30 protein-coding genes and 1 other RNA gene are annotated in these 42,439 nt (G+C 70.4%); 14 read left to right on the top strand and 17 right to left on the bottom strand.

The features are described from left to right. From ACTH43_RS13015 to ACTH43_RS13000, 4 genes are all read left to right on the top strand, one after another. Positions 1 to 467, top strand: a 467-nt coding sequence (locus ACTH43_RS13015) for a potassium channel family protein (protein ID WP_441445326.1), incomplete at its 5' end; no start/stop codon positions are given. 250 nt (positions 468 to 717) lie between these two features. Then, positions 718 to 2,481, top strand: coding sequence for an ABC transporter ATP-binding protein (locus tag ACTH43_RS13010; RefSeq protein ID WP_441445325.1), 1,764 nt, complete (start codon positions 718 to 720; stop codon positions 2,479 to 2,481). Further along, positions 2,478 to 4,601, top strand: coding sequence for an ABC transporter ATP-binding protein (locus ACTH43_RS13005; protein WP_441445324.1), 2,124 nt, complete (start codon positions 2,478 to 2,480; stop codon positions 4,599 to 4,601). The genes ACTH43_RS13010 and ACTH43_RS13005 overlap by 4 nt, the downstream gene beginning before the upstream one ends. 190 nt (positions 4,602 to 4,791) lie before the next feature. Next, entirely contained in the window at positions 4,792 to 5,955 is a 1,164-nt protein-coding gene (locus ACTH43_RS13000) for an FAD-dependent oxidoreductase (protein WP_441445323.1), read from the top strand. 47 nt (positions 5,956 to 6,002) lie between these two features. On the opposite strand, the gene ACTH43_RS12995 is transcribed toward ACTH43_RS13000, so the two are convergent. The 4 genes from ACTH43_RS12995 to ACTH43_RS12980 form a co-directional block, all read right to left on the bottom strand. Beyond that, on the bottom strand, positions 6,003 to 7,379 hold the full coding sequence (locus ACTH43_RS12995) for an NAD-dependent succinate-semialdehyde dehydrogenase (protein WP_441445322.1): 1,377 nt from the start codon (positions 7,377 to 7,379) through the stop codon (positions 6,003 to 6,005). A 115-nt stretch (positions 7,380 to 7,494) separates the two neighbouring features. After that, positions 7,495 to 8,391, bottom strand: coding sequence for an RNA polymerase sigma factor SigJ (sigJ, locus tag ACTH43_RS12990; protein WP_441445321.1), 897 nt, complete (start codon positions 8,389 to 8,391; stop codon positions 7,495 to 7,497). Between the two features lie 34 nt (positions 8,392 to 8,425). Continuing rightward, on the bottom strand, positions 8,426 to 9,013 hold the full coding sequence (locus tag ACTH43_RS12985) for a carboxymuconolactone decarboxylase family protein (RefSeq protein ID WP_441445320.1): 588 nt from the start codon (positions 9,011 to 9,013) through the stop codon (positions 8,426 to 8,428). 461 nt (positions 9,014 to 9,474) lie between these two features. Then, complete coding sequence (locus ACTH43_RS12980) at positions 9,475 to 9,885, bottom strand: DUF779 domain-containing protein (protein ID WP_441445327.1); 411 nt, start codon at positions 9,883 to 9,885, stop codon at positions 9,475 to 9,477. Between the two features lie 209 nt (positions 9,886 to 10,094). Between ACTH43_RS12980 and ACTH43_RS12975 the strand changes: the two genes are divergently transcribed. Continuing rightward, positions 10,095 to 11,099: an aldo/keto reductase family protein gene (locus ACTH43_RS12975; protein ID WP_441445319.1), complete on the top strand. Its 1,005-nt coding sequence runs from the start codon at positions 10,095 to 10,097 to the stop codon at positions 11,097 to 11,099. Between the two features lie 95 nt (positions 11,100 to 11,194). Here ACTH43_RS12975 and ACTH43_RS12970 read toward each other — a convergent pair whose 3' ends face one another. Continuing rightward, entirely contained in the window at positions 11,195 to 12,766 is a 1,572-nt protein-coding gene (locus ACTH43_RS12970) for an alanine/glycine:cation symporter family protein (RefSeq protein WP_441445318.1), read from the bottom strand. Between the two features lie 302 nt (positions 12,767 to 13,068). Here ACTH43_RS12970 and ffs point away from each other — a divergent pair. Both ffs and ACTH43_RS12960 read left to right on the top strand, forming a co-directional pair. Further along, an RNA gene (gene ffs, locus ACTH43_RS12965) (signal recognition particle sRNA small type) lies at positions 13,069 to 13,165 on the top strand. 252 nt (positions 13,166 to 13,417) lie between these two features. Next, positions 13,418 to 14,812 (top strand): TIGR01777 family oxidoreductase, encoded by a 1,395-nt coding sequence (locus tag ACTH43_RS12960; RefSeq protein WP_441445317.1) that lies wholly within the window; start codon positions 13,418 to 13,420, stop codon positions 14,810 to 14,812. A gap of 35 nt (positions 14,813 to 14,847) precedes the next feature. Here the strand turns inward: ACTH43_RS12960 and ACTH43_RS12955 are convergent, their stop codons facing one another. The 3 genes from ACTH43_RS12955 to ACTH43_RS12945 all read right to left on the bottom strand — a co-directional run bounded on the left by ACTH43_RS12955 (position 14,848) and on the right by ACTH43_RS12945 (position 18,518). Further along, entirely contained in the window at positions 14,848 to 16,170 is a 1,323-nt protein-coding gene (locus ACTH43_RS12955; RefSeq protein WP_441445316.1) for an MFS transporter, read from the bottom strand. Positions 16,171 to 16,497: 327 nt separating this feature from the next. Beyond that, positions 16,498 to 17,988, bottom strand: a complete 1,491-nt coding sequence (locus ACTH43_RS12950; protein WP_441445315.1) for a dicarboxylate/amino acid:cation symporter — start codon at positions 17,986 to 17,988, stop codon at positions 16,498 to 16,500. Between the two features lie 113 nt (positions 17,989 to 18,101). Next, positions 18,102 to 18,518, bottom strand: a complete 417-nt coding sequence (locus tag ACTH43_RS12945; RefSeq protein ID WP_441445314.1) for a VOC family protein — start codon at positions 18,516 to 18,518, stop codon at positions 18,102 to 18,104. 150 nt (positions 18,519 to 18,668) lie between these two features. Between ACTH43_RS12945 and ACTH43_RS12940 the strand changes: the two genes are divergently transcribed. Together ACTH43_RS12940 and ACTH43_RS12935 are read left to right on the top strand one after the other, a co-directional pair. Next, the gene (locus tag ACTH43_RS12940) at positions 18,669 to 20,018 is read left to right on the top strand and encodes a hypothetical protein (RefSeq protein ID WP_441445313.1); all 1,350 of its coding nucleotides are present in this window, start codon (positions 18,669 to 18,671) and stop codon (positions 20,016 to 20,018) included. A gap of 186 nt (positions 20,019 to 20,204) precedes the next feature. Then, entirely contained in the window at positions 20,205 to 23,597 is a 3,393-nt protein-coding gene (locus ACTH43_RS12935) for a DNA polymerase III subunit gamma and tau (protein ID WP_441445312.1), read from the top strand. 55 nt (positions 23,598 to 23,652) lie between these two features. On the opposite strand, the gene ACTH43_RS12930 is transcribed toward ACTH43_RS12935, so the two are convergent. Next, a complete protein-coding gene (locus ACTH43_RS12930; RefSeq protein WP_441445311.1) occupies positions 23,653 to 24,183 on the bottom strand; it encodes a transcriptional regulator in 531 nt (176 codons plus the stop codon). A gap of 202 nt (positions 24,184 to 24,385) precedes the next feature. On the opposite strand from ACTH43_RS12930, the gene recR reads away from it, so the two are divergent. Beyond that, the gene (recR, locus tag ACTH43_RS12925; RefSeq protein WP_441445310.1) at positions 24,386 to 24,979 is read left to right on the top strand and encodes a recombination mediator RecR; all 594 of its coding nucleotides are present in this window, start codon (positions 24,386 to 24,388) and stop codon (positions 24,977 to 24,979) included. 18 nt (positions 24,980 to 24,997) lie between these two features. Beyond that, positions 24,998 to 26,713, top strand: coding sequence for a hypothetical protein (locus ACTH43_RS12920; RefSeq protein WP_441445309.1), 1,716 nt, complete (start codon positions 24,998 to 25,000; stop codon positions 26,711 to 26,713). 93 nt (positions 26,714 to 26,806) lie between these two features. Here ACTH43_RS12920 and ACTH43_RS12915 read toward each other — a convergent pair whose 3' ends face one another. From ACTH43_RS12915 to ACTH43_RS12895, 5 genes are all read right to left on the bottom strand, one after another. After that, positions 26,807 to 28,039: an ABC transporter permease gene (locus ACTH43_RS12915; protein ID WP_441445308.1), complete on the bottom strand. Its 1,233-nt coding sequence runs from the start codon at positions 28,037 to 28,039 to the stop codon at positions 26,807 to 26,809. After that, the gene (locus tag ACTH43_RS12910; protein WP_441445307.1) at positions 28,039 to 29,316 is read right to left on the bottom strand and encodes an ABC transporter ATP-binding protein; all 1,278 of its coding nucleotides are present in this window, start codon (positions 29,314 to 29,316) and stop codon (positions 28,039 to 28,041) included. The genes ACTH43_RS12915 and ACTH43_RS12910 overlap by 1 nt, the downstream gene beginning before the upstream one ends. Positions 29,317 to 29,531: 215 nt before the next feature. Next, positions 29,532 to 30,902: an extracellular solute-binding protein gene (locus tag ACTH43_RS12905; protein ID WP_441445306.1), complete on the bottom strand. Its 1,371-nt coding sequence runs from the start codon at positions 30,900 to 30,902 to the stop codon at positions 29,532 to 29,534. A 97-nt stretch (positions 30,903 to 30,999) separates the two neighbouring features. After that, positions 31,000 to 31,926, bottom strand: a complete 927-nt coding sequence (locus tag ACTH43_RS12900) for a carbohydrate ABC transporter permease (RefSeq protein ID WP_441445305.1) — start codon at positions 31,924 to 31,926, stop codon at positions 31,000 to 31,002. A 15-nt stretch (positions 31,927 to 31,941) separates the two neighbouring features. After that, complete coding sequence (locus tag ACTH43_RS12895) at positions 31,942 to 32,805, bottom strand: carbohydrate ABC transporter permease (protein WP_441445304.1); 864 nt, start codon at positions 32,803 to 32,805, stop codon at positions 31,942 to 31,944. A gap of 228 nt (positions 32,806 to 33,033) precedes the next feature. Between ACTH43_RS12895 and ACTH43_RS12890 the strand changes: the two genes are divergently transcribed. Next, complete coding sequence (locus ACTH43_RS12890) at positions 33,034 to 35,379, top strand: NAD(+) synthase (RefSeq protein WP_441445303.1); 2,346 nt, start codon at positions 33,034 to 33,036, stop codon at positions 35,377 to 35,379. Between the two features lie 285 nt (positions 35,380 to 35,664). Here ACTH43_RS12890 and ACTH43_RS12885 read toward each other — a convergent pair whose 3' ends face one another. The 3 genes from ACTH43_RS12885 to ACTH43_RS12875 are packed head-to-tail and all read right to left on the bottom strand — an operon-like array spanning position 35,665 to position 38,917. After that, on the bottom strand, positions 35,665 to 36,558 hold the full coding sequence (locus tag ACTH43_RS12885; RefSeq protein ID WP_441445302.1) for a carbohydrate ABC transporter permease: 894 nt from the start codon (positions 36,556 to 36,558) through the stop codon (positions 35,665 to 35,667). Positions 36,559 to 36,607: 49 nt separating this feature from the next. Then, positions 36,608 to 37,588: a carbohydrate ABC transporter permease gene (locus ACTH43_RS12880; RefSeq protein WP_441445301.1), complete on the bottom strand. Its 981-nt coding sequence runs from the start codon at positions 37,586 to 37,588 to the stop codon at positions 36,608 to 36,610. A 3-nt stretch (positions 37,589 to 37,591) separates the two neighbouring features. After that, positions 37,592 to 38,917, bottom strand: coding sequence for an ABC transporter substrate-binding protein (locus tag ACTH43_RS12875; RefSeq protein WP_441445300.1), 1,326 nt, complete (start codon positions 38,915 to 38,917; stop codon positions 37,592 to 37,594). A gap of 409 nt (positions 38,918 to 39,326) precedes the next feature. Between ACTH43_RS12875 and ACTH43_RS12870 the strand changes: the two genes are divergently transcribed. Together ACTH43_RS12870 and ACTH43_RS12865 are read left to right on the top strand one after the other, a co-directional pair. Continuing rightward, positions 39,327 to 40,373: a sugar-binding transcriptional regulator gene (locus ACTH43_RS12870; protein ID WP_345075479.1), complete on the top strand. Its 1,047-nt coding sequence runs from the start codon at positions 39,327 to 39,329 to the stop codon at positions 40,371 to 40,373. Positions 40,374 to 40,628: 255 nt separating this feature from the next. After that, positions 40,629 to 42,284, top strand: a complete 1,656-nt coding sequence (locus tag ACTH43_RS12865; RefSeq protein ID WP_441445299.1) for a mannitol dehydrogenase family protein — start codon at positions 40,629 to 40,631, stop codon at positions 42,282 to 42,284. Positions 42,285 to 42,439 lie beyond the last annotated feature (155 nt).

Raw genomic sequence — 42,439 nt, 5'->3', positions numbered from 1 at the left:
CCGTTCTACGTCAACGACGCGACGCTCCCCATCACCACGAACCGGGAAGAGCCAGCATCCTCGTCACCTCGCTGCTGCTGCGCTTCAGCATCCGCAAGATCTGGGCGAAGGCCGTGAGCGATCCGCACGGTCTGATCCTCGAGCAGCTCGGCATCTCGCACGTGATCTATCCGGAGAAGGACATGGGCCGCAGAGTCGCCCATATCGTGTTGGGCACGATGCAGGACTTCATCGAGATCGACACCGACTTCGCGATGGTCAAGACCGCGCTGAGCCCCGAGCTCGCCGGGACCCGGCTCGGCGACAGCGGCATCCGCCGCCGCTACGGGGTCACCGTCACCTCGGTGAAGCCCGTCGGTGCCGCCTGGCAGCCCGCCACCCAGGACACCGTCCTGCAGGAGGGGGACACCATCGTGGTCACCGGCCCCACGAAGCAGGCGGAGAAGTTCAGCCGGGCGATGTCCTGACATCTCCCGCGGGAGTGCACCCGGGCCCGAGACTCGAGCCCCTGCCCGGGCGCTCGGGATCTCCGACCAAAAGAGGATGCGCGGGCGCTGCCGCGCAGGCGAGGATGGATCGGAGGCGAGACCGTCACCGGGTCCGGCACCGAGGTGCGAGGACAGGATCTGTCCTCTCGCCGTCCTATTCTTCGTTCGAGACCCCGGCCGCTCACCCCGTCGGCCGGGCCGTTCCACCCTGCTCCGGGAGACCAACCCCATGCTCTGGACCCTGATCCGGCGCCACCTCCGGCCCTACCTGCCGCATGTGGCCGCCGTCGCCGTCCTCCAGCTCGCGACCGTGCTCGCGACCCTCTACCTGCCCAGCCTCAACGCCGACATCATCGACAACGGCGTCGCCACGGGAGACACCGACTACATCTGGCGCGTCGGCGGTGTGATGCTGATCGTCGCGATGGTGCAGGTGATCACCGCGATCGCCTCGGTGTGGTTCGGGGCGCGGGTCTCGATGGGCATGGGCCGGGACATCCGCCGCTCCGTCTACACGCGCGTGGACCGCTTCTCCACCGAGGAGATGGGCCGCTACGGCGCCCCTACCCTGATCACCCGTGCCACCAATGACGTCCAGCAGGTGCAGATGCTGGTGCTGATGACCCTGAACTTCATGGTCATGGTGCCGATCATGTCCATCGGCGGGATCATCATGGCGATCCAGGAGGATCCGGGGCTGTCCTGGCTGGTGTGGGTGTCCGTGCCGGTGCTGATGGTGATCGTGGGCTTCCTGGTCAAGGAGCTGATGCCGCTGTTCCAGCGGATGCAGGACAACATCGACTCGATCAACTCCGTGATGCGTGAGCAGATCATGGGCATCCGCGTGGTGCGGGCCTTCGTGCGCGAGCGGCACGAGACCGCCCGCTTCGAGAGCGCGAACGCCACCCTCACCGACACCTCGGTGCGGATCGGCCGGCTGTTCGTGATCATGGGCCCGGCCATCACCGTCGTGCTCCACCTCGCGACCGCCGCCGTGCTCTGGTTCGGCGGCCACCGCGTGGATGCGGGGCTGGTCGAGGTGGGCGCGCTGACCGCCTTCATGCAGTACCTGCTGCAGATCCTGATGGCCGTCATGATGGGCACCTTCATGTTCATGATGTTCCCGCGCGCGATCATCAGCGGCAGGCGCATCGGGGAGGTCCTCGAGACCACCCCCACCCTCGCCGAGCCCGCCCAGCCCGTCGCCCTCCAGGTGACCGGCGGCGGCGCGACCGTGGAGTTCCGCGACGTCACCTTCGCCTACCCCGGCGCCGAATCGCCGGTGCTCGACGGTGTCTCCTTCACCGCCGAGGCCGGGAAGACCACCGCCATCATCGGCTCCACGGGCTCGGGCAAGACCACCCTGGTCAGCCTCATCCCGCGCCTGCACGACGCGACCAGCGGCCAGGTGCTGCTGGACGGCGTCCCCGTCACCGACCTGGCCCGCGCCACGATCTCGCGCGCGGTGGGCCTCGTGCCCCAGAAGCCCTATCTGTTCTCCGGCACCATCGCCCACAACCTCCGCTTCGGGGATCCGACGGCCGACGACGACCAGCTGTGGCGCGCGCTCGACGTCGCCCAGGGCACCGAGTTCGTCACGGACCGCAGCACCGGCGAGGGCCAGAGCGCGGCGACCGGCCTCGAGTCGACCGTCTCCCAGGGCGGCACCAACGTCTCCGGCGGCCAGCGCCAGCGCCTGTGCATCGCCCGCACCCTGGTCGCCGCTCCCCGGGTGTACGTCTTCGACGACTCCTTCTCGGCGCTCGACGTCACCACCGACGCGAAGGTCCGCGAGGGCCTCGCGAAGAACACTCAGGGCGCGACCACCCTCATCGTCGCCCAGCGCATCTCCACCATCACCTCCGCGGATCAGATCCTGGTGCTCGAGGAGGGCAGAGTGGTGGGCCGCGGCACCCATGAGGAGCTGCTGGTCAGCTCGCAGACCTACCGGGAGATCGTCGATTCCCAGATCACCGCGGAGGCGACGGCATGAGCGAGAAGAAGAACTCCACGAAGAAGCAGGACGGCAGCACCGCCGAGCTCACCGAATCCGAGATCCTCGAGATGCAGGACTCGATGAGCAGCGAATGGGGCGAGTCCGCACCCCGCAAGGCCAAGGCCTTCTGGCCCTCCGCGCTGCGACTGGCGGGGACCTTCGCCGATCACAAGCTGGGCCTCACGGTGGTGCTCGCCTTCGGTATCATCTCGACTGTGCTCACGGTCTGGGCACCCACCATCCTCGGCGACGCGATGGACGTCATCTTCGACGGCTTCCTCACCGGGGAGGGCGTCGCCTTCGACGCCCTCGGCCGCCTGCTGCTGATAGTGCTGGGCATGTACCTGGTCGCCGCACTGTTCGACTGGCTGCAGGGCCGGCTGCTGAACGACGTGGTCATGAAGATCGTCTACGTGCTGCGCGAGAAGATCGAGGCGAAGGTCAACCGCCTGCCGCTGTCCTACTTCGACACGCGCCAGCGCGGCGACCTGCTCTCCCGCACCACCAACGACGTCGACAACGTCCAGACCGCCCTCCAGCAGGCCTTCGCGTCTCTGGTCTATGCGGTGCTGACCATTGTGGGCATCACGATCATGATGTTCTGGCTGTCCTGGCAGCTGGCGCTGATCGCCCTGGTCGCCCTGCCGATCTCCGCCGTGGTCATCGGCCTCATCGGCGCGAAGTCCCAGAAGCTGTTCACGGCGCAGTGGCGCAACACCGGGCGCCTGAACGGGCACGTCGAGGAGTCCTTCACCGGCCACGACCTGGTGACCGTCTTCGACCGCCAGGACTCGATGCGCGAGCAGTTCGACGAGCGCAACGAGGAGCTGTGGGAAGCCTCATTCAAGGCCCAGTTCTACTCTGGCATGATCATGCCGATCATGCAGTGGGTGACCTACCTCGGCTACGTCGGCATCGCCGTGGTGGGCGGTCTGCGGATCGCCGCCGGGCAGATGTCGCTCGGCCAGGTCACCGCCTTCATCCAGTACTCCCGCGAGTTCAACGCACCGCTGGGCGAGGTGGCGGGGATGGCGAACATGCTGATCTCCGGCGTCGCCTCCGCGGAGCGGATCTTCGAGCTGCTGGACGCCGAGGAGCAGGAGGCCGACGGGGAGATCACCGAGCCGTCCGGAACGGACGCCGGAGCGATCGGCGCCGACAGTGCGACCGCAGCCGACAGTGCGGCCGGAGCTGGTGGGGCGGTCGCACCGCGCCGCCGGATCGAGCGCGCCGAGCTCACCGGTCCCACCCGTGGCCGCATCGAGTTCGATCACGTCGCCTTCTCCTACACCCCGGAGAAGCCGCTGATCACCGACCTGTCGTTGGTCGCGGAACCCGGACAGACGATCGCGATCGTCGGCCCCACGGGTGCCGGGAAGACCACCCTGGTGAACCTCATCATGCGGTTCTACGAGATCGACGCCGGGCAGATCCGCCTGGACGGCGTGGACATCCGGGCTCTGGACCGCGGCGCCGTGCGCTCGCGCGTGGGCATGGTGCTGCAGGACGCGGTGCTGTTCGGCGGCACCATCCGTGAGAACATCCGCTACGGTCGCCTCGAGGCGAGCGACGAGGAGGTGGCCGCCGCCGCGACCGCGACCTTCGTGGACCGCTTCGTGCACACCCTCCCCGACGGCTACGACACCCTCATCGAGGACGAGGGCGCGAACGTCTCCGCCGGTGAGCGGCAGCTGATCACCATCGCCCGCGCCTTCCTCGCCGACCCTGCACTGCTGATCCTCGACGAGGCCACCTCCTCCGTGGACACCCGCACCGAGGTGCTGGTGCAGGAGGCGATGGCGGCGCTGCGCAGCGACCGCACCAGCTTCGTGATCGCCCACCGCCTCTCCACCATCCGTGACGCGGACGTGATCCTGGTGATGGAGCACGGCGACATCGTCGAGCAGGGCTCCCACGACGTGCTGCTCGAGGCCGAGGGCGCCTATCACCGGCTCTACTGGTCGCAGTTCGCGGCGGGAACGGACCCTGATGCGGACGACGCGGTGGTCGTGGGATCCATGACCGTCACCGGTGCGATCCCCGAGGTCGCCGCGACGCGGGATGGTGCGGGGGCGGCACCTGCTGAGACCGGGGAGCTCCCGGCGGCCGGAGCCTAGCTCGGCGCCGCCCCAGCGCCACCCGGTGCCGGCCCGGTGACGGTCAGATTTTGTGACCGTGAGGACCGATGGTGACATGCGCATGAGTCGTCACCGGCGCAATAGTCTCGGTCTGGCAGGGCTGGCTGGGCTGGGCTGGCTGGGCAGGGCTGGGGTGGGCGGGTGCTGGCCCAGCGGGTAGCGTCGGGCCATGGACGTCACGATCATCGGGGGCGGCATCGCCGGCCTCGCCCTCGCCCACGAACTCGCCCCCGACCACGATGTCACCGTGCTGGAATCTTCCCCGGGCCCGCGCGGCGGCGGTTACATGATCGACTTCTTCGGCCCCGGCTTCTACGCCGCAGAGCGGATGGGCATCATCGAGGAGCTGCGCTCCCGCGGCCATGTGTTCGAGGGCGTGCGCTACGGGACGCCAGACGGGGTGGACTCCGGACACATCGACGTCGGCCCCCTGGTCGAGGCGGCGGGTGGCCGGTACTTCTCGATCCTGCGCCCCGAGGTGGAGCTGGGGCTGCTCGCAGTGCTGCCGTCGTCGGTGGATCTGCGCTACTCCGCGCAGGTGGTGGCGGTGCGCAATGCTGGACTCGATGGCGCGGCCCGGGCCCGCAGAGCCGTGGTCGAGCTCGCCGACGGCACCATCCTGGACTCCGATCTCGTGGTGGCCTGCGACGGGGTGCGCTCGCCGGTGCGGGAGCAGGTCTCGCCCGGGCACGGAGCGATCGTGCCGATGGGCTACCGGGTGGCGAGCTACCTCTATGAGGATCCGGAACTCGCGGCCGAGCTGGGGGCGCGGATGCTGATGACGGACACGGTCCGCCGCGTGGGCTGGGCGTATGCGGCCGACGACACCCGCGTCGGCGTCATGCTCGCCGAGCGCGTCGACGGTGCGGGCACGAAGCGGCCCACGCCGGACCGGGACCGCCTGCAGCGAGACTTCACGGGGCTGCACCCGCAGGTGGACAGGGCGCTCGCCCATGCCCCGGAGAGCTTCTACGACGACCTCGTCGCCCAGGCGATCGCGCCCCGCTGGAGTCGCGGCCGGATCGCGCTGGCCGGAGACGCCGCCCACGCCCCCTCGCTGCTCGCCGGGCAGGGCACCTCGGTCGCCATCGCCGGGGCGGAGGCGCTGGCCAGGAGCCTGCGGGCGACAGGCCCCCACGTCGAGGCGGGACTCGCCGAGTACGAGCGGCGGTGGCGGCCGACGGCGGAGAAGGTGCAGCGTTCGGGTCGACGCAGCGCCTCGTTCTTCACCCCGTCCAGCCCGGCGCAGCTGCGCCTGCAGCAGATCGGCCGTCGTGCGATCGGCCTGCCGGGCGTGAACCGCCTGGTGACGCGCAGCTTCATCGCCGCCTGAGGCCGGGCGGGTCGGCTCTCCCGGCTGCAGGCGACGACGGCCGGAGATCAGGCGGCCGAGGTGCGCCGCAGCCGGACGTTGACGAACTCTCCCATGCCCCACCGGCCGAGCTCACGGCCGAAGCCGGAGCGCTTCACGCCGCCGAAGGGCAGGCCGGGCAAGGTGGTCCCGTGCTCGTTGATGTACGCCATCCCGACGTCGAGGCGATCGGCGACTGCCTGGGCGCGCTCGAGATCGGTGCCCCAGACGGAACCGCTCAGACCGAAGTCGACGTCGTTGGCCAGCGTCACGGCCTCGTCCTCCGAGTCGACACCGTAAATCACAGCCACAGGGCCGAAGATCTCCTCGGCATAGGCGTCCATGTCCTCGGTGACCCCGGTGAGCACGGCGGGCTGCATGAAGGCCCCGTCGCGATCGAGCGCCTGCCCGCCGGTATGGAGCGTCGCGCCCTGCCGGACGGCGCGTCGAACCTGGTCGACGACGCCGTCGCGCGCACCGACCGAGGAGAGCGGGCCGACGTCGACGTCCTCGTCCAACGGATCGCCGAGGGTCGCGGACTCGAAGCTCTCGACGATGGTCGCGACGAACGCCTCGAGACGAGCCGTGGGCACGATGATGCGCTTCGGGGAGTTGCAGGCCTGGCCCGCATTCGACAGCCGGGCGGTGGCGACGGTCCGGGCGACCTGCTCGAGGTCGCCATCGTCGAGCACGATCAGCGGATCGGAGCCGCCGAGCTCCAGCACCGACTTCTTCAGGTGCTTGGCGGCGGTCTCCGCGACCGCCGCACCCGCCTTCTCGCTGCCGGTGAGGGACACCCCGCGCACCCGCGGGTCGGCGATCATGTCGGCGATCTGGTCGTGGGAGGCGAAGACGTTGGCATAGGCATCCTGCGGGACCCCGGCCTCATGGAGGATCTGCGCCATGATCTCCGAGGAGCCGGCGCAGATCTCCGCGTGCTTCAGGATGATCGTATTGCCCACCATCAGGTTCGGGGCGACGAAGCGCGCCACCTGGTAGTAGGGGTAGTTCCAGGGCATCACTCCGACGAGAGGACCGATCGGCTCGGTCTGCACCAGCGATTCCTGCGCGCCCTGCGGATCCAGCTGCTCGGGCTGCAGCAGCTCGGGGCCATGGGTGGCGTACCAGCGATAGATCGAGCCGGCCAGCTCGGCCTCGCCGATGGCCTGCTGCAGAGGCTTGCCCATCTCGACGGCGATCAGCTCTCCCAGCTCCCGGGAGCGGTCGTCGTAGGCATCGGCGACCCGCTCCAGGATCGAGGCGCGCTCCTGCGCGGCAGTGGCGCGCCACTCTGTGTAGGCGGTGTGGGAGCGCGAGAGCACGCGCTCGACCTCGGCGCTGTCCAGGGTGGTGAATTCCTTGTCGGTCCGTCCCGTGGTCGGGTTGGTCGTCGTGTATTCAGCCATCCCTCCACCCTCGACCCCATGTCCGGATCTGTAAAGAATGGGCCGTCCGACCGGTCCGCCGGAGCGCGGCGGGCAGCGTCGCCCACTGCTCTCCGGACGTGACCCGGCCGGTGGCTCACACCCGGATCGCGCCGAGCTTCTGCGGATTGCGGAGCATGTCGATCCGGGTCACCACGGCGTCGGCGCCTTCACCGTCGGCCTCGATCCAGACCGCGCAGTCGATCCGCGGCCCCTCGTGCCCGATCAGCGCCGGCCGACCGTTGAGCTCCGCCATCCGCCAGGACAGCTGCATGACCTCGGGCTTCGCCATGATCCCCGCGATGAAGGCGAGCACGTTCGAGGTGCCATGTATCGGGCGCCGCGCGGCTCGCCTCACGCCGCCGCCGTCGGTGGTCAGCACCACCTCGGGGGAGAGCATCGCGACCATCTCCGTCAGCGCCACCGTTCCCTGCGCGGCGTCGAGGAAGGCGGCGGTGAGCGCGCGGTGGGCGCTCTCGTCCACCGGATGGCGCGGCGCCCGTGCGCGCACGTGGGCTCGCGCGCGGCTGACCAGCTGCCGCACCGAGGCCTCGGAGCGCTCGAGAGTCTCCGCCACCTCGGGATAGGGCAGCGCGAACACCTCGCGCAGCACGAACGCCGCCCGCTCGAGCGGGGACAGGGACTCGAGCACCACCAGCAGCGCGAGCGAGACCTCGTCGGCGATCTCCGCGGCGCGGCCCGGTTCCGCGGAGGCGTCGGTCGAGACCGGCTCGGGCAGCCAGGGGCCGATGTACTCCTCGCGTCGCCGGTCTCGCGAGCGCACGATGTTCAGCGCCGTCCGGGTCACCACCCGCAAAAGGTAGGAGCGCGGCTCGCGCACGATCGTGAGATCCACGTCCTGCCAGCGCAGCCAGGCTTCCTGGACCGCGTCCTCACTGTCGGCCACCGTGCCGAGCACCCGGTAGGCGGCGCCGAGCAGGGCGCGGCGATGCACCTCGAAGGTCTCGTGATGCGCGGTCGATGCGGTGTTCATGGCGCGCCCTTCGCTGCGGTTCGCGGAGCCGCGCTCAGCGTACGTCGCAGTTGTCCTTGAAGCCCTGACTGGTCAGCCCCAGCCCGGCGTTGGTGCGCGAGCGGTAGTTCTCGAGCGAGACCAGCGCGGCGAGCTCGACCACCTGCGCGTCGTCGAGATCCTCCCGCAGGCGGGGCACCATCTCGTCGGTCACGGCCGACGGCGTCTGCGTCGCCGCGACCGCATACTCCAGCACCGCCCGTTCGAGCGGTGAGTAGACGCTGCTCGTGCGCCAGGATCCGATCGCCTGCAGCTTCGCCGGGTCCACGCCGCGGCGGTGGTTCTCCCAGTAGCCGAAGTCGATGCACCAGGAGCAGCCGATCTCGCGCGCCACCACCATCACCGCGAGCGCGTTCAAAGTAGGAGAGAGCCGCTTCCAGCGGGAGGCGCTCGCCTCGAGCACGAGCGAGGCGGTGAGCACGCCGCCGTGGTGGAGCGCGGCCCGCACCGGATCCAGCGCCTTCCCGTACGGCCGGCGCGTCGCCCAGAGCACGAGGCGCGCGAAGCCCCCGTCGTGCTCGAGCGGGATCCGGGCGGCGGGACGCGCCGGCGGAGCGGTGTGCAGAGGAGTGATTGCGGACATGTCGGTGCCTTCCCTCAGGGGCCCGGGAGGGGCCCGTCGGAAGGGAGACACCGGCCGCGCCGGATCTGTGACATCTGCTTGCTGCTCAGGCTTCGGGGAGGTCCCAGTGGAAGCTCTCGAGGGTGATGGCGGCAGGGTCCGGGCCCCGCGCTGGCGGCTGATGCAGCAGGAGCAGGTCGATCGGGGTGCGGACATCGCCGGCACCCGCCGGTCAGAACGGCGTCGTGGGCGGCGCGTCGGGCGGAGGATCCACCGGCGGTGGCTGCTCGGGCTGCGTCGGCGGCTCCGGGGCGGGCTCGGGGCTCGGCTCGGGCGGCCGGCCAGGGATAGGCATCGGCGGACCGGTGGGCGGTGAACCCGGCGGCTGCGTCGGCGGCTCCGTGGGAGGAGCCGTGGGCGGATACCCGGGCGGAGTCAGCGGCGGCTCGCTCGGCGGCGGCAGGGTTCCCCCGGCGGTGTGGTCATCCGGCGGTGTCATCTGCTTCTCCTCGCTGTGCGAGCATCCTGGACCTGGTCAGGAACCGCTTCCCGTCGGGCGTCTCGAGGCTGAACCCGCCGCCGCGCCCATCCACGAGGTCGATCGTGAGGTGGGTGTGGCGCCAGTAGGCGAACTGCTCGCGGCTCATCCAGAAGTCCAGCGGGCTGGTGGTGCCGTCCGGCAGCGGCACCTCGACGTGCCCCATCTTCACGTCGGCGTCCCCGGTGAGGAAGTCGCCTTCGGGGAAGCACATGGGCGAGGACCCGTCGCAGCAGCCGCCGGACTGGTGGAACATCAGCGGCCCGTTGCGGTCGATCAGGCGCTGGATCTGCGCGACCGCCGCGCCCGTGAACGCGACGCGGGAGAAGTACTCGTCCTCGACCGTCGGCGCCATCTCGAGGACGTCGTCCGAGGCGGACGGCTCGGGCAGCGTCGGCGCGGGCGGCTGGCCCGCCTGCGGGCCGGGCGGTGCCGCGGTGCGGGTGAACTGCGGGGGAGCGGAGGCGGAGAGGTCGGTCATGGCGAGTCCTTCGCTCGAGGGGCCGATGGGAATGTGTCGTGGCTCACCACGATAGACCTCCTCTGCGGCCATAGGGTTTCCGCATGGAACATCGTCACCTCGGCCGCTCCGGCCTCAAGATCAGCGAGATCATCTACGGGAACTGGCTCACCCATGCCTCCCAGGTGGAGGATGACCGTGCCCGCGCCTGCGTGCGCGCCGCGCTCGATGCCGGCATCAGCACCTTCGACACCGCGGACACCTACGCGAACACCGCCGCGGAGGTGGTCCTCGGCGAGGCGCTGAAGGCTGAGCGGCGCGAGTCGCTCGAGATCTTCACCAAGGTGTACTTCCCCACCGGCCCCAAGGGGCACAACGACACCGGTCTGTCCCGCAAGCACATCCGCGAGTCGATCGACGCCTCGCTGCGCCGACTGCAGACCGACTATGTCGACCTCTACCAGGCGCACCGCTATGACGTCGCCACCCCGCTCGAGGAGACGATGCAGGCTTTCGCGGACGTCGTCCACTCCGGCAAGGCGCTGTACATCGGAGTCTCCGAGTGGAACGCGGATCAGCTCCGCGCCGGCCACCAGCTGGCCCGCGAGCTCGGCATCCAGCTGGTCTCCAACCAGCCCCAGTACTCGATGCTGTGGCGCGTGATCGAGGAGCGCGTGGTGCCCACCTCGCGTGAGCTCGGCATCTCCCAGATCGTCTGGTCGCCGGTCGCCCAGGGCATCCTCACCGGCAAGTACAGGCCCGGCACCCCGGCGCCCGAGGGGTCGCGCGCCCGCGACGAGAAGGGCGGCGCGGACATGATCAAGCGCTTCCTGAACGACGAGGTGCTCACCGCGGTGCAGGGCCTGCTCCCGATCGCGGAGGAGCTCAGCCTCACCCCGGCGCAGCTCGCCGTGGCCTGGGTGCTCAGCAACGACAACGTGGCCGGCGCGATCATCGGCGCCTCCCGCCCCGAACAGATCACCGAGAACGTCAAGGCTGCGGGGATCACGCTCGATGCCGACGTCAGGGCCCGCATCGACGAGGTGCTCGGAGAGATCCCCGAGACCGATGCGGCGCTGACCCAGGCGCCCGGGGCGCGGCTGAGCTGAGCTGTCGGCCGGAACGAAGGTGCAATGACCGAAGGGCCGGTCCGTCGCGATGACGGTCCGGCCCTTCGGCTTTCACTGCGGTGCGTGTCGAGGGATCAGCTCTTGGTGTCGATCCCCAGCTGCGCGGGCGGCAGCTCCTCGCCGGTCTTGCCCTGGAGGGAGTGGCCGTCGGCCCGCATCTCCCAGAACGTGGCGCCCTGGATGCCGAGCTTGCGCGGATCGAACTGCGGGTCCAGACCTGCCTTCTTCTGCTCGCGGTAGTCCTTGAGCGCCTTCAGAGCGGGGCCCTGGATGACCAGGATGCCGATGATGTTCAGCCAGGCCATCGAGCCCACGCCGATGTCGCCCATGCCCCAGGCCGCGCCGGCGGTGTTCACCGCGCCGTAGGCCACGGAGACGAGCACCAGAGCCTGCAGCAGGCGAAGCATCCCGCGGGCGAGCACGCGGTTCTTCATCTTGCGCGTGAGGTAGTTGAGGTTCACCTCGGCCATGTAGTAGTAGGCCACGATCGTGGTGAACACGAAGAACCCCAGCGCGACGGCGATGAACGACGGTCCGAAGCCCGGGAAGACCGAGTCGAGGCCGGTCTGGACGAAGTTCGGCCCCGGCTCGACATCCACGGGCATCTCCCCGGCGCCGCTGCCGATCACGGGAGAGGTGCCGTCGGCCCACTCCTCATTCGAGAACGTGTTGAACATTCCGGTCGAGATGATGATGAAGGCGGTCGCAGAGCACACGAACAGGGTGTCGATATAGACCGAGAACGACTGGGCGAAGCCCTGCTTGGCGGGGTGGGAGACCTCGGCGGCGGCAGCGGCGTGCGGGCCGGTGCCCTGGCCGGCCTCGTTGGAGTAGATGCCGCGCTGGACGCCCCACTTGATGGCGAGGCCGACGATCGCGCCGAAGATCGGCTGGACACCGAATGCGCTGGAGAAGATCAGCCCGAAGACGCGGGGGATCTCGGTGAAGTTCAAGAACAGCACCACGAGCGCGATGATGATGTAGAGGATCGCCATGGCCGGCACCACGAACGCCGCGAAGTGGGCGATGCGCTTGACGCCGCCGATGACGATGAAGCCCAGGCCGATCACCAGGCCGATGGCGGTCACCCAGGTGGGGATGCCCCAGGCACTGTTGATCGCGGAAGCCATGCCGTTGGCCTGCACGCCCGGCAGGAAGAAGCTCATCGCGAGGATGGTGACGATCGAGAACAGGATCCCGTAGAACAGCGACAGGCCCGGGGCCTTGTGCTTGTAGGCCTTCTCGAAGTAATACGCCGGACCGCCGCGGTACTCGCCGGTGTCGCGGTCCTTCTCCTTGTAGATCTGGCCGAGGGTGCATTCGATGAACGAGGTGGCGGCGCCGAGGAAGGCGGAGGCCCACATCCAGAACACGGCGCCGGGGCCGCCGAAGGCGATGGCGGTGGCGACGCCACCGATGTTGCCCATGCCGACGCGGCCGGCGAGCGACATCATCAGCGACTGGAAGGACGAGGTGCCGTCCGGGGAGGTCTCGCCCTTCTTCAGCTGGGCGAGCATGTCGGGGATGTTCCGCACCTGGAGGAGGCCGGTGCGGATGGTGAAGTAGAGGCCGGCGAGAAGACAGAGCCCGATCAGGGGGATGGACCAGATCAGGTTGTTCGCGCCGTTGATCATTTCGGCGATCATGAGGGCTCCTGGGAATAGGGGAAGCGACGGCACCCTTGGCGTCGCGTGCAGGGGTGACTGCAGTCACCTCTTAGTGCTGGATGGAACATACCGGACACTCAGGGCTCTGAGGGGTCTTTCAGCCTCCCGTAGCCGGGTCGTTATGCAACTCGTATTCCGGGTGCTTGTATTCGTCCAGGTGGAGCTGCCGTGCGGCGCCGAGGGGAGTCGGTGGGGGGCATCCCGCCGCCCCTTCCGGCGTGTCGTGACCGGAGTCGCTCAGCAGGGGCTCGAAATCGGGGCTGGAGAGCCGTTACACTTATTGCGACCCCTCGTGCGGTGTCATCTTGCTGAACTCCCCCAGGGCTTGACGGCAGCAAGGGCAGGTGAGCTCTGGCAGGTGCACGAGGGGTCCTTCTCTGCCCGGAGGCGGTGCCGTCCTCGGCCCCCGGTCCCCTGCGGGAGATCGCCCCACCACGGGGCCCGGACCCGGGGGTCGCCTGGCTGCTGGACCTCACCCCCTGGACGCTGTGGCTCACGGTGGCCAGGATGGTGCTGCGCATCGGAGGCGTGTTCGCGCCGCGAGCGGCCGATGCGAGCCCGCGGCCCCTTCCCTCGCAGTCCCGCGATGCGTACCGTGAGGGGACCCGTTCGTCGAGGTCAGGAAACGCTATGAGGGTCGAGACCGTCCACCGGGTTGCGCACCCGCCGTCCGAGGTTCTCGCCTGGCATGACCGCCCCGGCGCCCTGGTGCGGCTCACCCCGCCCGGGCTCGCCTCGGCCGATGCGCCGGACGCCGGAGGGGTGCAGGTCGGCCGGCTCGTCGGGGTGCGTCTCGGCCCGTCGGCGCTGCCCACCGCACTGCGCCCGCATTGGATCCTGCGCCATCTCGAGCATGACCCGCAGGGCCGTTTCGTGGACCAGCAGGTCCGCGGGCCCTGGCGCACCTGGCGTCACGAGCACCGCACCGAGGCCGACGCCGGCACCGCCGACGCTGCCGACGGCAGCGCCACCGCGCTCCACGACAGCATCGAGCTCGAGCTCCCGCGCAGGCTCGAGCGTCTGACCCCGCTCGCCGAGTCGCAGATCCGCCGCCTGCTCGCCTTCCGTGCCCGCCAGCTGCACGACGACCTCGACTTCCACGCCCGTTTCGTCGACACCCCGCGCCGCACCATCGCGATCACCGGCTCCTCGGGCCTGATCGGCACCCAGCTCGCCGCGCTGCTCGAGACCGGCGGGCACACGGTGCATCGGATGGTGCGTGAGAACCAGGTGGGCCCGGGGGAGATCTCCTGGGACCCGAGAGCGGGGCAGCTGGACCCGGCCGACCTCGAGGGCATCGACGTGGTCATCAACCTCGCCGGCCGCTCGATTGCGACCCGCTGGACCCCGACGGCCCGCCGCGAGATCCGCGGCTCACGCGTGAACGGCACAGCGCTGATCTCTCGCACCCTCGCCGGGATGCGGGAGGGGCCGGCCGCGCTCGTCCAGGCCTCCGCCATCGGGATCTACGGTCCGCGACGCCCGGGCGAGCTGCTCACCGAGGCGGATCCGGGCGGCGAGGGCTTCCTCGCCGATCTGGTGCGGGACTGGGAGGGCTCGACCCGCGCCGCCGCAGACGCCGGGGTGCGGGTCGCCCACGTGCGCACCGGGATGGCGCTGACCGACGGTGGCGGCCCGCTGCTGCCCCAGCTGCCGCTGTTCCTGGCCGGGGTGGGCGGCAGGCTCACCGCCGGGGACGCGATGACCTCGTGGATCTCGCTGGATGACATCGTGCGCAGCTTCGCCCACGCCGCGCTCAGCGCCGAGCTGCACGGGCCGGTCAACGGCGTCGGGCCGCAGCCGGTGAGCGCCCGTGACTTCGCCCGCACCCTCGGGATGGTGCTGCACCGGCCCGCATTGCTGCCGGTGCCGCCGCTCGGACCACGCCTGGTGCTGGGCGGGGCGGCCGCGGACGAGCTGATCCGCACCGATCAGAACGTCTCCGACGCGCGGCTGCGGGGGAGCGGCTTCGAGCCCGCGCACCGCACCCTCGAGGAGGCGCTGCGCCACGTGCTGCGACGGTGAGGGCGGGGCCGGCGGAGGCGACCGACGAGGTGCGCTCAGAGGTGCTCGGTGGGGAGCTCCGTGAGCGCGCGGGCCTCCTCGCGGAGCTCATCGTCGCTCAGCTCATGCGCCGGCGGGTGCACGACCTCCGCGGCGCGGCAGGCCAGCGCGTTGACCACGGCGGCGAGCACCACCAGGGCGGCCGCGCCGACGGGCAGCCACATCGCGACCTGGGAGCCGGCATCCTCCGCGACCGCGCCGGTCAGGGCGGAGGCGGCGGACTGGCCGACGATCGTGGCCGAGCCGAGCATGGTCATCACGGTCGCGGAGCGGCCCTGCGGGCTGCGCTCGGCGGCGAGGCTGTAGAGCGTCACGATCGTCGGCCCGATGCCGATCCCGGCGATCGCCATCGCCCAGATGAGGCCGGTCAGGCCGCCCGCGAGACCGAAGCCGATCATCGAGGCGAGCATCAGCGCGGAGAAGCTGAGCCACCGCGCAGAGAGGCGGAACCGCTCGGGGAAGCGCGCCACGGACAGCGCCAGGATCGTCGAGCCGACGCCCATCACGCCGTAGACCAGCCCGGCCGAATCGCCGTTCCCGGTATCGGCGAGGAAGGCGGTGAGCGAGGTGAGCACCGTGCCGAAGAACAGGCCCACGCCGAGCGCGCCGGCGACGACCACCAGCACGCGGAGCGTGCGCAGCTCCCTGGCGGGGGCCTGGGCAACGGGCTCCTCGGCGGTCGGTGCGGCGACCTTGGCCGTGGGATGCAGCGCGAAGGCGGTGACGAACAGGAGCGTGAGCACCGCGGCCCCGATCATCGGGGCGGCGGGGCTCAGGGTGGTCGCGAGCAGGCCCACCACCACCGGCCCGAACACGAAGGCCGTCTCGTCGGCGGCGGATTCGTAGCCCATGGTGGCGTTCAGGCTGTGGGCCCGCCGGCCGCTCGGGAGGCGGGTGAGGATCAGGTGCACCAGGCGGCTGCGGGAGAACGGGCCGATCTGCGGGGAGGAGGCGCCGATGATGAAGCCGACCGCGAGCACCGCGATGTCGGGCAGCGAGCTGAAGGCCACGGCGGCGATCGCCAGCAGCGCGAGCGAGTTCACGATCCCGGAGAGCAGGATGACCGGGCGCTGCCCGATCCGGTCCGCCGCCGCGCCGAGCAGGGGGCCGACGAGGGCCGAGCCCAGTCCCACCACGGCCGAGTTCACGCCGCCGAGCCAGATCGACTCACGCGCGGAGACGACGAGGGTCAGGGTGCCCACGACCATCATCGCGAAGGGGAAGCGGGCCACGAACGCGATCGGGAAGTAGGCGGTGCCGGCGACGCGGCGAAGGGTGGTGGGCGCCTGCGGCGCGGGGGAGGTCTGCTGAGTGGTCATCACTGCTCCGGACGGGGGTGCCGCCTTGGACGATCCACACCGTGGACCCGAGGTAGATGCACTGCTGAGGCCCGGGGGATCGGGCCGATCTGACGGCCCCACTCTAGAGTCCGGCGGCGTGAGCGGCCAGGGCGGGCGGGCCGGTGGTGCGCGGATTCACCCCGGCCCGTCGGCCGAGCCGGAGAGCGGGGCGCGCACTCTGATGCGAGCGGGGTCCTTGCTCTGACGCGAGCGGGGCAGGCACGGGGAACGGCATTGCCGAGTCCTCATGTCTGCCCCGCTCGCGTGCTGCTGCCGGCTGGTGCCGGTGGCTCGCCTGCTTCGGTGTCAGGCGGTGGCGGACTGCTTCTCGCGGTCGCCCCCGGAGCCCTCGCCGGTGGTCGCCTGAGAGGTGGCCGCTTCGGAATCGGCCGGGCCGTCCGCGGCGATCGCAGCCGTCTCCTCGGCCTGGATGACCTGGAAGGAGGTGCGACGGGTGGCGTCGTACGTCGGCTGATCGAGGATCTTCTCGCGCTTCGCGACGATCACGGCCACCAGCGACTGGCCGGTGACGTTCAGGGCGGTGCGGCCCATGTCCAGGATCGGGTCGATCGCGAGCAGCAGGCCCACGCCCTCGAGCGGCAGGCCCAGGGTGGACAGCGTGAGGGTGAGCATCACGGTCGCGCCGGTCATGCCGGCGGTCGCGGCGGAGCCGAGCACCGAGACCAGCACGATCAGCAGGTAGTCGGTGATGCCCAGCGGCACCCCGTAGAAGTTCGCGACGAAGATCGCGGCCAGCGAGGGGTAGATCGCGGCGCAGCCGTCCATCTTGGTGGTCGCGCCCAGCGGGATCGCGAAGCTCGCGTAGTGACGGGGCACGCCCATCCGCTCGGTGACCGTCTGGGTCATCGGCATGGTGCCCAGCGAGCTGCGGGAGACGAAGCCCAGCGAGGTCGCGGGCCACACGCCGCGGAAGAAGGAGCCGATGGAGAGGCCGTTGAGCTTCAGCAGCACCGGGTAGACGACCAGCAGCACGATGAGCATGCCCACGTAGACGTCGACGGTGAACACGCCGAGCTGGCCGATGGCCTCCCAGCCGTACGAGGCGACGGCATTGCCGAGCAGACCTACGGTGCCGATCGGTGCCAGGCGGATGACCCACCACAGCAGCTTCTGCACGATCTCGAGGGCGGAGCCGGTGACCTTGAGGAACGGCTCGGCCTTCTCGCCCACCTTCAGCACCGCGATGCCCACGGCGATGGAGATGACGAGGATCTGGAGGGCGTTGAAGCTCAGGGAGACGGCGCCGTCCTCGCCGGCCTTCCCGGCGATGCCGAGGAAGTTGGCGGGCACCAGGCCGGTCAGGAAGTCCATCCAGCCGCCCTGGGTGGAGGAGGCGGCTTCGGCGGAACGATCCACGCCGGAGTTCGCGCCGGGGGAGGTGATGGCGCCCAGCGTGATGCCGACCCCGACCGAGATGAGCGCGGTGACTGCGAACCACAGCAGGGTCTTCCAGGCCAGGCGCGCAGCGTTGGTGACATTGCGGAGGTTGGCGATCGAGGTGACGATCGCGAGGAAGATCAGCGGCGGGACCAGTGCCTTCAGCAGCGTCACGAAGATGGTGCCGATGGTGTTCAGTGCGGTGGTCAGCCAGTTCGCGCCGTCACCGCCGTCCTCGCCGGCGCCGGCGACGGGGCCGATCTGGGCAGCGACCAGCCCGAGGACGATGCCGAGGACCAGTCCGATCAGGACCTGCCAGCCGAAGGGGATGCCGAGGACTGCGCGCAGCGGATTGCGCTGGCGCGTCGTAGCCGTGGGGGAGGGTGTCGAGGTGCTCACGACAGCTGACGCTACGCCGACCTGGTCGCACTTTCAATGAAATTGCTATGCGGTCACATTAGTGACCCTTGGGGGTGCGGGGGTGGCTCATCGTGGGGCTTGGGGATGGTTGGTCAGTCGGCCGACGGGCTCGCTGTGGCAGCGGCACGCTCGGCGGGGGACTTCAGCACGCAGAACTGATTGCCCTCCGGATCAGCCATGGTCAGCCAGCCCGTGCCCGGCCCGTACTGCCCGCGGTGGTCGGCGACGAGGGTGGCGCCCTGCTCCTCGAGCCAGCGGATCTCCTGCTCCTGCGTGCGCTCGCGCGGACGCACGTCGAAGTGGATGCGCTTGGCCGGCAGCTCGGCATCGGGCACTTCGAGGAACAGGAGGGTGTGGCCGGTGTCCGGGTCGAAGATCGCGCACTCCTCATGTCCGGGAAGGTTCGGATCCTCCGGGTCCGTCCCGTAGTCGAGGATCCTGCGCCACCACTCGCTGAGGGCGTAGGCGTCGTGGCAGTCGATGCTGGTGTGGGAGACGAAGACGCTCATGCCCCCAGTCTTCGCGCTGCGGGCGGCACAGGCAACAGTGGCGGCGCGCCGATCCGCCGATCCGAGTCCGTCGATCGGTGGATACTCGGCTGCCGATTCCCCTCCGAGCGGCGGATGCGAGAGCGGTGCACGGCAGTGCATCGTAGGGGCATGCCTGAGAAGCACCTAGATCGCCACCGCGCCGCGTCGTCGACGACGGATCCGGCGGCGACGGGCGATGTCTCCACGGAAGGACCGGTGCCGGCCTTCGGGGAGAAGGCACCGAACCGCTTCGCCGCAGACGTCGAGTACAGCGGCACCACGGGCAGTCACGACTACCTGGTCCGAGTCCGCCACCGGCTCCTGGACACCACGTTCACCGTGGTCATCGACGGTATCGAGCACGATCCGAAGGCCGAGGTCAAGGCGAGGCCGCCGGAGGAGAGCGCTGAGGAGGACTCCGGAGCGGCGCGGGATGCGAGTGAGGGCACGGTTGCCGACGGGGACGACGGCCCGGCGCCCGAGGGGAGCGATGCCCCGGAGACGGACGAGAGCGAAGCCCCGGTAGCCCATGGGGGCGAGAACTCCGCCGCCGACGAGGACTCTCCCCTCGAGCTCGACGAGAGCGCCGACGCCGAGCCCTGGGCCGATGATGACCTCCGCTTCACCCTCAAGGACGGCTTCGCGACGCTGCTCTGCACGGTGCGCCGCCCTATGGACAGCGGCGGATATGCGAACTCCGAGGAGATCACCATCCGCACTGTCGGCCTGGGCGGCGCCGGCGAGGTCGAGATCCGTCGCGGCGTCAAGCGCATCGTGCTGGTTCCGGCGGACGGATCTCCGTCGGCTGCCCGGGAGGAGAAGCGCACCGCCCATCCCACCCGGTACGCGCTGGTTGCCGCGATCACGAAGTCAGCGCGCTACCTGCTGCCGCTGCTGGGCTTCGGTGCACTGTTCAGCGGCGTGCTCGACCCGTTGCTGGAATGGATCGAGGCGCGGGTGCGACCGGCGTTCGAGGCCATCGCACGGATGACCGAACCGGTGCGGGAATGGATTGCGCAGCTGCTGCGCCCGGTCCAAGAGTTCCTCGAGGCGGTGTTCTCCCCGATCAGGGAGTTCTTCGCCATGCTGCTGCGACCGGTGCGTGACCTGCTGGCCTGGCTGCTGGGGCTGCTGCCGGACATCGGCCTGCCCTTCGACATCCCCGACTGGCTGCCGGAAGTGCTGGTGCCGGTGATCGTGGTGGTGGGCGTCTTCTCGGCGACCCGCAAGGGACTGCACAGCCGTGGGGAGAAGCTGGCCGCGGCGAAGGCGGCGAAGGCGGCGAAGGCGGCGGGTGGCGAGGAGATTGAGCATCCTGGTCAGAGCGGCCGGGCCGAGGATGAGACGGACCCGTCGGACCCGTCTGCTGGACCTGCTCGTTCCGCGCCGTCTCCGACCGCGGACGACGACTCGCGGGCTGGGGCCGCGGCCGATGTGCGCGCGCCGGAGGACGAGGTGCAAGCGGGATCGCTCAGGTGAGGTTGTCGTCGAGGAGCTTGTAGGCCCTGCCTCGCGCGTTACGCGGTGTGACCTGGTTGAAAGCCCATGCGGCGGGGCTGCCGACGGTCTCCAGCGGGGAATCGCGCCGTCCGGTGACCGTTCCTCCACAGATCCTGCCCGTCCTCAGCGGTGAGGAAGGTGGGCACCCTCGACTAGCCTGTCGGAGTGGCCATAGCTCTGTATCGACGTTACCGCCCGGAGTCCTTCGCCGAGGTGATCGGCCAGGACCACGTCACCACGCCCCTGCGGCGTGCGCTGCGTGCCGGGAGGATCGGTCATGCCTACCTGTTCTCGGGCCCGCGCGGCTGTGGCAAGACCACTTCCGCGCGCATCCTCGCGCGCTGCCTGAACTGCGCTGAGGGGCCGACGGACGTCCCCTGCGGTCAGTGCGACTCCTGCCGAGACCTCGCCACCGGCGGCGCCGGCAGCCTCGACGTGGTGGAGATCGACGCCGCCAGCCACGGCGGTGTCGATGATGCTCGTGAACTGCGCGAACGCGCCTCTTTCGCGCCCGTGCGAGACCGCTACAAGGTGTTCATCATCGACGAGGCCCACATGGTCACCTCGGCCGGGTTCAACGCGCTGCTGAAGTTGGTCGAGGAGCCGCCGGACCATGTGAAGTTCGTCTTCGCGACCACCGAGCCGGACAAGGTCATCGGGACCATCCGCTCACGCACCCACCACTACCCCTTCCGGCTGATCCCGCCGCAGGTGCTGGGCCCCTACCTCGAAGAGGTCTGCGCCGCCGAGTCCGTGCAGGTGGGTGAAGGCGTGATGCCGCTGGTGGTGCGCGCCGGCGGCGGTTCCGCCCGTGACTCGATGTCGGTGCTGGACCAGCTGATGGCCGGGGCGGGCGAGGGCGGGCTCGACGTCGCCACTGCGATTGCACTGCTGGGCTTCACCGACACCGCGCTGCTGGACACGGCGGTCACCGCAATCGCCCAGCGGGACGCCGCCGCGCTGTACGGGGCGGTCGAGCATGTGCTCGCCACCGGCCACGAGCCGCGGCGCTTCGTCGAGGATCTGCTGGAGCGGATGCGCGATCTGATCGTGCTGGCAGCCGTGCCGGACAAGGGCGCCGATCTGCTGCCGCAGGTCCCGGCCGGTGACCTCGAGCAGATGCGCGGCCAGGCCACCATGTTCTCCCCGGCCGATCTGTCGCTGTGCGGGGACCTGGTCCACGAGACGCTCTCGACGATGAGCGGTGCGACCTCCCCGCGGCTCCACCTCGAGCTGCTCGCGGCCCGTCTGGTGCTGCGCAACGAGCGGGCCGCGCTCGCCGCCGGTGACGGTCCTGCCCAGGTCGGGGCAGCCGCACCGTCGGGAGCTGGGGCCCCGGTGGCCGGTCCGGCCCAGGGCGCGCCCGGAGCGCCCGGCGCTTCCGGTGCGCGTGACGAGGCGCGACGCATCGCGCAGCAGAAGGTCGAGGCGGCGCGTCAGGCCCGCACGGGCCGCGCCCCGGTGCCCACGGAGCCGCGTGAGCAGCCCGCCCCGCAGCACGCGCAGGCCCCGGTCGCCTCCGCTCCGGCCGCCGCCCCGGCCGCCCCCGCGAGCACAGAGCAGCAGAGCGCCCACGTCCCAGCTCCCGCAGCGCAGGCACCCAGCACCTGGGCACCCGCGGCAGCGGCGCAGAATCAGCCGTCGGCCCAGCAGCCCCGTCCTGAGCAGGAGCCGCCCTTTACGCAGCAGCCGTCAGTGCCGCAGCAGTCCTCGGGGGCCCAGCAGGCAACGCCGGCGCAGGATCCGAGCGGCCCGTCGTCGGCGCCCATGGAGCAGACGGCGCCGCAGGCGTCACCGGCCGCTGCAGCACCTGACGGTCTCGATGCGGAGCATGTGCGCGGGCATTGGTCCGCGATCTTGGACGAGCTCCAGCAGATCCGGCGGCCGAGCTGGGCGCTGGTGTCCCAGAACGGGCACGTCAACGGGGCCCACGGCAGCACCCTGGTGATCGGCTTCCGCACCGAGGGGCTGGTCCATGCATTCCACCGAGGTACCGCCGGCGAGAATCTGGCTGACGCAGTGCGTCGCATCCTGCACACCGATGTCTCCGTTGAGGCAGTAGTCGGGGAGGATCCCGGCCCCGGCGGCGGTGGCAGCGGGACGAGCGGTCCGGGTGGACCGAGTGGATCGAACAGTCCCGGCGCACGTGGCGGCGAGGGCCCGAGCGGACCCGGTGCCCGCGGAGACGGTGGCCCGAGCGGCCCCGGAGATGCTGGCGGGCCCGGAGGGTCGAGGCGACCGCAGGCGGCACGCCCAGAGCCGGACGCGAACCGGCCCCATCCGGCTCCATGGGGAGACGCGGCGGCTTCCCTGCCGCCGCGCGACACCGCAGCGAGCACCGCCTCGAGCACCGCAACGAGCGCCGCCGCGAGCTCTGCCCAGCAGGCCCCTCGCGAGGAGCCACCCGTCTCCCTGGGCCAGCGCGCGTCCGAACGGGCCATGGCGGCCGCAGCTCGTGCATCCCAGTCCGGCCGGGGCGGCTCCGGCTCCGAGCGTGTCGAGGATTTCGCCCCTGAGCCCGACGACCCCTACCCGCCGGACCCTCACGACGAGTATCCGCCGGACGATCACGGTGCGAGGAATGAACTCCCCTCGCAGCAGGCTCCCGAGCAGCGCCCGGGCAGCGGCACTGGGCAAGAGCGCACCGGACGCTGGTCCGATGCACTGCATCAGGCAGAAGCGGACCGTGGGACGGCAGTCGGCGCCGCCCCCGCTGGCCCGGCGTCTGCCAGCACCGCGCCTGCCAGCACCGCGCCTGCCAGCACCGCCCTGAGCGGCGAGATCCCCGTGGTGGACGACGAAGGCCGGGACTCCGTCTCGCCGGAACAGCCCCGCACCTACGGCCAGAATGCGCTGAAGCGAGCGATCGCCGAAGGCCGCGTCGTCCACTCCCGACCGGCGCAGACCACTGCTGCCTTGACGCCCGCCGGTTCCGTGCCAGAGGGCCCCGCCCCCTCCGGGGTCGTGGCCGCCGATGCCGGCGGTGTCGCCGAGGAGCCGGGTGCCCCCGCTCTGCAGGCTGTGCCAGCGATGGGACAGAGCTCGGCCGCGAGTGCCGCCTCCGCGAACATCCCCCCGCACACGGATGCCGCATCGAGCTCCGCAGACGCGCAGGCAAGCACCGCCACTGCCCGTGCTGCGGCCTCCTGGGGCACCGCAGTGTCGACCACCGGCGCCGGCACCGGCGCTGGCACCGCGGCGACCAGCACGTCGGGGCCGGGCCCGGCCGGGCCCACTGCATCGGCGATAGCCCCGTCGGCCCCGCCGGTCTCCGCGCCGTCGACCGCGGCACCCCTGCAGCCCGTGCCCGCCCGCAGCGGCGCCGCGATGGTTCGTGAAGCCGCGCAGGCAGCGCAGGCGTCCCGCCCGGCGGGGCAGCGCTTCCGGGGGGCTCGAGGGGCCCAGCCCGATGAGGCCATGGCGGATGTCGACCCCACTGGCGGCGCGACCCGTGAAGACGCAGACGCCACCGGCGCCAACCGCAACGGCCGCGAGGTCATCGAGAAGCTGCTCGGCGGCAAGGTCCTCGAGGTCATCGACGAGAACCGTCCCCGCTAGAGCCCGTCGACCCCACCAGCGGGAACAGCGGGGCGAGGCTCAGAGGTTGCGCGGCTCAGACGTCGCGCGGCTCGAGCAGGCTGAACAGGTCGGTGCGCAGGCGAGCCGGATTCATCCCCTGGGAGGGCGGCGTCACGTAGAACTCCCAGAAGGGGTAGATCATCTGCTCCTCGGACTCGCCGATGTGCTCCGTGAACTCTCCCCACTTCTCGGCCAGCCCGGCGTAACCGCCGAAATGGGAGACCCAGCCCACGCGGCCCGCCGGCAGCACCGAACCGGTCACCTCATAGCCGCTGGGCAGGGACAGCGCCTCGGTGAGGGGCGCGTCGATCGGGAAACCGACCTCGAGATCACTGGTCGCGACCGGGGCGCGATGGTGCAGGGCGAAGGCGGGGCCGATCGGGTGCAGCCCCGCGGCCTCCAGCACCTCGATCAGATGCGAGAAGGTGCCGTCCATCAGGGTGGGCATCTCGTACATCGGGAAGTCCCGCTTCGACACCACGGCGGTGGGGATCTCCGGGGCCTGCGCCACCTGGCATTCGGAGGCAGGCTCCGCGGAGTCGTAGGGGTACGGCATCGAGGACATCGATCCTGGTCCTGTTCAGAGTCGACAAAGGGCCGTGCAAGCACGCGACGACCCGGTGATGACCGTACCGCCCCAGCGTGGGTGTCGCCACTCCGGGTGATCGGCGGCCCATGACCGCCCTCCGGGCAGGTGCGACACCCGTGGTGGCAGGTGGGTCACCCTGTGGAGCCGCACGTCGGCCCCGGGAACTACAGTTGGGCACGTGTACGAAGGCATTGTTCAGGACCTCATCGACGAGCTCGGCAGGCTGCCGGGCATCGGCCCCAAGTCGGCACAGCGGATCGCATTCCATCTGCTGGACGCCGACGATGCTGCTGTGCGCCGACTCGCGGAGGTGCTGATCAAGGTCAAGGACACCGTGCGCTTCTGCGAGGTGTGCGGCAACGTCTCCGCCGAGGACGAGTGCCGCATCTGCTCGGACCCTCGCCGCAGCGAGGAGATCATCTGCGTGGTCGAGGAGTCCAAGGACATCATCGCGATCGAGAAGATCCGCGAGTTCAAGGGCCGCTACCACGTGCTCGGCGGCGCGATCGATCCGATCGGAGGCGTGGGTCCGAACGACCTGCGGATCACCCAGCTGATGAGCCGGCTCGGTTCGGGGGAGACCAAGGAGGTCATCCTCGCGCTGGACCCGAACATCGAGGGCGAGGCCACCTCCGCCTACCTCTCCCGCCTGCTGAGCCCCCTCGACCTCACGGTCACCCGCCTCGCCTCCGGACTGCCCGTGGGCGGCGACCTCGACTACGCCGACGAGATGACGCTGGGTCGCGCCTTCCTGGGCCGCCGCGCCGTCTGAGGCCTCCCAGGAGACCCCATGACCTCGCCCTACACCCGCTCGCTGCCGCCGCTGAAGGACCTGCCGGCGCCCCGACGGCTGCCGGACGAGGCCACCCACCTCACCCCGCCCGGCGAGATCATCGCCGAGTCGAAGGGCGCGATCCGGACGCGCCTGCTGCGGATCTTCTGGGCCCCCGCCCTGGTGATCCTGGGCCTGTGGTACCTGCTGCTGGTGCTGTACGTCCTCGGCGCCTCGCCGACGTTCTGGTTCCTCTCGCTGCTGTCCGCACTCGCGGAACCTGCCTTCCTCCGGGCGACACTGATCGATCTGGGGTTCACCAGCACCGGGCTGGGCTCCGCCTTCCTGCTGGTCCCCGCAGCGGCGACGCTGCTCAGCCTGGCCCTGGTGCCCCTGGCCCCCAGCGTGATCGCCGGCCTCCAGCCGCGCCGCTTCCTCAGCGAACGGCAGTTCCAGCGCGCCGTCGCCACGCGGGTCACGACGGTGCTGATGCTCCCGCCGCTGCTGGTGGTGATCGCCCTGCCGGTCGCCGTGCTGCTGGGCGTGCCGCAGCCGTGGACCGGCCTCGGCGCGGGCCCGCTGTCCTCCCTCTGCCTGGCGATCCTCACGCTGCAGCTCGCCTGGGTGCTGGTGCGCCGCACCGTCACCGCGCCGAAGCTGCTGGGCGTCACCGATGCTGAGGCGCTGCGGACCACGGCCCGTATCGGCCGGGATCCGCAGGAGCGGCGCGAGGCCGCCAAGCAGGTCCTGGTCCAGGATCGCCGGCACCTGCCGCCGAGCCCCGGGAGCGAAGCAGCCAGCGCCGCCTTCACCCCTCGTGGCGCAGTGATCACGCTGGCGCTGCTGTCCTGGGCCAGCCTGACCTGGGTGATCCCGGCCGCCGCCGGGCTCGGCTGGGTGATCTTCGGGATCACGGACATGGTCACCGTGATCGTCGGCTTCACCACGATGGATCTCGTCGACGCCGGTTCCTCGCTTCCCATCGTGCAGCTGCTGCTCGCCCTGCCGGTGGCGGCCGTGATGCTGCTCGGGCTCGCACTCGCCCCCGGGACCGCCATGATGCTGTCCCCGGGACAGCGCGACCAGGTCACCGATCAGCGCACCTACGAGGACTGGAGCCACCGCGCCCGGGTGAACCCGTGGGAAGCACGAGTGGTGGGCCTGACCGGCTGGATCACCGCCGGCTGGGGCCTGCTGGGCGCGACCATGTTCGCCGTGCTCCTGCAGGTGGTGCAGGTCGCGACCGCACTGAGCTGGGTGTGGATCGTGGCCGGAGCGCTGGTGCTGGTGCCCCTGCTCGGGCTCGCCGCCGCCTCGGCGATGCGCCGCGGGCTGAGGGACCTGCTCTATGGACCGGCCGGGGACTATGTGCGCCGGGAGAGCCCGTACGCCCTGGTCGCCCCGGATATCGGCACCCGCGCGGATCGTGCCAAGGATCCTGCGGTGCGGGCCGCGCTGCGCAAGCGGCTCCAGGCCGCCGGTGGTGACCACACGCTGGAGATCTTCGACCTGGACGCCGCCGGGGAGCGGCTCTGGGTCGATGACTCCGAGCCCGGCGCGAAGGACACCGCAGTGCGTGCGGCGGACCTCTCCCGTGGGACCCTCCCGGACTTCGGTGGCGAAGGCTCAGCCTTCACCGGCGGTGGCCAGGCCAACGGCGGCCGGGCCAGCGGTGACTACACCCCGCCGGGTCACGGCATCCCCGACTCCGTCACGGGGCTGCGGGAGCTGTAGAGCGACAGGTCCGGAGCCAGGGCCGGGCTAGAGTTCCGCGCTGGAGTTCGGGGCGGGTCTTTGCCGGTGCTGCGGGCCGACGGAGAGCCGGCCTCAGGCGATCCGTGTCCCGCTGCCCAGATGCCGGATCGGCACCGCGAGCCTCCAGGTCGCTACTGCGAGTGAGACACCTCCCGCGAGCATCCACAGCGTCAGGCCCATCGGCCAGATCGGCCGGTTCGGCATGGCGGCGAGGTCCTCGGGATAGCCCTCTTCCCCTGGCTCGCAGTAGTTGTTGTGGGAAGGATGGGTGATCGTGGCGGCGACGCGCATCCCGCTCTTGATCAGCCGCAGAACATCCGTGTTCTCCTCCCCGTCCCTCCAGTAGTCCGTCGGCAGCGGGGGCGCCGCTTCGGCTAGCAGCACCACCGGGTTCCCCCACAGCATCGGCATCGTCAGATCCACGCGCGGGACATCGCTGGTGCCCTGCTCCGCCACGCAGCGCCCCATACGCGCGCCGTCGGCGTGATCGTAGGTGGAGTAGTACTCGGTGACCTCGCGCTCCTGCTGCAGGAAGATCGCCGAGGAACCCCAGGCGATCGGCAGCACCACGGACACACCGAACACGATCACGTAGGCCAGCACCACCGAGCCCAGCTGCCGGTTCGTCACCGCGGACAGTCCCAGCCCCACGGCGGTCACGCACAGCGTCAGCAGCGCGATGACCAGCACGATCCGCAGGAAGTAGAACACCCCGATCCCGCCCAGCACCGCGATCGGCACCAGCGAGGGCAGGGCGAGCACCAGGAACGCAAGGCCCGTGAGGAAGCCGGCCAGCAGCTTGCCCAGCACGATCTCCAAGGGACTGAGCAGGCTCGCCTGGAGCGTGGCGAGGGTCCCGGCGGTGCGGTCACCGTTGATCGATCCGGCGGAGAGCGCCGGCACCACCAGCAGCATCGCGAACAGCACCAGGATGACCTGCAGGCTGAAGATCACCGCAGCGACCGGCTCGAGGGAATCCCACTGCGCGGTGTAGAGCGTGGGAGCGAGCCCCAGCCCGCCGATGCCCAGCAGCACCACGGTCCACACCGCGAGCGCGACATACCAGCGCCCCGAACGGATCCGTTGCCGCAGCTCGAGCGAGGTGACCAGCCACAGCCCTCGCGGGCGCAGCGAGAGGATGCCGTTGAGGGGACGGCGGGGACCAGTCGGTGCCGGACCGCCGGATGAAGCCCCGCCGGAGGGTGGACCTCCGGATGCCGGACTGCCGGAGCCTGGACCGCTGGAGCCCGGGCCGCCGGACGCTGCGGGCATGGGCGCTTCGGGCACAGAGGTGGACGCGCTCATCACAGGGCTCCTTCACGGTGGGCGGCATCGGAGGCGAGGTAGGCGGCCTCGAGTCGACCGGTCGCGGGACCGAATGCGATGACCTGGGCCTTCGCGGCGGTGAGGTCGGCGAGCAGGCGGGCGGCGGTGGCCTCGTCGGGCAGCTGCACGATCACCTCTGCATGACCGCTGGTGGTGCGATCGGGGCCGAGCACCCCGCGGTGGCGCACCCCGAGCCGTCCCAATGCCGAGGCCAGGGCCTGCAGATCCAACGAGCTGATCCTCCAGGGGCGCGGCCGAGCCGCCAGATCGCGCACGCTCGAGGCGTCCACCACCCGGCCGGAGTCCATGAACACCACATGATCAGCCATCTCCTCGAGCTCAGTGAGGATGTGGCTGGAGACCAGCACGGTGGTCCCCGCAGACGCCAGCGAGCGGACCACCCGCAGCAGGCGTCGGCGCGACGCCGGGTCGAGCCCGGAGGCGGGCTCGTCGAGGATCAGCACCGAGGGGCCATGGATGAGCGCACGGGCCAGACCCAGGCGCTGCTTCTGCCCACGGGAGAGCACGTGCGCGGGCTGTTGGGCGAGAGAGGCGAGATCCAGCAGCTGCAGCAGCTCATCGACCCGCTGCCGCAGCTCGGGCCCGGGCAGGAAGTAGGCACGGCCCATCACCTCGAGCACCTCCGCCACCCGCAGCGAGTCCCACGCCCCGAACTGGTCCGGCATCCATCCCACGCTCGCCCGCACCGCCGGGGAATCGGCCGACGGGTCGACGCCGTCGATCAGCACCCGGCCGGAGTGCGGGGCCAGCAGCGAGGCGAGCATCAGCATCAGCGTCGACTTGCCGCAGCCATTGGGGCCCACCAGCGCGGTCACCGCGCCGCGCGGCGCGGTGAAGCTCAGATCATGCACCGCCTGCACGCTGCCGAAAGCACGGCTCACATGTTCGGCGACGATCCCGGGGGTTGCGCCGGCGGCGAGGTCGGTGCGGTGCGCGGGCGCCGGGGCCAGCGCGCCGTAGCTCGTGGCGCGTCCGGGATACGACTGCAGGCCGGGCGCTGCCGCGCCGTTCTGCGTGGGACTCTCGTGCGTGGGACTCTCGTGCGTCGGACCGCTGCGCACCGGGGCGCTCTGCGCGGGCCCGCTGAGGGGCGGTTCGTTCTGCGCGGGACTGCTGTGGGCAGGGCCGTCGGACTGGATCGGCCAGTGGTCGTAGGCGCCGGACGTGTGCGGCGGCGCCTGTTCCCCCTGCGATCCCCGGCCCGTGCCCCCGGCCGCGGGTGTGCTGTGCGTCATGTGCACAGACTGGCATGCCGGAACCCGTCGCGGGCAGGACTTCGCGGGCACATTACGGGGACGAATCGTGGGGGAGTGGTGGAGGATGCCCAGGGACTGAGCAACGAGAACGGGCGCTGGAGAGCAGGCTGCGGAGATACTTCCGCAGGGTGCGCTCCAGCGCCCGTCGTCCTCCGATGCTCAGCAGGTCAGGTGATCCCGCTGAGCCAGCGGGCTCACTCCGCCATGGCGGCGTTGCCCTCCTCCTGTGCCTGCGGGATGCCCTCCTCGGCGGTGAGGCGGCCGATGAAGACCTCCTGGAAGACCGGGATCGCGGCGGTGAGGCCAGCATTCGCGCGGGCGCCGGTGTCGGCCTCAGCGGCGTTCTTCGCGGCGTCCACGAAGATGCTGACGTCCACGCCCTTCTCCTCCCAGAACGCGATGAAGGCGTCCTGCGCGTCGACATGGCCGGGGAAGGAGACGCCCTTCTCGGCGAGCGGCAGCTGGCCGTTCTTGCTGCCCAGCCAGGTCAGCAGCTCGGTGATGCCGGTCTGCTGCTCCTCGTCGGCCTTCGCGTTGCCCACCGCGACCACACCGTGCACCAGGGACTTCGCGCCCGCGGGGCCGGCCACCGGCGCGGCGAGCGCCCACTCGAAGGAGTCGGCCACGCCATCGGAGATCGCCAGCAGGTTGTAGGGGCCGGACTGGAACAGGCCGAGCTTGCCCTGGGTGAACAGGTCGCGGGTGAAGTCACCGTTCTCGTTGGTGTCTGCGGCGCTGGGGGCCACGTTCTCCACGTTGATGAGGTCGGCCATGTACTGGAACGCCTCGATGCCCTCGGGAGAGGCGAAGGTGTACTGGTCGTCCTTCTGCCACTCGGCGCCGTTCGAGGCGAGCATCGGGCCGATGATCGCCTGGCGGTCCGCCTGCGAGTTGAAGCCGAACTGCTCACGGGAATCGGCGTCGAAGCCGTCCTCGCCCGGGTGCTTGCCGGCACCGTCCAGGGTCAGCGCCTTTCCGGCATCGCGCAGCGAGTCGGTCTCCGCGGCGGGGTCGAAGGCGAGGGCCGACGGGTCCACGCCCGCCTCCTCGACCAGGGCCTTGTTGTAGAACAGGGCGATCGAGTCCCAGATCTGCGGCACGCCCCACAACCCGCCGTCGCGGGTGTAGAGGTCCACCACGGACTGCTCCCACTGGGCCGCGCCGTCGGGGATCACCTCGTTGATGTCCAGCAGTGCCTCGGAGTCCTTGAACTGGATGTAGTTCGCGGAGTTCATCCAGTACACATCCGCCGCGTCACCGCTGGCCACATCCAGCGGCAGGCGGGTCCAGTAGTCGGCCCACGGCACCACGTCGATCTTCACGTTCCAGCCGCTCTCGGCGGTGAACGCGGTGAAGGACTCCTCGTACGCGGCCACGGCATTCTCATCCCACAGCCGGAAGGTCAGCGTGCCCTTGTCCCCGCCGGTGCTGCCACCCGCGTCGCTGGCGCCGCTGCCCGGGGTGCCGCCCGAGCCGCCGTCATCGCTGGACGGGGAGCACGCCGCCGCGGTGGTGAGCAGGCCGGCGGCGGCGAAGGAGGAGAGGAGAGTACGACAGTTCAACATGTGATTCCTTCCGAGAACACTAGTGCTCCTATCATCAACCATTCGTGCTGGTGATGGGGTGATGTATGTCTTCGGGTGACGCCGATGCGTGTCCGCGTCAGCGCAGCGTCGCCTCGCCCACCGAGCGGGTGATCTGCTTCTGGAAGACCACCATCAGGATCACCAACGGCAGCATCGCCAGCGTCGTACCCGCCATGACCAGGGTCCAGTTGTTGTTGTACTGCGATTGCAGCGCGGAGGTCGCCACCGTGATCACCCGCCACTCGGGGCCAGAGGTGATCACCATCGGCCACATGAAGTTGTTCCAGTGGGTCACCACCGTGATCAGCACCAGGGTCACGATGATCGGCCGGTTCAGCGGCACCACCAGATGCCACAGCAGGCGCAGGGTGCCCGCGCCGTCGATCCGCATCGCATCCATCAGCTCGCTGGGCACACCGCGGAAGTTCTCCCGCAGCAGGAAGATCGCGTAGGGGGAGCCGAGCACGAAGGGGAGGATCAGGGCCCAGAAGGTGTTGCGCAGCCCCACCTCGCTCATCATCAGGTACAGCGGCACCACCACGACCACCTGCGGCACCATCAGCGTCGCGATGTACACCCAGAACAGCAGGTCACGGCCGGGGAAGCGGAGCTGAGCGAAGGCATAGGCGGCGAGCACCGAGAACACCATCTGGCCCACCAGGATCACGGCGACCATCTGCACCGTGACCACGACCGGGGTGACGAAGCCGTCTGGTGAGGTGAACAGGCCGATGAAGTTCTCCAGCACGGGGGGCACGGGGATCGACAGCGGTCCCTGCTGGGCGAACTGCCGGGTGGAGGTGAATGCGGTGAGCACGGAGAAAAGGAACGGTCCCAGGGTCAGCACGGCGGCGACGGCGAGCACCAGGTAGGTGATGCCGTGGCCGAACAGGCGCCGTGCGAGCAGCGTGCCGGTGAGGCGGCGTCGGCTCGTCGGGCGCGCGGGGGTGGCCTCGGGAGCATCGGTGTTGGCGTGCGGTGTGGCGGTGCGCGGTGTGGTCATCTCGTCGGTGTCCTCTCAGCTCATGTCGTAGGTGATGCGGCGGGAGAACCAGCGCTGCTGGGCCACCGTGATCACCACCAGGAGGAGGAACAGGATCACCGCGACCGCGCTCGCGCGGCCCAGGCGGCTGGAGACGAAGGCTTCCTGGTAGATCAGGGAGGCGATCACCTCGGTGCGGTGCTGGGGGCCGCCGCCGGTGAGGGCGAAGACCATGTCGAACACCTGGAAGCTCGCCACCACCTGGGTGACGGCGAGGAAGAACGTGGTGGGGCGCAGCAGCGGGACCGTCATGAACCACAGCTGCTGGGCCGGTCCGGCGCCGTCGATGCGGGCGGACTCGTAGATCGAGCCGGGGATGCGGGTGAGCCCGGCCTGGAAGAACAGCGAGATGTAGCCGACGTTCTGCCAGATCGCGACGAAGGCGACCGCGGGCAGGGCGAGCGACGGATCGGTCAGCCATTCGATACGCACGCCCAGGATCTGGTTGAGCGCACCGACCGACGGCTGGAAGATCCACTTCCAGACCACGCCGAGCGCGAGCGGCGCACACACCCAGGGGATCACCACGATCACCCGCACGATCGCCGAGCCCGGCAGGGCGCGCACCAGCTGCGTGGCGAGGATCAGACCCAGCGCGAGCGAGACCGGCACCGAGATCAGCGTGAAGATGCCGGTGACCAGCAGGGAGTTGGTCAAGGCGCCGTCCGAGAGCAGCGCCTGGTAGTTCTCTATCCCGATGAAGCGGCGAGTGCCCAGCAGGTCCCAGCGGAACAGGGAGACGACGAAGGCGATCAGCACCGGCAGGATCAGGAAGGCCGCCACCCCGATCAGGCTGGGGGCGATCAGCAGCCAGCCCAGCAAGGGCCTGCGCGAGTTCATGCGGCCCCTCTCGTGCGCGGTGTCGTGCTCGGTCTCATCGGATCAACGTATAGCAGGTCAGCGTTGCACCCGTGCGTCGTGCCCAGCGATGGTCGGGGCCGGCCGACGGGGCCAGCCGACGGGGCGAGCCGAAGGGGCTGGCCGACGGGGCCACAGGGCCGCAGGGCGCAGCCGACCGAACGGACGCAGAGCGGCGCGGTGCCGCTGTGCTCCATTACGCTCGGCACCATGAGCTCAGCGTCGCAGCCAACAGCCCCGCAGCCCTCCGGTCAGCACCGGACGCAGCCGCCGGGCCAGAACGAACCGCCGAGCCCCGCACCGGCGCATCATCATGACGTCCCGGCCTCCGCCCCGGTGCCGGGCGGGCATGTGCCGGCCGCGCCCGACCGGGACCACCAGCTGGAGCGCGCGCTGCCCACCGTCACCCATGACGACCCGTCGGACCCTCACGCCTCGATCTACGACCGCGGCTTCCTGCGCGCCGCCGCCGTCACCGTCCCGGTCGCGCTCGCCGACCCCGCCACCAACGCCGAGCGCCACCTCGAGGTGCTGCGCGACCTCGACCGGCAGCAGGTGGGGCTCGCGGTGTTCCCCGAGCTGTCCCTGACCGGGTACTCGCTGGACGACCTGGTGCTGCAGGAGCCGCTGCTGGACGCCGCCGAGCAGGCGATCCTCGCCGTGGTCGAGGCCAGCCGTGAGCTGATGCCGCTCATCGTGCTCGGCGCCCCGCTGCGGGTCCCCGCCCGCAACCGCGTGGTGAACGCCGCGATCACCATCCATCGCGGGGAGATCGTGGGCATCCACGCCAAGCAGCACCTGCCCACCTACCGCGAGTTCTACGAGCGGCGCTGGTACGCCTCGGGGGACGACGTCTGCTGGGAGAATGTGCGCATCGGCCGGACGGAGCATCAGCTCACCCCGCACCAGCTGATCGAGGTGCCCGACGTGCCGGGCCTGAGCCTGTTCGTGGAGATCTGCGAGGACATGTGGGTGCCGATCCCGCCGTCGGCCGAGGCCGCGCTCGCCGGCGCCACCGTGATCGCGAACCTGTCCGGCTCGCCGATCACCATCGGCCGGGCCGACGAGCGCAAGCTGATGGCCCGCTCCGCGTCCGCCCGCTCCCAGGCCGCGTACATCTACGCCGCTGCCGGGGAGGGGGAGTCCACCACCGACCTCGCCTGGGATGGACAGACCTTCATCTACGAATGCGGTGACCTGCTGGGCGAGACCGAGCGCTTCCCGCAGGGCCCCCGCGCCACCATCGCGGACATCGATCTCTCCCGGGTCGTGGCCGAGCGGCGCCGCATGAACACCTTCGACGACAATCGGCGCATCCACGCCGAACGCCTGAAGGAGTACGCCGGCAGCCGCGCACGGCTCCTGTTCGGAGTGGAAGCGGCCGACGAGATCTCCTTCGACGCCTGGGACCCTGACGGGGACTCCCAGCCCGTCGGCCGCCCCGCGACCGGGCCGCTGCGCCGCAAGCTGGACCGCTTCCCCTTCGTGCCCGACGACCCGGCCCGCCTGGCCCAGGACTGCTATGAGGCGTTCTCGATCCAGGTCGCGGGTCTGGTGCGTCGGCTGAGCGCGATCGGCGGGGACAAGCCCGGCGGCACGAAGCCGGTGCTCGGCGTCTCAGGCGGTCTGGACTCCACGCATGCGCTGCTGGTGTGCGCACGAGCCATGGACCTGCTGGGTCGCGACCGCTCCGAGATCCTCACCTACACGATGCCCGGATTCGCGACCACCGAGCACACCCGCTCCAACGCCGAGCTGCTCTCGCGCGCGGTCGGTGCGAGCTTCGAGACCATCGACATCCGTCCCTCCGCCACCCAGATGCTGAAGGACATGGGCCATCCCTACGGCAGCGGCGAGGAGGTCTACGACGTGACCTTCGAGAACGTCCAGGCCGGGATGCGCACCGACTACCTGTTCCGCCTGGCGAACCACCACGGCGGGATCGTGGTGGGCACCGGGGACCTCTCCGAGCTCGCGCTCGGCTGGTGCACGTACGGCGTGGGCGACCACATGTCCCACTACGGCGTGAACGCCGGCGTGCCCAAGACCCTGATCCAGCACCTGATCCGCTGGGTGGTCGCCGAGGAGATCTTCGGCGACGACGCCTCGGAGGTGCTGCAGGCGGTGCTGGACACCGAGATCAGTCCCGAGCTGATCCCGGCGCGTGAGGGCGAGAAGGCGCAGTCCACCGAGAGCTCGATCGGTCCCTACGCGCTGCACGACTTCTTCCTCTATCACCTGCTGCGTCGCGGCTACGGTCCGGCGAAGACCGCCTACCTCGCCCATCAGGCCTGGGGTGACGTCGACGCCGGAGAGTGGCCCGCCGGCTACTCCGACGCCGACAAGCGCCCCTATTCCCGCGAGGAGATCAAGCACTGGCTGACGGTGTTCGTCCGCCGCTTCTTCGCCAATCAGTTCAAGCGCTCCGCCCTGCCCAACGCCCCGAAGGTGCTGGCCGGCGGCTCGCTCTCCCCGCGCGGTGACTGGCGGATGCCGGCCGACGCGACGGCGAAGGCCTGGATGGCCGAGATCGAGCGCGACGTGCCGGGGGAGTAGACCTCGGCGGCGCCCAGCTCAGCGAGCGGGATCGCCTCCCGCGCCCTTCCGCCGCCCCGCGCCTCGCCCCGCGGCTCCGCGGTTCCTTCGCCCAGCCGCCCCGCGCCCCGCCCCGCCGCCGCGCGGTTCCTTCGCCCAGCCAGCGGGGCAAAGTGGGCGAATAGATGCGGCCATTCCCCCTACTTTGCCCCGCTGGCGCCTACTTTGCCCCTCTGGCGCGTGGCGGGTGCCTGACACAGGACCGATGCCCCCTGATGTGGCCCGCCCCGCCGAGCGCGCCCCGGCCTACTTCACCGCACCCATCGACAGGCCGCGCACCAGCTGCTTCTGCGCGATCCAGCCGGCCAGCACCACCGGCAGGGAGGCCAGCACCGAGGCGGCGGAGAGCCGCGCCAGGAACTGCCCTTCCGAGGTCATGGTCGACATCAGGAAGATCGGCACTGTCGCGGCATCCGCAGCGGTGAGGTTCAGGGCGAAGAAGAACTCGTTCCACGCGAAGATCACGCAGATCAGCGCGGTCGCTGCGACGCCCGGGGCGACCATCGGCAGCAGCACCGTGCGCATGGTGCGCAGCAGTGAGGCCCCGTCGATCGACGCCGCCTCGAGCACCTCACCGGGCACCTCGAGGAAGAACGAGCGCATCATCCACACCGCGATCGGCAGGTTCATCGCCGTGTAGAGGACGATCAGGGTGAGGATGTTGTCGAGCATCCGGATCTGTCCGGCGATCACGTAGATCGGCATGATCACCGCGACCACCGGCAGCATCTTGGTGGAGATGAAGAAGAACAGGAAGTCCTGAGTCCGCTTCACCGGTCGGATGCTCACCGCATAGGCGGCGGGCACCGCGAGGATCAGCACCAGCACGGTCGAGCAGACCGTCGCGGTCACCGAGTTCAGCAGGTACGAACCAGCCCCGGGAGTGCTGATGATCGAGGCGTACTGGTCCAACGTCGGCGTGAAGAAGAAGGTGGGCGGATTCGAGGCCGCCTGGCTCTCCTGCTTGAAGCTGGTGAGCACCATCCACGCCACCGGAGCGAAGAAGATCAGCCCGGCGGCCCAGGCGAGCACGGACAGCAGATGCCCGCTGACCTGGCCCTTGGGCCTGCGGGGGCGGATGGTGGTGGCGGTCGGGCGTGAGAGACGCGGGGCGTCGGCGTGGGCGGTCGCTGTGCTCATGACTCCCTCTCCTTCCGTTCGTTCCTCACGGTTCGGCGACGGAGGGTGCTCATGACTGCTCCTTGGAGTTGATGCTCGTGAAGATCAGGCGCAGCGCGAAGGTGGCGATCACGATCGTGGCGATCACGGTGACCACGCCCATCGCAGCGGACTGCCCGATGTCGAAGCCGAGGAACGCGCGCTGGTAGATGTAGAACGGCAGGTTGGCACTGGCGGTGCCGGGCCCGCCCGCCGTCATCAGATAGATCTGGTCGAAGGTGTTGACGACATAGATCGCGCCCAGCAGCACCGACAGTTCGAGGTAGAACCGCAGGTGGGGAAGGGTGATGTGTATGAAGGTCTGCCAGGCGCTGGCGCCATCCATCGAGGCGGCCTCGAGGACGTCACCGGTCTGAGACTGCAGGCCCGCCAGGAGCAGCAGCATCATGAACGGTGTCCACTGCCACACCAGCGCGATGATGATCGAGACCATCGGGAACTGGCTGGTCCAGTCCACCGGGGAGATCCCTACGGTCCCGATCAGCCAGTTGACCAGGCCGTACGTCGGATCGAACATCGAGATCGACCAGAGCATCGCGCCGGCCACCGGCATGATGAGGAAGGGCGTGATCAGCAGGGTGCGGATGAAGCCGCGGCCGAAGAACTTCCGGTCCAGCAGCAGCGCGAGCCCCAGCCCCAGCAGCAGCGAGACGACCACGCAGCCCAGCGTGAACAGGATGGAGTTCAGCGCCGCGGTGCGGAAGGTGGAGTCGACGAAGATGTCGAGGTAGTTGCGCAGCCCCACGAACTTCTCGCCCTCGGGGCGCAGCAGGTTGCGGGAGCGCAGGGAGTACCAGATCGTCAGCAGGAACGGGATCTGGGTGCAGACGACCACGAACAGGAACGCGGGCATCAGCGGCAGTCGGCGCCGCCAGGCCTCGGCTTTGGAGTAGTCGCCGCCCTGGGCGGGGCGGGCGCGGGGTCCGTCGGTCGACGGGGTGCGCGGCGCGTCGGGCCCGCGGCCGACGGGAGCATCGGTGGTGGTCGACATGGCTCAGCCTTCCCATCCGTAGGTGCGGGCGACCGATTCGGCGAAGCCCTGGGACTGCTTCAGCGCCTCGTCGACGCTCTTCTGGCCCGCGATCGCGGCGGAGAACTGCTGGCCGACGCGGGTGCCGAGGTCCTGGAACTCGGGGATGCCCACGAACTGCAGGCCCGGGTAGGGGACCTCCTCGGTCATGGACTGCTCCTGGGTGGCGGCCGCCATCGAGTTCAGGGTGGGCTCGGCGTAGGTCTTCGAGAGCTCCGCGTACTCGGGGATCTCATAGGTGGACAGCCGGGAGCCGGGCGGCAGCGCCTCCCAGCCGATCTCCTCGCCCACCAGCTGGAAGTAGTCGGGATGGGTCATCCAGGCGATGAACTCCCAGGCCGCATCCTTCTTCTCGCTGGTCTCCGGGATGGCCAGCGCCCAGGAGTACAGCCAGCTGGTGGAGTCGGTGAGCTCGGTGGGTCCCAGGGCGTAGCCGGTCTTGCCGACGACGGTCGAGGACCGAGGGTCCTCGATGCCGGAGACCATCGAGGTGGCGTCGAACCACATGGCGGCGTTGCCCTGGCTGACCAGGTTCAGGCAGTCGCCGAACCCGGAGGTCGCGGCACCGGGCTGGCCGAAGGTGCGCACCGTGTCGACGTAGGTGCTCACCGCCTCGCGCACTTCGGCGGACTCGAGGGCGGGGGCCCAGTCCATGTCGAACCAGCGGCCGCCGAAGGTGTTGATGACGGTGTTCATCGGGGCGAGGTTCTCGCCCCAGCCGGCCAACCCGCGCAGCGCGAGGCCCGTCATGCCGGCGTCGGGGTCGTGGAGGACCTCGGCGAACTCCTGCAGCTCGTCCCAGCTGGGACGCTCGGGCATCTCGAGCCCTGCCGCGTCGAAGAGGTCCTGGCGGTACACGAGGAACGCGCTCTCGCCATAGAAGGGCACCGAGTGCATGGCGCCGTCCACGGTCAGGGCGTCCTTGATCGTGGGGATGAAGTCCTCGGGCTGGTAGCCGTCGGTCTTCGCGATATAGGGCTCGAGGTCGGTGAGCCAGCCGTTGGCGGCCCACAGCGGAGTCACATAGTTGGAGATCATCACGACGTCGAACTCGCCGCCGCCGGAGGCGACCGACGCGGTGATCTTCGCGCGCGCCTCGTTCTCCGGCAGGGACACGAAGCGCACGTCGATGTCGGGGTGCTGCTCGGTGAAGCGGTCGATGAGGCTGATCGCGTCCTGCATCTGCGGATTCGAGACGATCGCGACGACGAGCGATTCCTTGCCGCCGGAGCCTGCGCCGCAGGCGGCGAGGCCTGCCGCACCGAGCCCGGCGAGGCCTGCTCCGAGCACGCTGCGACGGTTGGGCTGGAGCGTGCGGAAGGGCTGCGGTGCGCTGGAAGTCTGCGGCGAGCGGGGACGCTGGCGGGTGCGGGGATCCCGCGGAGGTGGCGGCGATCCTGGAGGAAGGCTCAGCCCCGAGCGGGGGTGAGGGGAGGGGGAGAGGGGTCCCATGACTGGTCTCCTGTGAGCGGTTCGGGCCGGGGGTCGGCGGTGTCCGACATGGTCGACCGACAGCGATGTCGGTCTCGCGCTGGGTGACGCGCTGAGAGCGTCGCGCAGAGAGCACACGACAGCTCTGCCGCGACCCTCACTTGATAGTTGTAGACGCTCAACTGAGAGTGAGCGTAGTCATATACTCTCAACTGAGCAAGGGGCGGGCACAGATGTTCGTCGCGCGATGAGTGCGGAAGGAGTCGCCATGGGGTCCAGGGAGCCCTCCGGAACGGATGCTGGAGCGGGGGTTGCGGGTGGTGACGCTGCGGGCAGACGCCATCCATCCGACGGCGGCGCAGCCCGCGGTCGTGCGGCCGACGGCAGTGCGGTCGACGACCGCTCCCTCAAGGTCGCGCTGGCGACCGAGCACTATCTTGACGGCGTCTCCAAGGTGGAGCTCGCCCGCCGCCACGACCTCTCCCGATTCCAGGTCGCGCGCCTGCTCGACGAGGCCCGCGCGGAGGGCATCGTGCGCATTGAGGTCGTCGATCCGGTGGCCGCCGGGCGCGATCACGCCCCGCTCGCCGCGCAGCTCGGCATCTCCTCGGTCACCGTCGCCTCCGCTCGCCCGGGGGAGTCGATGCGCGCCGCGATCGCACGACAGGTCGCCGGCCTGCTGCCGCTGCACCTGCAGGAGGGCGGTCGCCTCGGCGTCGCCTGGTCCCGCACCCTGCTCCACCTCCCCGATTCCCTCGGGGTGCTGCCCCTGGCGGACATCGTCCAGCTGGTCGGGCCGCTCAGCGCCCCCGGCTACTCCACCGCACAGTCCTCCGCGCTGGTCCACTCCCTCGGCCGGCACACCGGCGGGCAGGTCTGGGCGCTGCCCACCCCGTTGATCGTCGACTCCCCGCAGGTCGCAGCCTCGCTGCGGTCGATGGAGGAGGTCCGTTCGGCCCTCGATGCGGCCGACGCGCTCGACGTCGCGATGGTGTCGATCGGGGCCTGGTCCGCCGGAGCCTCGACCCTGTGGGCACGGCTGCGGCCCGACGAGCAGCAGCGCGCACAGGACGCCGGGGTGGTCGCCGAGATCTGCGGAATCCTGCTGAACGGCAGCGGCGCGGTCTGGCACTCCACCATGGAGGATCGGGTGATCGGGGTCCGCGCCGACCAGCTGCGCCGGGCTCGCGTGATCGCGGCCGCACCGGCGGTCGGGCGACCCGAAGCCGTGATCGCCGCCGCACGCTCCGGGTTGGTCGACGACATCGTGCTCGCCCCGGAGCTCGCCGACCAGGTCGCCGCACTGCTCGACTGAGGGTGCGGGGTCGGGCATGGGTGTGGCTGCGGCTGCGGCCGCGACTGTGACGGCGGGTGCGGGTGCGGGTGCGGGTGCGGGCGCGGGTGCGGGTATGGACGCGGGTGGCGAGCGCGGGACCGGGGTCGCGACTGTGTGGCGAGAACCTGCCCCGGGACGGCGCACTCCCGGATCAGGTGAGCGATAGGTCTGCTCATTTGACGCCGGGGTGTGTATCGTCGGACTCCCACCGCACTCGCCGACGAAGGATGAGCCATGACCGCGCTGAACGCCTCCACCCTGTCCGAGATCGGCACTCGCGGCGAGGTCGCGGTGCCGAGCTATGCCCCTGACGAGCGACGCATCGGCATCGTCCACTTCGGCGTCGGCGGCTTCCATCGCGCGCACCAGGCCATGTACCTGGACCGGCTGATGAACGCCGGCCGGGACCGCGACTGGGCGCTCTGCGGCGTGGGCCTGCTGCCGGGCGACGCCCGGATGCGCGATGCGCTCACCGCCCAGGACGGGCTGTACACGCTGGTCACCAAGGCGCCCGACGGAGCCCGCGACCCTCGCATCGTCGGCTCCATCGCGAAGTACCTCTTCGCGCCCGACGATCCCGAGGCCGTGCTCGCCCAGATGACCGACCCGGCGGTGCGGATCGTCTCGCTGACCGTCACCGAGGGCGGCTACAACTACAACCCCTCCACCGGTCAGTTCCAGTACGAGACCGAGGCCGTCGCCGCGGACCTCTCCACCGGTTTCGCCGCCGTGGGCGCCGCCGCGGCGGGCCCGGACGGTGCGAACGGTCCGGACGGTGCGGACGTTGTGAACGGTCCGGACGGTGCGGACGTTGTGAACGGTGCGGACGGTGCGGATGGTGCCGGGGCGGATCCCGCGCACCCCGCCGGGCACCCTCGCACCATGTTCGGCTTCGTCGTCGAAGCGCTGCGCCGCCGCCGCGAGGCCGGCACCGCACCGTTCACCGTCATGTCCTGCGACAACGTGCGCGGCAACGGTGACCTCGCCAAGCGCATGATCCTCGCCTACGCACGCAGGCGCGACGAGAACGGCCTGCACGGCGACGCCCCGATCGCCGACTGGCTCGAGTCCGAGGTCGCCTTCCCCAACTGCATGGTCGACCGCATCACCCCGGTCACCGCGCCCGAGGACATCGAGATGATCGCCAGCGACTACGGCATCGAGGACGCCTGGCCCGTGGTCAGCGAGGACTTCGTGCAGTGGGTGCTCGAGGATCACTTCCCCGCCGGCCGCCCCGCCTACGAGGAGGTCGGCGTGCAGATGGTCGAGGACGTCGAACCGTACGAGCTGATGAAGCTGCGCCTGCTGAACTGCTCCCACCAGGCCATCGCCTACTTCGGCCTGCTGCTCGGGCAGACCTACGCCGACGAAGCCGCCGTCGACGAACACCTCGCGCCCTTCACCCGCACTCTCTACATGGATCACGAGGGCACGCCCGCCGTTCCCGAGGTGCCCGGCATCGACCTGGACGCCTACAAGGACGAGCTGATGGCCCGCTTCGCGAACCGCGAGGTCAAGGACACCCTGGCCCGCCTGGCCGCCGAGTCCTCCGACCGCATCCCCACCTGGCTGGTCCCCGTGATCCGGGAGAACCTCGAGGCTGGCCGGGACGTCACCGCCTCCGCCGCGATCGTCGCCTCCTGGGCGCGTTACGCCGAGGGCATGGGGGAGAACGGTGAGGAGTGGCCGGTGGTGGACCGCCTCCACGACCGCCTGATGGCTGCCGCAGCCCGGCACGATGAGGACCCGCTCGCCTTCCTCCGCGACGAGGAGCTGTTCGGCGACCTCGTCCAGCAGCAGGCATTCACGACGCCCTACCTCCACGCCCTCGAGACCCTCCACACCACCGGCGCCCGCGCCCTCCTTGCGGAGCTCGTCACCAGGACCTGAGGCACCCCCTCCCGTGCACCTTTCCCGCCGCGTGAGCGGGGGAAAGTTGGGGGGGATCGAACCAAATTAACCCCCCATTTGCCCCCGCCCGTGGGCGGTGCCCCCGGGGGGGGGGATGCGCGCCGCTGGCGGGGCGGCGCGCGGGGGGGGCGGGG

It is taken from the genome of Brachybacterium sp., assembly GCF_052095815.1.
GTDB lineage: Bacteria > Actinomycetota > Actinomycetes > Actinomycetales > Dermabacteraceae > Brachybacterium.
Note: the sequence above shows the minus strand (reverse complement) of the source record. Positions and strands in the feature narration are given on the sequence as shown.

What these genes read in the sequence shown, in the direction of transcription:
- ACTH43_RS12910 (WP_441445307.1), bottom strand. Translation starts at nt 29,316, where the DNA reads ATGACGCACAGCACACCCGCGGCCGGGGGCACGGGCCGGGGATCGCAG.
- ACTH43_RS12865 (WP_441445299.1), top strand. Translation starts at nt 40,629, where the DNA reads ATGACCGCGCTGAACGCCTCCACCCTGTCCGAGATCGGCACTCGCGGC.
- ACTH43_RS12905 (WP_441445306.1), bottom strand. Translation starts at nt 30,902, where the DNA reads ATGTTGAACTGTCGTACTCTCCTCTCCTCCTTCGCCGCCGCCGGCCTG.
- ACTH43_RS12995 (WP_441445322.1), bottom strand. Translation starts at nt 7,379, where the DNA reads ATGGCTGAATACACGACGACCAACCCGACCACGGGACGGACCGACAAG.
- ACTH43_RS12940 (WP_441445313.1), top strand. Translation starts at nt 18,669, where the DNA reads ATGCCTGAGAAGCACCTAGATCGCCACCGCGCCGCGTCGTCGACGACG.
- ACTH43_RS12980 (WP_441445327.1), bottom strand. Translation starts at nt 9,885, where the DNA reads ATGGCGCCGACGGTCGAGGACGAGTACTTCTCCCGCGTCGCGTTCACG.
- ACTH43_RS12970 (WP_441445318.1), bottom strand. Translation starts at nt 12,766, where the DNA reads ATGATCGCCGAAATGATCAACGGCGCGAACAACCTGATCTGGTCCATC.
- ACTH43_RS12930 (WP_441445311.1), bottom strand. Translation starts at nt 24,183, where the DNA reads ATGTCCTCGATGCCGTACCCCTACGACTCCGCGGAGCCTGCCTCCGAA.
- ACTH43_RS12885 (WP_441445302.1), bottom strand. Translation starts at nt 36,558, where the DNA reads ATGAGCACAGCGACCGCCCACGCCGACGCCCCGCGTCTCTCACGCCCG.
- ACTH43_RS12880 (WP_441445301.1), bottom strand. Translation starts at nt 37,588, where the DNA reads ATGTCGACCACCACCGATGCTCCCGTCGGCCGCGGGCCCGACGCGCCG.
- ACTH43_RS12890 (WP_441445303.1), top strand. Translation starts at nt 33,034, where the DNA reads ATGAGCTCAGCGTCGCAGCCAACAGCCCCGCAGCCCTCCGGTCAGCAC.
- ACTH43_RS12870 (WP_345075479.1), top strand. Translation starts at nt 39,327, where the DNA reads ATGGGGTCCAGGGAGCCCTCCGGAACGGATGCTGGAGCGGGGGTTGCG.
- ACTH43_RS12920 (WP_441445309.1), top strand. Translation starts at nt 24,998, where the DNA reads ATGACCTCGCCCTACACCCGCTCGCTGCCGCCGCTGAAGGACCTGCCG.
- ACTH43_RS13000 (WP_441445323.1), top strand. Translation starts at nt 4,792, where the DNA reads ATGGACGTCACGATCATCGGGGGCGGCATCGCCGGCCTCGCCCTCGCC.
- ACTH43_RS12915 (WP_441445308.1), bottom strand. Translation starts at nt 28,039, where the DNA reads ATGAGCGCGTCCACCTCTGTGCCCGAAGCGCCCATGCCCGCAGCGTCC.
- ACTH43_RS12900 (WP_441445305.1), bottom strand. Translation starts at nt 31,926, where the DNA reads ATGACCACACCGCGCACCGCCACACCGCACGCCAACACCGATGCTCCC.
- ACTH43_RS12895 (WP_441445304.1), bottom strand. Translation starts at nt 32,805, where the DNA reads ATGAACTCGCGCAGGCCCTTGCTGGGCTGGCTGCTGATCGCCCCCAGC.
- sigJ (WP_441445321.1), bottom strand. Translation starts at nt 8,391, where the DNA reads ATGAACACCGCATCGACCGCGCATCACGAGACCTTCGAGGTGCATCGC.
- ACTH43_RS12945 (WP_441445314.1), bottom strand. Translation starts at nt 18,518, where the DNA reads ATGAGCGTCTTCGTCTCCCACACCAGCATCGACTGCCACGACGCCTAC.
- ACTH43_RS12975 (WP_441445319.1), top strand. Translation starts at nt 10,095, where the DNA reads ATGGAACATCGTCACCTCGGCCGCTCCGGCCTCAAGATCAGCGAGATC.
- ACTH43_RS12960 (WP_441445317.1), top strand. Translation starts at nt 13,418, where the DNA reads ATGAGGGTCGAGACCGTCCACCGGGTTGCGCACCCGCCGTCCGAGGTT.
- ACTH43_RS13010 (WP_441445325.1), top strand. Translation starts at nt 718, where the DNA reads ATGCTCTGGACCCTGATCCGGCGCCACCTCCGGCCCTACCTGCCGCAT.
- ACTH43_RS12985 (WP_441445320.1), bottom strand. Translation starts at nt 9,013, where the DNA reads ATGTCCGCAATCACTCCTCTGCACACCGCTCCGCCGGCGCGTCCCGCC.
- ACTH43_RS12955 (WP_441445316.1), bottom strand. Translation starts at nt 16,170, where the DNA reads ATGACCACTCAGCAGACCTCCCCCGCGCCGCAGGCGCCCACCACCCTT.
- ACTH43_RS13005 (WP_441445324.1), top strand. Translation starts at nt 2,478, where the DNA reads ATGAGCGAGAAGAAGAACTCCACGAAGAAGCAGGACGGCAGCACCGCC.